Origin of the sequence: Streptomyces sp. NRRL S-646, from assembly GCF_000720765.1 — a bacterium.
Classification (GTDB): domain Bacteria; phylum Actinomycetota; class Actinomycetes; order Streptomycetales; family Streptomycetaceae; genus Streptomyces.
The window spans coordinates 56,481-112,486 of record NZ_JODC01000008.1; the positions used below are offsets into that span (position 1 = coordinate 56,481).

The following is a 56,006-nucleotide window of genomic DNA, read 5'->3' on the forward strand; positions in this document are numbered from 1 at the left end:
GCGCCGGCGAGGACGTCGAGGTCGTCGACGGTGCCGCGGACCACGTCCGCACCGGCGGTGGTGAGTGCGGCGGCAGAGGCGTCGGAGCGGGCGAGTCCGACGACCCGGTGCCCGGCGTCCATGAGTTCGGGAACGAGGGCGGAGCCGATCCAGCCGGACGCGCCGGTCACGAAGATGCGCATGGGAGAGCCCCAAACTGTCGATGTCAGTGACTGTCATCGACGCTAACACGGGATGTCAGTGGCTGTCATCACGTAGGATCTGCTCATGGGTAGATGGGAGCCGAACGCGCGCGAACGCCTGGCGAGAGCGGCGCTGGAGCTCTACAGCGAGCGCGGCTACGAACAAACCACGGTGGCGGAGATCGCCCAACGGGCCGGCCTCACCGAGCGGACCTTCTTCCGGCACTACGCCGACAAGCGCGAGGTGCTGTTCGGCGGCTCAAGTGCGCTGCAGGAGCTGTTCGTCAATGCGGTCGCCGAGGCTCCGCCGTCCGCCGCCCCGATCGACGCGGTCGCGGCGGGCCTCGAGGCGGTCTCCGCCGTCTTCGTCGGCCGCCACGGACACTCCCGGCGGCGACACGCCGTCATCGTGGCGAACGCGGTACTCCAGGAGCGCGAGCTGATCAAGCTCGCCTCGCTGTCGGCTGCGCTCGCCGACGCCCTGCGCCGACGCGGCGTGCCGGAACCGGCCGCAAGCCTGACTGCCGAGGCGGGGGTCGCCGTCTTCAAGATCGGCTTCGAGCGCTGGGTCGGGGCGGCCGAGGAACGCACGATGGCGCAGTTGATGCGGGAGTCATTGGACGAGCTCAAGGCCGTGACCGCGGGCGGCTGAAGCCTCGTGGTCCCGTCGGGTCAGGACAGGCTGTTGATCTTGCTGCGGACCTGGTTCACGATGGCGGCCGGGAGCGTCGCGTAACCCTGGAAGCTCAGGTCCTGCTGGCCCTTCACGCCGGCGATGTACGTCAGGAACGCCTTGGTGGCGGGCCATGTGGCCGGCTTGTTGCCCTTGTCGCAGACGATCTCGTACGTGACCATGTCGATCGGATACGCGCCCGGGGTCTTGGTCGCGTAGTCGAGCTTGAGCACGAGGTCGTCACCGGTACCGACGATTTTGGCAGTGGAGATCGCCTTGGAGGCCGTGAAGACACTGGCGTCGACGGGAGTGGTGGCGCCGGTGTCGATCGCGACCGTGGGAATGCCTCGGGCGATCGCGTACGACAGCTCGACGTAGCCGATCGCATCCGTGGTCTTCTTCACCTGGTCGACGAGGCCCGAGGAACCCTTGGCCGACTGGCCGCCCTTGGCCTTCCAGTCCTTGCTGTGCCCGTGGGGCCAGGCGCTCGGCGCGGCGGCGCTGAGATAGGAGGTGAAGTTGTCCGTCGTGCCGGAGGAATCGGATCGGTGGGACGCCCGGATCGACGTCGACGGCAGCTTGGCGCCGGGGTTGAGTTTCGCGATCGCCGGATCGTTCCACTTCGTGATCCGGGAGTCGAAGATCTTGGCGAGCGTGGAGGCGTCCAGGACCAACTTCCTGAGTCCCGGGACGTTGTAGCCGATGGCGATCGGGCCGCCGACCATCGGCAGGTGGACTGCCCGGCCGCTGTTGGAGCAGACGCTCTTGGACTGGGTGATCTGGGCGTCGCTCAGTGCGGAGTCGGAACCCGCGAAGGCGGTTCTGCCCTCCAGGAAATCGGTCTGGCCGGCACCGGAGCCGTTGCCCTCGTAGCTGATCCGAGTGCCGGGGCAGGCTCGCATGTAGTTCTTGATCCAGAACTTCATCGCGAACTCCTGCGCAGTCGAGCCGGAACCCGACACATGGGCCGCCTTGCCGCACTTGACCCCGCTTGCGGCCGTGGTGGTCGGCGCGGCGGCCGTGGACGATCCGCCGGACGGCCCGGAGCTGTCGCTCGAGCCGCAGGCCGTCAGGAGCAGGGCGCCGGAGACAACCGCCGAGCCGGCCGCCAGGGCGCGCAGCCTGCTCTTCCGTAGAGGCTTCACTCTTCGGTGCTCCTTGCTTGTGGGCGGCCGGGGTCGGTGCGGCGGAGGGGTTGATGACCGTGGATCAGTTGGCGGTCACGGCCCGAACCTTCGAGGAACTATACGCAGCAAAGCGGACATTTTCGGTGATTATCTCTTCGGGCTGGAGCTGTTTGTGGGCGCGGTGTACGCCTCCACGGTGCGCGCGTGGCGGCGGCCGCCAGGCTTCTGAACCTGCCCGGCTCATGGAACCGTCCCGGCCCGGATTCTCGCCGCCGCTCGGGCCAACTGGCCTCCCGCGCTACACCATCCGGTGGCTTATCGCCGTCAGAGCGTTAATCATGTCTCCGATTTTCTGATCATTCCACTATCCGGGTCTTGGTACTGACCGGCCGTCACGAAGCCCCGAACCGAGTCGAGGAGAGTGGAGAAGATGACGAAATCGCCGCGATGGCGATCCGTTCTGGCGCCAGCTGTCATGGCTGCCGCGCTTGGCGCTGCCGCGCTGTCGAGCGCGGGAACCGCCTACGCCCAGGACCTCACCACCCCGAACCCGCCTTCCCCGGCGCCCCCCGCTCATCCGGAACATCCGGGGAAGCCTGGTTATCCGGCTCAGCCCGGGAAGCCTGCGTATCCGGAGAAGCCTGGCCATCCGGCTCAGCCGGTGAAGCCTGCGTATCCGGCTCAGCCGGTGAAGCCTGGCCATCCGGCTCAGCCGGTGAAGCCTGCGTATCCGGCTCAGCCGGTGAAGCCTGGGTATCCGGCTCAGCCGGTGAAGCCTGGGTATCCGGCTCAGCCGGTGAAGCCTGGGTATCCGGCCCATCCGGTGAAGCCTGGGTATCCGGCTCAGCCGGTGAAGCCTGGCTATCCCGCTCAGCCGGTGAAGCCTGCGTATCCGGCTCAGCCCGCGAAGCCTGCTTATCCTCAGCAGCCGGTGAAGCCTGCCTATCCCGCTCAGCCCGTAAAACCTGCGTATCCGGCTCAGCCGGTGAAGCCTGCGTATCCGGCTCAGCCGGTGAAGCCTGCGTATCCGGCTCAGCCGGTGAAGCCTGCGTCTCCGGAGAAGCCTGCTTACCCGGCTCAGCCGGTGAAGCCTGCGTCTCCGGAGAAGCCTGCTTACCCGGCTCAACCGGTCAAGCCCGCGTACCCTGAGCAGCCGGTGAAGCCTGCGTCTCCGGAGAAGCCTGCCTATCCGGAGCACCCGACGAAGCCCGCCTCTCCGGAGCAGCCGGTCAAGCCTGCCTATCCGGAGCACCCGACGAAGCCCGCCGCGGAGTACGGGCGGCTCGCCCCGCTCGCGAACACCTGTGAAAACGACGAGGAGTGGCTGATCCCGGGTGGTGCGGCCGTCAGACGTGGTGTGGGCGCCGCACGGTCGCCGGCGTGACGGTGATGAGTCCTCGCCCTCGACACGACAGCCGGTGTGGGGGGAACCGGAGGGGCGTTGCGCGGAGCCTGACTGGCCCTCGGGGGGATGTCGTAGATCGGCTGTTGTGCCGGGCCCGGAGTACCCGGGCCCGGCACACCGTCCAGCTGGGGGTCACAAGCCGAATGCGCCGCCCTCGACGAGAATGAGCAGCCCGAGGGTGATCAGGACCAACGGGAGCAGGACGTGCCCCCACCGGCTGAGCGCCTTGGCGATGGCCGGCCGGGTGGCGAAGAAGCGGCCCGCGAAGCACCACAGCCCCACCAGTGCCAGGAAGACGACGGCATACACGCTCATCCCGCCCAGGCCGGCGGTGGCGAACACGGGGACGTAGACGCCGATGTTGTCGCCGCCGTTGGCGAAGGTGACAGCGGCGACCTCCAGCGCTCTCGGCCCGCCCTCGGCCCTCTCCTGCGCGTCGTCCTCGTCCTTGTCGTCGCGGTGCTGCCACGCGTGCCAGGCCGACTTCAGGCCGAGTGCGAGGGGGAGCAGTCCGAGATACGGGATGGCCGGCTCGGGCAGGAAGGCGGCGCCGAACGCCGCGGCGACGGCTACGGCGAGGATGGCGGCGAAGCCGACGTACTGGCCGAGCGTGATCCGGCGGGCGGAACCACGGTGGCCCGCGCCCTGCGCGAAGAACAGCGACAGCAGCAGGATGTCGTCGATGTTGGTGACGGCGAACAGCCCGGCCGCCTGCCCGACGATCCCCAGGTTCACCGATGAACACCCCTCACGCTCGGTACGCGGTCAGTTCGGTCGGCGCAGCCCTGCGATGAGGAGTTCGACCAGCCGGCGCGCATCGTAGCGGGGGTCGCTCTCCGCGCCGATGCAGAGGTTGCCGACGCCGCGCATGAGCTCGTAGGCCTTGAGGTCGGACCGGATCTCGCCGGAGGTGGCGGCCGCGTCGAGCAGTTGGGTGCACACGGGCACGAGGCGGTCGAGGAAGTAGGCGTGCAGTGTCTCGAAGCCGGCGTTGTCGGACTGCAGTACGGCAGCGAGTCCGTGCTTGGTGACCAGGAAGTCGACGAACCGGTCGATCCACTGCCCCAGTGCGGCGTAGGGGGTCGGGCTGCTCCCCAGCAGGGCCGGGCCGGCCTCGGCGCAGGCCTCGACCTGGTGCCGGTAGACGGCAACGATCAGGTCGGCTCTCGTCGGGAAGTGGCGGTAGATCGTGCCCATCCCGACACCGGCCCTGGCCGCGATGTCGCGGACCGGCGCTTCCACGCCCGAGGTGACGAAGACCGCGGCGGCCGCATCGAGCAGGGTCTGCTCGTTGCGCCGGGCGTCCGTCCGCTTGGGCCGGGCTGCGCGTCCTGCGTCCTTGCCGCTGTCGCTCACCGTGCCGTTCCCTCCACCATTGGGGCTTGCTGAAACGGAGCAGCGTTCCGTATCGTAATCGGAGCGACGTTCCGCTTTGCGCATGATGCCAGAGCCGGAGCCCCGCGACCAAGTCATGCCTGGTCGCAACGCACCGCCACCCACCCGCAATGGAGGAACACGGTCATGCAGTACCGCACCTTGGGCCGCACCGGTGTGCAGGTCAGCTCGCTCGCGCTCGGCGCGATGAACTTCGGCAGGATCGGGCGCAGCACCCAGGACGAGGCCACGGCCATCGTCGATGCCGCGCTCGAAGCCGGGATCAACCTCATCGACACCGCCGACGTGTACAGCGACGGCGAATCGGAGGAGATGGTCGGCAAAGCCATCGCGGGCCGCCGCGACGACATCGTGCTGGCCACGAAGGCGGGCCTGCCCATGGGTGACGAGCGCAACCACCGGGGCAGTTCGCGCCGGTGGCTGGTCACCGCGCTGGACGAGAGCCTGCGCCGTCTCGGCGTCGACCACGTCGATCTCTACCAGATCCACCGGTGGGACCCGAGCACCGGAGACGAGGAGACGCTGTCGGCCATGACCGACCTGCAACGCGCGGGAAAAATCCGCTACTTCGGGTCCTCCACCTTCCCCGCACACCGCATCGTGCAGGCCCAGTGGGCCGCGCGCGAGCATCACCTGGGCCGTTACGTCACCGAACAGCCCAGCTACTCGATCCTGCAGCGCGGGATCGAGACGCACATCCTGCCGGTGACCGAGGAGTACGGGCTCGGAGTGCTGGTGTGGAGCCCGCTGGCCTCGGGCTGGCTGTCGGGCGCCGTCCGCTCAGGCCGCCCCATCACCACCAGCCGCTCGACATTCATGCCGGAGCGCTTCGACACCGGCCTGCCCGGGAACAGGGCCAGGCTCGACGCCGTCGAACAGCTGGCCGAGCTCGCCGACGAGGCCGGACTGACGATGATCCAGCTCGCGCTCGGATTCGTGACCGCGCACCGGGCCGTGACCAGCGCGCTCATCGGCCCCCGGACGCCGGAGCACCTGCACTCCCAGCTCGCCGCCGCCGACACCGTGCTGCCGGCCGACGTGCTCGACGCGATCGACACGATCGTGGCCCCCGGCACCGACCTGGCCCCGCACGAGAAGTACGACACCCCGCCCGCCCTGCTCGACCCGTCACTGCGCCGCCGCTGACCGTCCGAGGAGGAACGACAACCCCATGACGCCCGCATCGCGAGTCCGTTTCGGCATCATGACCGCCCCCATGCAGGTCGACTACCACGACGTCCTGCGGGTGTGGCGCGAGGCCGACACCATCCCGGAGATCGAGCACGCCTGGCTGTTCGACCACCTCATGCCCATCGCAGGCGACCCGGACGGACCGATCTACGAGGGCTGGACGCTGCTCGCGGCCCTGGCCGCACAGACCCACCGCCTGCGCCTCGGCCTCCTGGTGACCAGCAACCGGTTCCGGCCGCCCGCCATGCTGGCCAAGATCGCCACGACCGTCGACGTCGTCTCCGGCGGCCGGCTCGACCTCGGTCTCGGCGTCGGGTCCCGGCCCGACCCGCCCGAGGCCCGGCGTGAGTACCCGGCCCACGGCCTGCCCTTCCAGGACACCGCCCAGGCCGTGGAAAGCCTGGCCGAGGCGTGCACCGTGATCCGGCGCCTGTGGACCGAGGAGAAGCCGTTCGACTTCCACGGCACTCACCACCACCTCACCGGAGCGTTCGGCAACCCCAAACCCGTCCAGCGCCCCCATCCGCCGATCCTCATCGGCGGACGCTCAACGGCGACCCTGCGCGTGGCCGCCGAGCACGCGGACCTGTGGAACATGCCCGGCGGCGACATCGACGTGGCCGTCCGCCGCAGCGCGCTGCTGGACCGGCACTGCACCGAGATCGGTCGCGACCCCGCCTCGATCACGCGCTCGATCGTTCTGCACGTTTCCTACGACCGTCCGGGCGCCGCAAGGGACGTGGTCGCCGAGGCGATCGACGCCGGCTTCCGGCACATCGTCCTGGGCCTGCCGTCGCCCTACCCCGACGGTGTCGCACGGTGGCTGACCGACGAGATCATCGGCGCGTCGGCCCTCGTACGAACCGCGGAGCACGGCCGGATTTCCCCTCCCGGAGGGTGAGGTGCAAGCTGGAACAGAGGCCGCTTCGCGATCCCGTGAGCGGGCTCGGGAAACCCGGTCTCGCCACTCCGAGTGAGCCCTCCGGGCTCGGCAGGAGGGAAGCGAGATGACAGAACAGGTCACCACCGATACGAGCTGGCACCTGGTCGGCGACTGGTTCGACGTGTGCAACTGCGCCATACCGTGCCCCTGCACATTTGCACAGCCCCCCACCTACGGCGACTGCGAAGGCGTCATGGCCTGGCACATCCGGGAGGGCAATTACGGCGACGTGCGGCTCGACGATCTCAACGTCGTGATAGTCGCCTCGTTCACGGGCGACGTCTGGTCCGGCGCACACACCGACCCGTACGCCGCGGTCTTCCTCGACCAACGCGCCGACGAACGGCAACGCGGCGCGCTGCAGGCCGTCTTCGGCGGTGAGGCCGGCGGATGGCCGGCGCAGTTCGTGGGGATGTTCCACCCCGAGATGCGCGGCATGGACGTCGTTCCCATCCATGTGGAGATCGACGAGGACCTCGCCGGCTGGAGGGCCGAGATTCCCGACCGGGTCACGGCCACCGCCGAGGCACTCACCGGCCCGACGACTGCGGACGGCGCACGCGTCCAGGTCCACAACGCCCCGGGCGCCGAGGTCGGCCCGGGCCAGATCGCCACCTGGGGGCGGGCCACGACCGACCGCGCCAACGTATTCGGCTTCTCCTGGGAGCGCTCGGGGAAGTCGAGCAAGTACTTCCCGTTCGACTGGAGCGGGCCGGACTGAGCGGACGTACCCTCGCCCCGGGACCCCCTCCGTCGAGAGGTCGTCCTGGCACGTCGCCGAGCTGCTCCGGCTTGCCCGCACGATCCTGTCGGGCGTGCCGGCTGGGCAGGCCGAGCTGCTCGCCGACCTTCAGGCCACACAGGTGGAGGGCAGGCCGCCGTCGTAGGGGCGGCGAACGACGGTCGTTGGACAGCGCTCTGCCGCAGCGGATCGTAACTCCTGTCGCCGGAATGGCCATTGGTCATCCGCGGAGGGGCCCTCACCCTGTCCGGCAGGGGTTGCTGGAGGCGGCGGCATCGCGGTCTTCACCGTCACCGACGTCGGCCACGGCAACTACGCGACCACGGCAACTACGCCACCACGGACGACATCACCTGCTACCGGCACCGCAGCTGATTCTCAGCTGGTTCCTGCGTCGACACCTCCTCGCAGCCCCCACTCATCAAGCCCCGAGTAGATCAACGCCGTGCGGCCTCCGGGGAAGCCGAGCGCCTCGGCCTCCCCGGAGTGAAACGCCACCAGAGAGTCGGGGCCTCTCCACCAGGTGTCTGCAAGGCCCATCACCTCGCGCACCGGCTCGTAGCCGTCCAGCTCGATGTCATCGACTTCGTCGCCGACGAGCCTGGTGACCTGCTTGGCCCACAGGGATGCGTGATGGGCCAGCGCCAGCGACTCCACCCAGCCCTCGACGGTCGAGTGGAGAGGCGCCCATCTGTCTGCATGGATTCCGAACTCGCCCGACGGACTGATCATGAATGCGTAGGGGACCGCGGTCCGTTGCATCCCGGCTTCGAACCACCACCCCTCGGAGTCCGATTCCGGCGAGTCCGGATCGAAGTACTTGGGGCCTCCGTCGTACTGGGATGCGGGTGGCAGGAGCAGACCGCCCCATCTCTCCTGGTAGGCCGCCATTCGGTCGATCACTGCTGCGGGGATGCCTCGCTCGAGCCACCACTGCCGGTGCCCCTCCACAGGCCGGACGTCGACCTTGACGGCGTGCGCGCGGACGAACGATCGGGCTCGTCGAGTCAGGCCGTCGGGCACATCGTTGAAGAGGTTGAGATTCACCAGGGCGACGCTACACAGTGGCCCGAGGGACGGCGGGCCGGGGCTCGGCGACCTCGTTCGTGAAGGCCGCCGAGCCCCGGCTGCCTAGGCCGATGCCCGCCCGGCCGCCCGCTCCAGGCGCACGATCACGCTCTTCGACGTCGGGGTGTTGCTGATGTCCGCGACGCTGTCGAGGGGCACCAGGACGTTGGTCTCCGGGTAGTACGCGGCGGCCGAGCCCGGGGGAGTGGAGTAGCCCACGACGCGGAAGGCCTCCGCGCGGCGCTCCGAGCCGTCCGACCAGATGCTGACCAGGTCGACGAGGCTGCCGTCGGCGAGACCGAGGTCGGCGAGGTCGGCCGGGTTGACCAGGACGACGCGGCGGCCGCCCTTGATGCCCCGGTAGCGGTCGTCCATCGCGTAGGGGATGGTGTTCCACTGGTCGTGCGAGCGCAGGGTCTGCAGGACCAGGTGGCCCTTGGGCGCCTGCAGCATCGTGAAGTCGTTGACGGTGAAGACGGCCTTGCCGCTGGGGGTGCGGAAGACGCGGGAGTTGACCGGGTTGGGCAGGCGGAAGCCGCCGGGGTGCCGTACCCGCTCGTTGAAGTCGTGGAACCCCTCGACGACTTGGGCGATGCGGTCGCGGACGAGGTCGTAGTCGGCCTCGAAGTCCTCCCAGGGGATGTCCGGTTCGGAGCCCAGCACCCGGCGGGCGAGACGGCTGATGATGGACACCTCGCTCAGCAGGTGCGGGGAGGCGGGGGCGAGCCGGCCGCGGGTGGCGTGGACCTCGCTCATGGAGTCCTCGACCGTCATGAACTGCTCGCCGCCCGCCTGGACGTCCCGGTCGCTGCGGCCGAGCGTCGGCAGGATCAGCGCCGTCCGTCCGCACACCGCGTGGGAACGGTTGAGCTTGGTCGAAATGTGCGCCGTCAGACTGCAGTTGCGCATGGCACGCTCGGTGGCGCCGCTGTCGGGCGTGGCCCGCACGAAGTTGCCCGCGACCCCGAGGAAGAGCTTGGCCCGGCCGTCGAGCATGGCCCGGATGGAGTCCACGGAGTCCAGGCCGTGCGCGGTCGGCGCGGTGAAGCGGAACTCCCGCCCCAGCCGGTCCAGGAACGCCTGGGGCATCCGTTCCCAGATCCCCATCGTGCGGTCGCCCTGGACGTTGCTGTGCCCGCGCACCGGGCACACCCCCGCGCCCGGGCGGCCGATGTTGCCGCGCAGCAGAAGGAAGTTGACGACCTCCCGGATGGTGGGCACACCGTGCTTGTGCTGGGTCAGGCCCATGGCCCAGCAGACGATGACACTGCGGCTCTGCAGCACGCGCGCGTGCACCTGCTCGATCTCGTCGCGGGTCAGCCCCGTGGCGTCCAGGACGGCATCCCAGGACGTGGCACGGATCTGCTCGGCGAAGGCGTCGTAGCCGGTGGTGTGCTCGTCGATGAACGCGCGGTCCAGGACCGTGCCCGGCTCCTTGTCCTCCGCCTCCAGCAGCAGCAGGTTCAGCGCCTGGAACAGGGCCAGGTCGCCGCCGGGGCGTATCTGCAGGAACTGGTCGGCGATGTCCGTGCCGCGGCCGATGACCCCGCGTGCCTTCTGCGGATGCTTGAAGCGCAGCAGTCCCGCCTCGGGCAGCGGGTTGACCGCGACGACGCTGCCGCCGCGCAGCTTGGTCTCCTCCAGCGCGGACAGCATCCGCGGGTGGTTGGTGCCGGGGTTCTGCCCCACGACGAAGACCAGGTCGGCGTTGTAGAGGTCGTCGAGGCTGACGCTGCCCTTGCCGATGCCCAGGGTCTCGCCCAGGGCCGAACCGCTGGACTCGTGGCACATGTTGGAGCAGTCGGGCAGGTTGTTGGTGCCGAAGGCGCGGGCGAACAGCTGCAGCAGGAAGGCCGGCTCGTTGGCCAGCCGCCCGGAGGTGTAGAACAGCGCCTCGTCCGGGTGGTCCAGGGCGCGCATTTCCCGGGCGAGCAGGTCCAGCGCCTCGTCCCAGCCGACCGGCTCGTAGTGGGTCGCGCCCTCGCGCAGCACCATCGGCTCGGTCAGCCGGCCCTGCTGGTTGAGCCAGTAGTCCGACTTCCGGCTCAGTTCGTCCACCGAGTACTGCCGGAAGAAGTCCGCGGTCACCCGCCGGGAGGTGGCCTCGTCACTGATGTGCTTGGCGCCGTTCTCGCAGTACTCGTTGCGGTGCCGCTCGCCCGGCGCGGGCTCCGGCCAGGCACAGCCCGGGCAGTCGAAGCCCTTCGCCTGGTTGATGTTGAGCAGCGTCAGCGCGGTGCGCTTCGGCGAGGTCTGGCCGAGCGCGTACTGGAGAGCGTGCACGACGGCGGGAGCGCCGGTGGCCCAGGTCTTGGGAGCCGAGACCGACAGCTCGCCCTCTTCCGCTCCGTCTTCTTCGAAGCCCCGCATCGAACACCACGCCCTCTCATCCGCACGCCACTCTTCGTCAGCGCCTCGGACCAGGTCAAAGCGGAAGGTCCTATCGCGTGACAGGTGGCGCCGATCAGTGCAGCGTGTTCGGGACCGGCGGCGCCACGCGGCCGTGGGCGAGGGATCATGGGAAGGTGCTGCTGCGTCAACTCGAATACCTCGTCGCCCTCTCGCGGGCCCGCCACTTCGCGAAGGCCGCACAGGCCTGCTACGTCTCCCAGCCGACCCTGTCCGAGGGCATCCGGAAACTGGAGGACGAGCTCGGCATCCCCCTGGTCCAGCGGGGCCGCAGGTTCGACGGCCTCACACCGGAGGGCGAGCGTGTCGTCCTGTGGGCGCAGCGCATCCTCGCCGACCGGGACGCCATGCAGGGCGAGATCCAGGCGCTGCGGGCCGGGCTGACCGGACGGCTGCGCATCGGCACCGTCCCGACCGCCGCCACGGCGGTCGCGCTCCTGACCCAGCCGTTCTGCGTCGCCAACCCGCTGGCGACCGTGCAGGTCTTCGCCGACCTGCAGTCCGTGGACATCGTCGACCGTCTCAAGACGTACGAGCTCGACGCCGCAGTGACCTATCACAGCACCGTCGTCGAACACGGCTTCAAGTTCGTCCCGCTGTACCAGGAGCGCTACGTCCTGCTGATCCGGCACTCCGCCCGCGACTCCGGCCCGGCCGAGATCTCCTGGGAGGAGGCATCCCAGTACCCGCTGTGCCTGTTGCATCCCGGAATGCAGGGGCGTCAGGTCCTGGAGGCGGCCTTCGAGGCGGCGGGCGTCTCCGTGACCCCGCGTGTGGAGACGGACTCCATCGCCTCGCTGTTCGCGCAGGTCAGAGCCGGGCACTGGGCGAGCGTGGTACCGCACGCCTGGCTCCACGTCTTCGGCGTGCCCGCGGGTATGCAGGCCGTCCCCCTGGTCCGCCCGGTGCGCACGGAGCGCATCGGCCTGGTTCTCCCGGCGCGCGAGCCCGTCTCGGTGATCGGCCAGGCACTGATCGACGCCGTCGGCCAGGCGGGCGTGGCGGCTGCGCTGGAGCGCCTGCCCTAGCGCACCGCCGGAGTGCGCTCGTCTGCGGCACCGTCGTGGCTGGTCGCGCCCACGCGGCGGAGCCGCATATGGATACAGCCCCGCGCCCCTTTGGCGCGCGCCCGGCGCGTCGTACCTCCGGAGGACGGAACCGGTGGCGGCTACGGCGCCTTCACTACGGCCGGTGCCTGCACAGGGACGACGACGGGCAGGGCCCTGCCCGGCGAGCCTGAGCCGTGTCCGTGTCCGGAGGGGCCGGGTCGGCGGAAGGCGGGACCGCGGATGAGAACTCGTACAAGGCTCGGGCTGGCGGCGGCCGTCTCGTGTGCCGCGCTCGTGACCGCGGTCGCTGTCGGCCGCAGCGGTGGCGGCGGCGTTGCATCGTCCCTGATCGCACTCCCGAACGGGCCCTATGTCGCACTGGGTGACTCCTATACGGCCGCTCCGAAGGTCCCCGGCCAGAGCGGGAAACCCGCCGGCTGCGAGCGCTCCGACCACAACTACCCCGCCCTCGTCGCCCGCGAACTCGGCCTGAAACAAGGCGAGTTCCATGACCTGAGCTGCAGCGGAGCCACAACGGCCGACCTGTCTGCGGCCCAGTCCACCGACCAGGGGACCAATCCGGCCCAGCTGTCGGCGGTGTCCAGGGCGACCCGGCTGGTCACCCTGGGCATCGGCGGCAACGACATCGGCTTCAGCTCGATGATCACCACATGCGTCCAGGCCGGCCTCGGCTACCAGCTGGAGAACCGCTTCGGGGGCCCACCGCCGGACAAGGCTCCCTGCAAGGCGCGGTACGTGTCCGACGGCACCGAAGACATCGCCGCGAAGATCGAAGCAGCGGGCGGGCGGCTGACCGGCGTGCTGCACGACATCGAGCGCCGGGCGCCCGAGGCCAGGGTGTTCGTGGTCGGCTATCCGGCGATCCTGCCCGCCGAGGGCGCCGCCGGCTGCGGGCGCGCCATGGGGCTGGCGCCCGGCGACGTCAGCTTTCTACGGCAGCAGGAGCAGCAGCTCAACGCCATGCTGCGGAGCCGGGCACACGCCGCCGGGGCCTCGTACATCGACACCTACACGCCCTCCGCCGGACGTGACGCCTGTGCGCAGCGGGATGTGCGCTGGGTCGAGCCCCTGGTCCCGGCGGCTTTGGCGGCGCCGGTGCACCCCAACGAGCGGGGTGAGCGCGGCATGGCGCAGGCCGTGCTCCGCGCGGTCCGCGCCTCCGGCTGACGCGCTCGTCGTCGTACCGGCGCACGAGACGACCAGCCGGACACGTACTGCGGATTCAGTAGATGCTCCTGCGACTTCAGTAGGCCGCAGTCCCAGTAGCCGGACGACGACGAACAGACCCCTGCCAGGACAGCCTGAGTGGGCAAACGAGAGCAGATGTGGGGTTCCCTGACGTGGCTACTTTTCTGTATCGACTGGGCCGGCTGGCCTTTGGGCGGCGCTGGTACGTCGCCCTGATGTGGGTGGCGGTCCTGGCCGCCGTCGGACTGGGCGCCATGAAGGCCCCGGCCGCCGCCGACGAGGGGTTCTCGATGCCGGGCATCGAGTCCCAGAAGGCGTACGACCTGCTGGGTGAGCGCTTCCCCGGCACGACCGCCGAGGGGGCCACCGCCCGGGTCGTGTTCGTCGCCCCGGACGGGCAGAAGGTGACCGCGTCCGACAACCGGGCGGCCGTGGAGAAGGCGGTGGCCGAGCTGGGCGACGGAACGCAGGTCGCCGACGTCGCCGATCCCTTCCGGGCAAAGGCGGTGAGCAAGGACGGCTCGACGGCGTATGCGACCGTCACCTTCAAGGTGAAGTCCGCGGACGTCACCGACGCGAGCCGGACGGCGCTGCAGAATGCCGTCGACCAGGCACGGGAAGCGGGCCTGACCGTCGAGGCGGGCGGATCCGCGATGGACAGCGGCGGGGGACCGGGCGGAGTGGCCGAGATCGTCGGCATCTCGGTGGCCGCCGTCGTGCTGCTGGTGACCTTCGGTTCGCTGGTCGCCGCGGGGCTGCCGCTGCTGACCGCGATCCTCGGCGTCGGCGTCAGCCTGTTCACGATCATGACCCTGGCAGAGCCGCTGGGCCTGTCCACGACGACCAGCACACTGGCGATGATGCTGGGCCTGGCCGTCGGCATCGACTACGCGTTGTTCGTCGTCTCCCGCTACCGCGAGGAGCGCGCCAGGGGCCACGACCCCGAGGAGGCGGCCGGTCTTGCCGTCGGTACGGCGGGGTCGGCGGTCGTCTTCGCAGGGCTCACGGTGGTGATCGCGCTGGCCGGTCTGGCCGTGGTGGGCATCCCGATGCTGACCAAGATGGGCCTGGCCGCGGCCGGGGCGGTCGTCGTCGCCGTACTCATCGCACTGACCATGGTTCCGGCCCTCCTCGGCTTCTGGCCGGGCGCGGTGCTGTCGGGGGCTGCGCGCGGCAAGGGACGCGGCCGCCGGCTGCCCTTCGCCAGGACCAGGAACACCGGGAAGAGCGGGAGCGACAACGGCGGAACCCGCTGGGCGCGGCTCGTCCTGCGTCGCCCCGTCCCGGTCCTGCTGCTGGGCGTCCTGGGCCTCGGCGCCCTCGCCATACCCATGACGGGCCTGCAGCTGGGCATGTCCGGTGACGAGGCCAAGTCCACCTCCACCACCGAACGCCGCGCCTACGACGACCTCGCCGACGGGTTCGGCCCCGGCTTCAACGGGCCGCTGACCATCGTCGTGGACGCCAAGGGCACCGCCGACGCCAAGAGCGCCGTGAGCGCGATCAGCGAGAAGGTCGCCGGCACGAAGGGGATCGTCTCTGTCTCCCCGGCCCACTTCAACAAGGCCCAGGACACGGCGGTGTTCACCGCCACCCCGTCCACCAGCCCCACCGACGAGAAGACCAAGACCCTCGTCAAGACCATCCGCGCGGAACGTCCCGCCATCGAAACGACGGCCGACGCGTCCTTCGAGGTCACCGGCACCACCGCACTGAACATCGACATCGCCGGGAAGGTCCAGGCCGCGCTGGTCCCCTATCTGATCACCGTCGTCGGGCTCGCCGTCGTGCTGCTGCTGGTGGTCTTCCGGTCCCTGCTCGTCCCGCTGAAGGCGGCGGTCGGCTTCCTGCTGTCGGTGCTGGCGGCCCTGGGAGCCGTCGTCCTGGTCTTCCAACAGGGCCACGCCGCAAGCCTGTTCGGGGTGGAGCAGACCGGGCCGATCATGAGCCTGATGCCGATCTTCCTGGTGGGCATCGTCTTCGGGCTGGCCATGGACTACGAGGTCTTCCTCGTCTCGCGGATGCGGGAGGCGTACGTCCACGGTGAATCGGCCGAGCAGGCGGTCGTCTCGGGCTTCCGGCACAGCGCCCGCGTCGTCGTGGCCGCCGCCCTGATCATGGTCGCGGTCTTTGCCGGATTCATCGGCGAGAGCGACTCCATGATCAAGATGATCGGCTTCGGCCTGGCCTGCGCCGTGCTCTTCGACGCCTTCGTCGTCCGGATGGCGATCGTTCCCGCCGTGCTCGCGCTGGTCGGCGACAAGGCCTGGTGGCTGCCGAAGTGGCTGGACCGCATCCTGCCCCGCGTCGACGTGGAGGGCGAGGCCCTCACCCGGCATCCGGCCGAGCCCGTGCCCCTGGCTGCAGCCGAGGACGAGCCGGCCGAGGCACGCGTCTGACGGGCCATCCCCGCCCGTTCCCGGGCCCGCTCCTGGCGAAGGCCGGGGGCGGCCCGTACGGCACTCCACACCGCACCTGGTCCACCATGGACCCACCCTCTTCATCTGGAGAAACGATGACCAGCAGCCTGGAGCGTCCATCGGCGCGCTACCGGCGCGCCATGGACGCGGTGCTGGGACTGGGGCTGTTCGGCTGTGCGGTCCTCGGTGCCTCGCTCAACATCCCCGGCGCCGACCAGCCACGCGAGCAGTGGCCCGCCGAGCTCCTCGCCGCGATCTCCTGTCTGGCTGTGCTGAAGGGGCGCAACCGTCCGCGCACCGCCGTCGTCGTGGCCACGGTCTGCACGGTGATCACCGCTTCCCTGGGCTATCTGCTCACCCCGCTGCTGCTGGCTCCTCTGATGCTCGCCCTGTTCTGGCTGGCTTCCGGCACCGACGTTCGGACGACGCGTGTGTACGGCGCGGTGTCCATGGCCCTGGTCGTGAGCACTGGCGTACTGAACAATCACTCGACCTCTATGGTGCTGCTGCGGACCGTCGGCCCGATCCTGTGGCTGATGCTGCCCCTGGTCGGCGGCGGAAGGGCCCGGCTGCGGCAGGCCTACCTGGAGTCCGTGCACGCGCGCGCCGCCCACGCCGAACGCACCCGAGAGGAGGAGGCACGCCTGCGGGTGGCCGAGGAGCGCATGCGTATCGCCCGGGAACTCCACGATGTGGTCGCCCACCACATGGCCGTCGCCAACGCCCAGGCGGGCACCGCCGCCCACCTGGCTTCCACGCACCCCGAGCAGTCGCAGAAAATCCTGGCCGAGCTGGCCGCCACCACGTCCTCGGCGCTGCTCGAACTGCGGGCCACCGTCGGCGTGTTGCGTCAGGCGGGCGACCCCGACACCGACTCCCTCGAACCGGCTCCCGGCCTGGACCGGCTGCCCGACTTGATCGCCGCGTGCGAGTCGGCCGGCCTGGATGTCACCGTCAGCACCGAGGGAGAGCCGCGGCTGCTGTCACCGGGCGTGGACCTGACGGCGTTCCGCATCATCCAGGAGGCCCTCACCAACGCCACCAAGCATGCCGGAGACCGGGCCGCCCACGTCAGGCTCGCCTACTCGGGCTCCCGCCTGCTGATCACGGTCACCAATGAGGGCACCGACACCGCCCCGGCCGTCCTCGGCGGCGGCTTCGGCCTGATGGGCATGCGGGAACGCGCCCACTCCGTCGGTGGCGACCTGCGGGCGGGCCCCCGTCCCGAGGGCGGCTTCGAGGTCGCCACCGCTCTGCCGCTCCACTCCCAGGCCCCAGAAGAACACGAGGCGACTCCGTGACCGTCCGCGTCCTGCTCGCAGACGACCAGGCCCTGCTGCGGGGCACGTTCAAGCTCCTGATCGACTCCTGTGCGGACATGGAGGTCGTCGGCGAGGCCGCCAACGGCCAGGAAGCGGTGGACCTCGCCCGCGCCCGGCACCCCGACGTCGTCCTGATGGACATCCGCATGCCGGGTACCGACGGTCTGGCCGCCACCGCCGCCATCTGCGACGACCCCGAACTGTCGGGCACCCGCGTGCTCGTCCTGACCATGTTCGAGACCGAGGAGTACGTGGCCAAGGCACTGCGCGTCGGTGCGAGCGGCTTCCTGGGCAAGTACGTCACCACCGACGTCCTGTTGTCCGGCATCCGCACCGTCGCCTCCGGCGAGGCCCTCCTCTCACCCGGCGCCACCCGCGCCCTGATCACCCGTTTCCTCACCGGACCGGCCCCGGGCCCCCTCCTGGCGCCCCCGGAACGCCTGGACGACCTCACACCGCGCGAACGGGAGATCACCGCCCTCGCCGCCGAAGGCAAATCGAACGACGAGATCGCCGGGCAGCTCTTCCTGAGCGTCCTGACCGTCCGCTCCCACATCCAGCGCGCCCTGACCAAACTCGGCGCCCGCGACCGCGCCCAACTCGTGGTCATCGCCTACCAGACCGGCCTGGTACGCCCCACGCCTCGGGGGACGTGAGCACCAGGCCCGCGCCGCATCCATGCCGTCGCGTTCGCTTCACGGAATTCCCACAAAGCCCCATGAGAGCTTTAAGTTTCAAGCGGTACGCTCGTTCGCAGTTCGAGTGGCCGAGGAAGCCCCCACATCGCGGCGCTCGCATCCCCCACAGGCACAGGAGACGCGTTGTGCGCGACGGCGACGTAGTAGTGATCGGCGGCGGCTACGCGGGAGTACGGCTGGCGAAACGACTTGACTCGGTGGCGCGGGTCACGCTGGTGGACCGCAAGGAGGTCTTCTTCCACCGTATCGCCTCGCTGCGCGCCGGAGTTCGCCCGGAGTGGTCCGTGACCCCCTTCATCCCGTACGACCGACTGCTGCGCAACGGCCGGGTGGCCGTGGGCAAGGCGGTCCGTGTCGACACCACGGAGCGCCAGGTCGTCCTGGCGACGGGGGAGAAGCTGCCGTACGACGTGGTGGTGATCGCCACCGGCGCCGACTACCCCGAGCCGGCCCGCTTCACCGGCACCACCACCGACGAGGCGGTCAAGTCCTTCGCCGGGCATCAGGAGAAGGTAGCGGCGGCCGGGCATGTCCTCGTCGTCGGCGGAGGCCCCTCCGGCGTCGAACTCGCCGCCGAGGTGCGCCTGGCCCGGCCGGATGCCCGGGTCACGCTCGCCCACTCCGGGCCGGCGCTGCTGCACTCCACCGGCGTCGAGAGGGCCGGCCGCAGGGCGCGGGCCTGGCTGGAGTCCCACGACGTCGAAGTGCGCCTCGACTCGTTCATGTCGCCCGGTAACGACTTCGGCACCTATCGCGACGCGCACGGCACCGTCATCGAGGCCGACCTCTCCTTCTGGGCGACGGGCACCACGCCCAACACGCTCTGGCTGCGCCTGGGCGGACACGGCGACTGGCTGAACCCGGCCGGGCACGTCAGGGTCGACCGCACCCTGCGGGTCGAGGGACGGCTGGACGTGTTCGCCGTCGGCGACGTGAACGACGCCACCGAACTCAAGATCACCCCCGCCGCGCTCGCCCAGGCCGACCTCGCCGCCTGGAACATCCGTACCTACCTGAACAGTTCCGGCAAGCACCGCAAGGAACCCCGGCTCTACCGGGCGCTCCACCGCACCCCGCTCATCGTGCCCTTCGGCCCGGCCGACGGGCTGACCCTGCTGCCCGTGCCGGGCGGCGAGAGCGCGGTCCTCGGCGGCCGCACCTCGGTGCTGGCCAAGGCGAAGACCCTCATGACGCCGTACATGAGGCGTCAACTCGGGTACACCGCAGCGTGAGCGCTCCGCTGGGCGTGCGGCGAAGGGGGTGCCGCGAAGTGCAGTCTTGCGTCTGCGGCGCCGTCGTGGCTGGTCGCGCAGTTCCTCGCGCCCCTTCGGGGCGCTGTGCCCGGCGTGTCTAGAGTGCGGGCATGATCTCGCAGACATACCTCTCCGAACTGTTCTCGCTCGACGGCCGCAACGCCTTGGTGACCGGCGGGAGTTCCGGCATTGGGCGAGCCATCGCCGGGGCCCTCGCACGCGCCGGGGCGAGTGTAGTAGTCGTCGCGCGCAAGGAGGCCGAGCTGGCCGCCACGGTCGATGAGCTGACGGCCGACGGGTGCCGCGCGGCCTGGGTCAGCGCCGATCTGGGCAGCCGCGAGGGCGTGCGTGCGGCGGCCGAAAAGGCGGCCGGGGTGTTCGGGGAGCCCGACATCCTCGTCAACAGCGCCGGGATCAACCTGCGGCCGCCGATGGGGGAGTTGGGCGAGGACGTCTGGGACACCACCATGGCGGTGAACCTGGAGGCGCCCTTCCTGCTGGGACAGCGGTTCGGCCCCGGCATGGCCGAACGGGGCTTCGGACGGATCATCCACGTCACCTCCCAGCAGGCGCACCGGGCGTTCGTGCAGAGCGGTGCCTACGGGGTGTCCAAGGGGGCGCTGGAGTCCCTGGCCCGTTCCCAGGCCGAGGCGTGGTCGCCGTACGGCGTCACCTGCAACACGCTCGTGCCGGGTTTCGTGATGACCCCGCTCAACGAGCGGCTGTCCTCGGACCCCGAGAAGGTGGCGGCGCTGGCCGCGCGCACCATGGTCGGGCGCAATGGCCTGGCCGACGACTTCGCCGGCGCGGCGGTTTTCCTGGCGAGCCGCGCCTCCGCCTACGTCACCGGGCAGGCCCTCTTCGTCGACGGCGGACTGTCCGTCCACTGATCACGTCACAGGTCACGCGAGTTCGGTGAGGAAGTCGATGAGCGCCTCGTTCACCTCGCGGGGACGCTCCTGCTGCGTCCAGTGACCGCAGCCCGCCAACTTGACGGGTTTGCGGCGCAGGTCGGGCATCAGGTCCGGCAGGGCCGCGATGAGTTCGGGTGTGCCGGGGAAGGCGGGGACCAGGTCGCGGTCGCCGTACACGTACAGGGCGGGCGAGCCGACGACCGCGCCGTGCCAGGGCGCGGTCAGTTCCCAGTTGCGATCGAGGTTGCGGTACCAGTTGAGCGCCCCGGTGAAGCCCCGGGAGAAGCTCTCGGTCAGCGCGTCGAGGTCCTCCTCGGTGAACCACTCCGGCAGGGTCTCGGGCTCCGGCATGGTCGCCAGCCAGCCCTGGCCGGGTTCGATCAGCGGCTGTTCGCCCGCGCCGGCACCGGGCGCGTCGCCGGAGGCCATGTAGAAGAACTTCCGCAGCGTGGTGCGGGTGTCCTGCGCGAACTCGGCGTCGGCGACACCGGGTTGGTTGAAGTAGTTCCAGTAGAAGCGGCCGTCGAACCTCTCGTCCATGACGGCCAGCGGCGGCCGGGAGCCCCGGAACGGCGGCGGCACGCTCAGACCGGCCACGCCGCGCACGACGTCCGGCCGCAGCAGCGCGGTGTGCCAGGCGACCGGGGCGCCCCAGTCGTGCCCGACGACGAACGCCTTCTCCTCGCCGAGTGCATGGATCAGCCCGACGACGTCGCCGACCAGGTGCAGGATGCTGTAGGCGCTCACCTCGGCGGGGTGGTCGCTGCGTCCGTATCCACGCTGGTCGGGGGCGACCACGCGGAAGCCCGCCTCGGCCAGCGGGCCGAACTGGTGGTGCCAGGAGTGCCAGGACTCGGGGAAGCCGTGCAGCAGCACGACGAGGGGGCCTTCGCCTTCCTCCGCCACGTGCAGCCGAATGCCGTTCACGTCAACCATTCGATGCTCAACCATGTGCCTGAGCCTACGTGCCTCATGATCTTCGGGCGCTGATATAGTCAACAATGCGAGTAAGAGATTAATCACCTATGCGTCGGTGGTCGTGCGGTGTCAACGGAAGGCGGTAGGTCCGTGGCCGGCAGTGGATATCTGCGGTACGTCGCTGTCGGTGACAGCCAGACCGAAGGCGTCGGCGACGGCGACGACGTCCGGGGGCTGCGCGGGTGGGCGGACCGGCTCGCCGAGCAGATCGCGCGGGAGAGTCCGGGCCTGCTGTATGCCAACCTCGCCGTGCGCGGGCGGCTGGCCGGGCAGGTGCGTGCCGAACAGCTGGCGCCCGCCCTGGAGTTGCGGCCCGACCTCGCCACGGTCGTCGCCGGCCTCAACGACGTGCTGCGGCCCCGGTTCGACGCGGACGAGGTCGCCGGCCAGCTGGAGGCCATGTTCGCCGCGCTCACCGGACAGGGCGCCCGCGTCGCGACGGTCACCTTCCCCGACCCCGGCCGGCTCGCCCCCTCGGCCCGGCTGCTCGCACCCCGCGTCCTCGCCCTCAACGCCCGCATCCGGGAGGCGGCCCGACGGCACGGCGTCGCGGTGGCCGACTCATGGCCCCACCCGGCGGTGACCGATCCCCGGATGTGGAGCGCCGACCGGCTGCACGCGAGCCCGCGCGGCCACGCCCTCATCGCGGCCGCCGTCGCCCACGCCCTCGACCTGCCCGGCAGTGACGACAGCTGGACGCGGCCGCTGCCTCCCGAAGCGGTGGCCCGCACCGGCCTGCGGGCCGCCGGGGCCGAACTGCGCTGGGCCGGCGCCTTCTTGGGGCCCTGGATCGTACGGCGGGTGCGGGGCCGCTCCTCCGGTGACGGGCGGCAGGCCAAGCGGCCCGCGCTGCTCCCGGTGACCGCACTCGCCGACGGACCCTCCTGAACCGTAGGAGGAACCGGGTCGGCAGGCGCGGGGTCAGGGGCGCGGGGGACGTGGCGGGCGGGGAGTGCGCCGCCGGATCGCCCTCATCCCGAGCGCCAGGACGCCCAGCGCCACGAGCGCGATGACGGCCTTGAGCACGAGGTCGAGCAACAGGTGCTGCAGGACGTCCGAGGAGCCCGCTGCCAGGCCGGTCATCGCCGGCCGTCCTGCCGGCGCGACCAGGACGCGCCCTGCCCGCCGCCCTCCAGCCGCCGTGCCGCGGCCCGTAGTCCGGCCCGCGCGGCGGGCTCCGCATACCGGCGCACCTCGTCCAGCCTGCCCCTGCGCCTGAGCCTCAGGGCGACGGCGAAGACCAGCAGTGCCAGCACCACCAGACCGCCCACGACCACACCGAACCTGATGAGCATGAGATTGAGGTATGTCTCCACGAAGATGCCTCCACCCGTTGGTATCACGCCTGTGATAAATCCTTTGTAGCACGGCTGTGATAAAAAAGCTCCATGCCCAAAGTTGTGGACCCGGACGCCCGCCGCCGCCACGTCGTCGACGCCCTCTTCCGAGTCGTCGTCCGTGAAGGCCTGCAACGCACCTCGCTGCGGGCCGTCGCCGACGAGGCGCAGCTCAACATCGGCTCCCTGCGCCACTACTTCGCAGGCCAGCAGGAGCTGATGCGCTTCGCGATGCAGTCCATGCTCGACCGGGTCGGCGGCCGGCTGCTCGAACGCGTCGAGGCGATGGGGGAGTTGGGTAGCCACCCGCGCCCCGAACAGCTCCGGCTCGCCGCCGGGCTCCTGGCCGAGCTGCTGCCCCTCGACGAGCAGCGCCGCGCCGAAGTCACCGTCTTCCTGGACTTCAACACCGCCGCCCGCACCGACCCGGCCTTCGGTGACCTGACGCGCCGGACCGCCGAAGGCACGAGAGCGCTGGTGCGGCGTGTGCTCACCCGGCTCGACTCAACAGGCGTCCTGCGCCCGGGCCTTGACCTCGGCCTCGAGACCGAGCGCCTGACGGCGCTGCTGGACGGACTCGGCCTGGGTGCCGTTCTGCATCCCGGGATCCTGACCCCGCAGACCTGCACCGACGTGCTGCACGCACACCTCGGCGACCTCTCTCGGGCCGCCGGGACGCCGGGCCCCACACCGCATTAGTCGTCCTATTGACTAATCAACAAGGTGTTAAATTGGGGCAATGGCTCTGCGCAACGCGGTGATGGCCGCGCTTCTGGAGGGTGAGGCGTCCGGATACGACCTCGCGAAGGGCTTCGAGGCCTCCGTAGCCAACTTCTGGATGGCCACCCCGCAGCAGCTCTACCGCGAACTGGAGCGCATGGAGAGCGAGGGGCTCGTCTCCGCGCGGGTCGTCCAGCAGGAGCGCCGGCCCAACAAGCGGCTCTTCTCGCTCACCGACGCCGGCCTGCAGGTCCTGCGCGACTACGTCGGCGAGGCCCCGGCCAAGCCGCCGGCCCTGCGGGACGAGCTGATGGTCAAGGTCCAGTGCGTCGACATCGGTGACGTCGGGGACTTCGAGGCCGTACGGGCCTCGGTCGCCGAGCGCTTCGAGCGGGCCACCGCCAAGCTCGCCCGCTACCGGCGCATGCAGGAGCGCATGCTCGACGGACGCACCGAGGACGAGTACCTCGCCACCGCCGAGCGCATCGGCCCCTACCTCACCCTGCAGGGCGGGATCGCCCTCGAGCGGGCGAACCTGCAGTGGAGCGAGACGGCCCTGAAGAGGCTCGAACAGCGCGCCGCCGCACTCGCCGAATCCTCCGGCGGCTGACGCGGGCGGTGCGCTACCTGCGCGGCTTCTGCAAGCCGGCGACGGTGTGCGGGCGGGGGTGGCGGACCAGGGCCCACACGGTCTTGCCGTGGCGTCCGCGGGGCCGTACACCCCAGTTCTGGGCGAGCTGGTCGACGAGGTGCAGGCCGCGCCCCTTCTCGTCCTCGCCGGTGGGCACGTCATGCAGGACCGGCTGCGCAGGGCTCTCGTCGGAGACGGCTATGAAACAGGAGCCGTCCGCCCGCGCCGTCACCGCCATCTCGAACTCGCGCTCCAGGATGGGCCCGTGACGCACGACGTTCGCCGCCAGCTCGGAGGCGAGCAGGACGACCCGCTCCGTCATCTCGTCGTTCGATGCGTGCCCCCAGCTGGCCAGATGCTGCCGTACCCGGTACCGGGCGAAGCCGACCGAAGCCGGATGCCGGGGAAGCCGGAACGCCTCACGTCTCAGCACACGCATCCCTCCCGAATGACGTCGAAAAGATCTCGACACTCGAATAAGCGCACAGTGACAGATGAATGTCACTCCGCACACGGGGGATGGTTGAATCTGGCCATATCTGGCCGAGTGTCGCCTACTGCCTGCTGCGTAGCCGGTCTCGTCAGACGGGCGCCGTGCCAAAATGGACGCCATTGCCCCTGCTCGGCCCGCCCGCCCACACACCGCCGAGGTTGATCCGTGACCAAGCCCGCCGCCCGTGTGCCGCTGCGCCGCAATTCGCGGTCCAACCGGGCGCGCATCCTGGCCACGGCCCGCCGGGAGCTCGGCCGAAACCCCGACGTCACCCTCGAGGAACTCGCGCGCGCCGCAGGTGTCGTGAGGCGCACGCTCTTCGGCCACTTCCCCGGCCGCTCGGCCCTGCTGGAGGCACTCGCCGAAGAGGCGTCCGAGACGTTCAAGGAGGTGCTGGTGGACGGGGTGCGGCCCGAGGAGACCGCCGACCGGGCCCTCGCGTACTTCATGCTCCGCATCTGGCCGGTGGGGGACCGCTATCGCATGCTGCTGGGCCTGGCCCGGCGGGACCTGGGCGCGGAGCGGGTGACCGAGGTCCTGGCCCCGGCCCGCGAGGTGGTCACGGCCATCCTGGAGCGCGGACAGCGGGACGGTGTCTTCCACTCCCATCTGCCGCCCGCAGTGCTGAGCGCCGGACTCGAGGGGATGACGGTCGCGCTGCTGGAGGACGTGAACACCGGGGCGCTGGAGGACGACGGGACCCGTACGGCCGTCGCCACGCTGATCGCGGCCGGCGTGCCGGAGAAGCAGGCGAGCGCGGTGGTCGAGGAGATCGCGGCGATCGTCCCGCGCGAGGAGCCGGCCGCGGACGAGTGAGCTGCGGATCCGGGTGATCTCGTACCGGGCACGGATTGGTTGCGGCCCGCACGTCCCGCCGTATCGGTCGTGCGGCTGCGGCAGCATGACGAGGCATGAGCCGAGACCGGTACGTCGACTTCCTGCGGGCATGGGCGATCGTCCTGGTCGTGCTCGGCCACTGGCTGATCACCGCCCTGCTGCACGGGTCCGACGGTGAGCTCACCGCCCCCGAACTACTGGCGAGCGTGCCCTGGACCCAGTGGCTGACGCTGCTCTTCCAGATCATGCCGCTGTTCTTCCTGGCCGGAGGCCATGCGGCGGCGGGCTCCTGGGCGCGGACGCGGTCGGCGGGCGGCACGGCCACCGGCTGGGTGGGGCGACGGGCGGTGCGCCTGCTGCTGCCGACGGCCCTGTACAGCGGCCTGGTCCTGCTCGCCGTCGGGGTCTGCTCGACGGTCGGCGTCGACCCGGGCACCCTCGCGCTCGTCGGGTGGGCCATGGCGATGCAGTTCTGGTTCCTGCCGGTGTATCTGCTGCTCAGCGCCCTGACGCCGATCCTGCACGCGGCGCACCGGCGCTGGGGGCTCGCCGTCCCTGTGGCCATGGGCGCGGTCGCCCTGATCGCGGACACGGTGGTGCTCACGGCGCACGCCCCCCGCGTCGGCCTGCTCAACTACGTCCTGGTCTGGGGTGTCGCCTACCAGCTCGGCTTCTGCTGGCGCGACGGCCTGCTGACCGGGCGCCGCACGCTGCTGCCGACGGTGTTGACCGCGGGCGGCGGACTGGCCTTCGCTTTGCTGGTCGAGCTCGGCCCCTTCCCGCTCAGCCTGATCCTGGTCACCGGGCAGACGCCCAGCAACACCAACCCCCCTTCGGCGGCGATGCTGTCGTGGGCGGCCGCCCAGGTGGGCGCCTGCCTCCTCGCCGCACCGGTGCTCCGACGCCTCCTGGAGCGCGAGCGGGTGTGGCGGGTGGTGCGTCCGGTGGGCGGCGTCAGCATGACGCTGTATCTGTGGCACATGCTGCCGGTGCTGGTGGCCGCCGCCGCGTTCTACCTCACCGGCCTCGCGCCCGAACCCGCCCTGGGATCCGCCGCCTGGTGGGCACTGCGCGTGCCCTGGCTGCTGGTGCTCGGCCTCGTCCTGGTCGCTGTGGTGTCAGCCCTGCGGTCGTGGGAGGGCGCCCTGGTGAAGTGGTACGAGCGGATCCGCCCGGACGCCGGCCCGTACCGCCCCTGGCTGCTCTGGCCGGGCCTGGCCGGGTGCACCACCGCCCTCAGCCACTTGGCCACGCACGGCTTCACCGACGACGGCCGCTTCCCTGTCCTGCCCGCACTGGGCCTGGCCGTGGGTGTGGCGCTGGTACTGCTCCACCGGCGGCGTGAGCGGAGGCTGCCGGAGCCGGAGAAGTACGCCGCAGCCCCCGGCCCCTGCGGTGGTGAAGTCTCCTTCAGCGGTGCGGAGTTCGGGATCGGTGAAAAGTGACGATCAGCTGATTGAGATGCCCAACATCCGCTGTAATGGGGCATGTCCGTAAACAGACCGGTACCCAACGTCACCGTTGTGTCCGTGGCAGAGGACGCGGTGACAGCGCGATCGCTGCGGGATTTCCTCGTGGCCGCAGGGCTCTCCTCGGTCGACGAGGCCGCCGCGGACGTCGTGGTCGTCCTGATTTCCGAGGCCGCCGTGGACGACCAGGAGTGGCGGGATCGGATCGAACGGCTGCGTGGGGTGCGGCTGGTACCGATGCGGATCGACGGTGTCCGCAGCAGCCGGGCGCCCGAGCACCTGCGCCCCGTCAACTGGGTGTCGCTGGATCCGGCGTCACCTGTCACCGCGTTCGGCACGGCGTTGGCCGCCGCCCTCAGCGACCCCGAGCAGGTGCGTGGACTGCGGAACCTACGGGCCGAAGCCGAGGCATGGATACGTGGGGGCCGGAATGCGGACCGCCTGATTGGCGACCACGGCCGGGCGGCCGAGGCCCGCGAGTTGCTGGCAACGCTGCGGGAGGACAACTACATCGACGCCGGGGGACCCGTCGGCGAGTTCGTCGAGGCGTCCTACCAGTACACGCGAAAGGCCCGGACTCGGCGGCGGCGACGGCGCGGGCTCGGTACGGCCCTGGCGGCCTTCATGGCGTTGGTCGTCGCCGTGACGGTGCCGCGGATTCTGCAGGTCAGGGGAACGAACTTCAACGCCACGGTCACATTCGGTGAACCGGCGACCGCGCGTGAGATGCCCGAGTGGTCGTCGCTGCAGTCCGCTCGGCTGCTCCTGCGCGGCAACGCCTCTCAGAGAGTGCTGGCCCGGCAGACGCTGGCCTCACTGCTGTCCGTGCCTTGGTCGTTGGGCGGGCCGGTGGTGGGCCTCGGCGAGGACGACCACACGACGATCGACGGGATGTCGCTGTTACCCGACGCCCGGCGCGTGGCCGTCCTGGTGCGCGACGTGTCGAAGGGCGTGGACAGTCTCGGTCTGTACGACATCCGTGCGGGCGCGGTGCTCTGGCAGGTGCGGCTGGGGCCCGGGTACGCGGACATCTCCGCCGCGGCCGACGGCCGGACGGTGGTCGCGGTGGGGAAGAAGGGAACCGCGGTCGTCGATGTGCGAGCCCGGAAGGTGCGTCGGCTCGGGCATGTGGAGAGTGGTTACGCGGCCCTGCGTATGACAACCGCGGGCGACGTGGTGGTGGGGCGCGAGCACCGGCTCGTCGTCGGCTCGCTGGACGACGGGCACTTCCGGACGGTCGGCGCCCGGTACGACAGCCTGTTGTCCCTGGAAGCGACCGCGGACGGCGGCGCGCGGGCACTGGTCACCGTGTCACCGGGAAGGTACCGGCTGGTGGACGTGCTCACCGGGAAGGTGCTCGCGAGTGCCGACGTCGACAGGCCACTGATCGCCGCCGGCGCCGTCGCACCCGACCAGGTGTACGCGGTCTTCACGGGAGCCGACCGCCAACTGTGGGAGATGCGCCCCGGCCGGGCTCCGGCCCCCACCGGTGTGGCCGTACCCGAACGCACGACGACGGTCGGCCTGTTGAGCGGGCACAGGGTAGTGGCGGGCGGCCAGGACCAGCGGGCCCACGTCATCCGGCTGGCCGACGGAGGAGACCTCGGCGTGGTGTGCCGCGACGTCCCCCGCCTGAACGGGCTGGTGCTGTCCCCGTACAGGGATCTGCTCGGCTGCTTCGGGGCCTACAACAGCACCTGGTGGCAGGCGCCGGCGGGACCGCGGACGGTGAGCACGGCCGGCTCCCTGCACACGGGGACCCGGGCGGCGAAGGCAAGCGTCGCCGTACGCGCGGACGGCGGCCGCGTCGTCGTCGAGACGCCCTGGCAGGGCATGTTCAGGATGCGGCTGTTCGCCGGTGACCTGGTCGCCTCCGCGGTGTCGGAGGACGGCTCCCAACTCGTGGCTGCGGCGAAGTCGGGGGACGTTGCCGTCGTGTCCCTGCGGATGTCCGACAACATCCCCCGCGTGGTGGCACGGTGGCGGATCCCCGGTGGTGATCCCGCCGTGGCCGTCGGATGGTCCGGTACCACGCCGCTCGTGCGGGCATGGGACGGCGGGCTCTGGCAGGCGCCGGGGTGTCCGGGCTGCACCACCGACGCCGGGCTCATCGCCCTCCTCAGAGAAAGGCTCTCCGGCTGCTGGACGGACCGCCAGCTCACCCAAGTCGACGACGACACACGCCGCGTGCTCGGCATCGGCGTGTGCCGGCCGCTGCCCGCACCGGTGGAGGACTGAAGTGCTGCATCACGTCTTCATCTCGTACAGCCGCCGCGACCAGGCATGGGTCGATCTGCTGCTTCAGGAACTCGCCGGGCGTGAGGTGAAGTACTGGATCGACCGTCAGGGCATCCCGTTCTCAGTCCCCTGGCGGGACGAGGTCGAGGACGCGGTCCAGGCCTGCGACCTGTTCCTGGTCTGCGACAGCGACCACTGGCGTGCCTCGGCCCCGTGCGCGACCGAGGCGGCCTACGCGCTGCGCTTCGACAAGACGCGTCTGGAGGTGCCGGTCGGTCAGGACCTCACCGCCGCGGCGGAGCAGGTGCGCCGTATGTGGCAGCACAGCGGTCGTCTGCATGGCACGGCTACCGAGCTGTCGGTCCGGGCACGGGACTGGGATCGCGACGGACGCAAGGGAAAGGGGCTGGCGCCGCGACGCCTGCGCCGGCGGTTCGAGGCGCTGCGGGGCGAGCGTCAGCTGTCACCGATCGAGTGGGCCTTCATCGGGGCGAGTCGGCGCCGCACCAGGCGACAGGCAGCCGTGTCCGTGGCGCTGACGTTCCTGCTCCTGGTCGCCTACGTCTCCGGCCGGGTCGCGCCCGGTACCGAGAAGGAGGTCAACGCGCGGCTGGCACGGCAGGCCGAGGTGTATCTCAGCACCCGCGGCGCGCTCGCCGTGATCGAGGACGACCCGTACAAGGGTCTGGAACTGGCCGCCACGCGGGGAGACAAGGAGTCCGTGGCGTATGCCGTGATCCAAGAAGAGGCGCTGGCGGTCGACCTGCCCGACGACGCCTTCACCCTTCCCGAGCCGGCCCTGCGGTTCACCGACGCGACTGTTTCCTCCAAGGTCCGCGTCACCGCGCGGGACGGCTCCCGCTGGGCTCGCGGAGCGGACGATCACTCCGAGCGCTCAGCACGCCGGGTGTCCGGCGGCCCGGCGCCCGCGCCGGACGGCGCCGAGACGGGCGGATCCTTGGAGGTGCGCCTGCATGCCGGCAAGGCCCAGGTCCAAGTGCTGCGCCGGGGTGAGCTGTGGCGCACCGTCGTTCTCGGATCCGCGGCACGGACGGCCCGGCTCTCACCCGACGCCAGGTGGGCGGCGGTCGCCACGGACGCCGGGGTCGCCCTCGTCGACCTCGCCCGCGGCACGGTGCGGGACCTGCTGCGCGGAGCACCCGCTGCCGTCACTGACTTGGTGTGGACCCGGCGGGGCGATCGCATCTGGGCGCTCGCAGGCCGCCGCGTCGTCTCCTGGCGCTTCGCCGACGGAACGGTCGTCCTCGACCGGCCCGAGGAATGGTTCCAGGACGTCCTCCCTGCACAGGATGCGGCACACCTCTGGGTCGCGAGCCGGGAGGGCAGGCTGCGCATGGTGAGGCGCGACTCGGGCACGGTCGTCCGCACGCTCGGCGTCGAGGGCACGGTGAACTACGCCGCCGCAGACCGAGGCGGAAGGAACGCGGCCGTCGTGGACACGGACGCGGCGCGGGTGCGGATCGTGGATCTCACCACGGGTACGACCCGCCCACTCGCCATCCCAGGCGACTGCACTCCCGTCAGACCCGTCTTCTCCCGCACCGGGGACACGCTGTACCTGCCCTGTCTGTACGGCGACGTACTGGTGGCGGACGCCCGCTCCCGTCGGGTCACGGGGAGGATCCACGTTCCCGAGCCGGGGGTACGCGCGGTCGCTGTGGCGCCGTCCGGAGACGGGCTCTTTCTGGGCACCCCCAAGGGAGACGTGTACTCCCTCGCACCCGGCTCCGGGAAGTCGCTCACCTGGCTGCACCGGGTGGGCTGCGGCCCGGACATCGAAGCCATCGCCACCGGTCCCGGGCCGCAGCTCCTGCCGGTGGGAGAGGGAACGGGTCTCAGCGGCTGCACCCAGGTCACCCGTCCCCGAGGCCACGGCACGTTCGAGTGGGGCTCGATCATCGACTCCCGGCCCGATTCCCAACTCGCGCTCGCCGCCGCGTACGACCCGACCGGGGAAGCCTTCGCGATCGGCTACAGCGACGGCTCCGTGGTCCTGCGCCCCAGCGAAAACATCGACCCGCATCAGGTGCTGACCCATATCGCCGGCGGGGTGCGCTCCATGCTCACCCTGCCGACGGCGGAGGCCGAGGGTTCCACGGGCGACCTCTATGTGGCCACTCGGTCCGGACTGCTGGTCCGTCTCCCCTGGTGTCCGTCGTGCCTGAGCAACAGGGCCATGGCGCGGGTGGCCGAGCAGCGACTGCGGCGGGCAGCCTCCATAGGGTTGTACGACCCACCGGCGACGTCGCCCGCACCCACTTCTACGACTCGGAACTCCACTTGACCATCCAGGTGTCGTTGAGCACCGAGATGACGTGCTCGCACCGAGTGACCAGCGCGTCCTCCGCTTGTGACGTCCGGTCCCCGGACAGCCGCCACTCCGACAGGAGGCGCTCCAGCTCGTCTGCCGTTCGGAGGAACTCCAGCTCCTGGTACTCGTACTTGGCCGCGGTGGAATAGGCGACGACCGTGGCCGAGACCGTGGAGACGACCGCGACCCAGGCAGCGGCCTGCTCCACATGAAAGGCGCCACTCCAGGCACCGAGCAGGACCGCGAGCCCGCCGAGCAGGAGTTCTGTCCGTCGCACCGCCCGCAGGCGGCGACGCATCCGAAGGGCCCGGGGACGGTAGTAGCCGTCGATCTGGCCTCGCACCCTGACCTGCACATAGGAGTCGATGCCGTCGACCTCCGGTAGCGGCCGGGAAGGGGCTACCGGGATGTCCGCGACATGATGAAGCAGATCGGCGGCCTCGGCCCGGATGCCGTTCACGGCGTTGTTCAGTACGGCAGCCGCGTCCGTCGTCCGGTAGGCACCGACTCCGGCGAGACAGGAGTACACCTCGGTCTTGTAAGCCTCGCTCACCGAGCGCAGCCGGGTCCAGTCCTGGATCTGCCCTTGCCCGACGCGGCCGTTCAGCACGGCGATGGAGCCCGCGGCGACCGCCGCACCGAACGCCAGCCACTGGGCTGTGGTTTCGTGGCCCGAACCGACCTGTGCCGCCGACGTTCCCAGCACAGCGGCGAGCACGAAGCACAGGAGGACAGCGGACCGGACTCGGCCGATCAGCCGTTTCCGGCGGTTGGCCGCCATCGACCAACTGGCCTGTTGTGCCCACGAGTCCGACATGACTTCCGGCAACTGAGCAGCCTGCATGGGCCGATTATGCGCGGCGGGAGGGAACTTCGTCGGACTGGCGGAAACTTACGGCGGCTCCGGCCTGTGAGACGAAGGTCTGGGTATGGTGCCGGCCGTGCAGCCGCAGCAGTACGTGGTCGTCGTCGACAAGGTGACGCACCCGTGGCTGACCGCCGCCCTGCGCAAGCAGGGCGTCTCGCGGCGCGGACCGGATCGCGGACGATGGTTCTCAGGCACTCCCGTACGACGCGCTGTCCTGCGTCGAGTTGCTCTGCGAGCCGTCGTCGGCGCGGAAGGTCACCGACTTGCCCGAGAAGTGGGTGCTGAGGCCGGTCGCCGTGGTGGTGACGGAACGCAGGTGCAGGCCGTCGGGGATGTTCCGCAGCCGGATCGGCCGGTCGAAGATCTTGTTGAGCAGCGTCTCACCGGCGGAGGGCAGCGCGCCGCCCGCCACGGTGAACTTCCCGAACGTGATGCGGTTGCCGGAGGCCGCCGAGACCGTCGTCGTCACGGTGATCTCGTCGCCGAAGGGCAGCTGGACCTTCGCGCTGATCCGGCCGGGCCCCGCTCCCTGGGACACCTCCAGGCCCAGGGCGTTGGAAAGGTCCGGGTAGGACAGGAAGGCGGTCGCCCGGGCCGAGCGGGCCCGCGCCTCGGTGTCGTCGTCGGACTTCGTCAGCCCGCGCAGATCGAGGTCGAGCCGGGTCACGGGCAGCGGGCGGTCGGACCCGTCGGCCGGCAGGTCGTGCGCGGTGATCTCCACGTGCCGCAGCGTGCCGGAGGCCAGCTGGGTCAGCACGGGCAAGCCGTGGACGTGGACCTGCGGCCGCTCGGGTGTGCCCATGCCCTGCTGGAAGGCCGTCGCCGTGCGCGACTCTGCGTGGGCAGCCGCGGCCCGGTCGACCGCAAGAGGTATGAGGACCAGCGCGGCCAGGGCGGCGCCGGCTACGAAGGCCGGCCGTCGCCTCCTGCGGGGCGGCGGCGGGATCGGCTCGAACGACGCGTAGGTGACGTCGTCCTCGTAGCCGTGGTCGGGCTGGTGCATGAGCTCCCCTTCAGAGGGGTGGGTGTGCCTGCCCGGTGGTGTGCAGACGGTGAACCCTGGTGACTGCGGCATCGCTGCCGACTCCTGCGGCGATCAGTGCCGCGGTGGCGGCCCGTGTGCCGTCGTCGGCCCAGCTCCCGGCGTTGACCTCGTCCAGGAGCGCGAGCAGGAGCGCTTCGAGGGCTCGGCCGAGCGGAGCGGGCGGGAGGCGGGTGTGGAAGACGCCCTGTTGCTGACCGAGGGCGAGGATCGCGGTGACCCTGGCACGGGCAGGGGAGAGGACCTCGTCGACCTGGTCGGGGCCGAGGTCCTGGCGGGCAAGGCCGATCAGGACGCGGTGGCGGTCGCCGACCGGCCACAGCGTGAGGACGAAGCGGGCCAGGTCGGCCGCGGCGTCGGCGCCCGGAGCGCCGGTGGCGGCGACGGCGCCGCGTATCGCCTCTGCGGCGTCCGCGGCGATGCCCTCGACCAGCGCGGACCGGCCGGTGAAGTGGACGTGGACCGTGCGACGTGCGACCCCGGCCGCCTCGGCTATGTCGGCGAGGGTGCTGTCGGGGTTGCGGGCCAGCTCGTGCCGGGCCGCTTCCAGGATGCGGGTGCGGGTGGAGCGTGCCGCAGGGCGCCCCCGTCGAGCAGGTCGTCAATCCGGCCGCCGTGGACGCCCCCGACCTCGTCCACTACTACGCCCGGCTGGGCGAGGAACACCGGAACAGCAGAACACGAAATGTTTGAAGATTCAAGCGGATATCCGATAGGGTGTCCCCATGTCCACCACGCCACGCTGGCTCAACGCCGAGGAACGACGTGCCTGGCTGGCCTACGTCGACTTCTCCACGCTGCTCGCCGACTATCTCAACCGCCAGCTGAGGCGCGACGCGGGCATGACGCATGCCGACTACAGCCTGCTCGCCTATCTCTCCTCGACGCCCGACGGCGTCCTCGGCATGTCCGAACTGGCCCAGCGACTCAAGATCACCCGCAGTCGGCTCACCCATGCGGTGAACCGGCTGCGGGAGGTCGGCCTCGTAGACCGCCGCGAGGACCCCGCCGACGGCCGCGGCCAGCTCGCCGTCCTCACCGACGAGGGCCACGCCCTGCTGGAGAGGGCGGCCCCGGGCCATGTCGACGCCGTGCGCCGGGCGGTGTTCGACGCCCTCACCCCGGAACAGGTACGGCAGTTCGCCGAGATCGGCGAGGCCATCAGCGACGCCCTGCACCGGGTGGAGAACGCCGAGACCGATCCGGCGGTACTGCCGTGGCGGCGCAGGTAGGACTCAGCGCCGCAGGCCGCTGCGGGCCGGCTCCGGGCGGTGGACGCCTCGCGGGCGGTAGCCGAGCTCGTCGGAGCGGCCCAGCAGGTCGGCCAGGTACCAGATGATGGCCAGCCACATCTCGGTGCCCTGGAGGCCGGGCTGCGGGCCGGGTCCCGTGGGGCCGAAGCCGAAGCCCTTGCCGTCCTGCCGGCGGGGCAGGGCGGCGGCCAGCTGCCGCTCCGCCCAGGCCCGTATGTCGGCCGTACGGTAGCCGCCGCCCGCCGCGCCGTTGCCGAGCTGCCGGGTGCACAGCCACAAGGGGTGCGCGACGTCCAGCACATTGCAGGCGTTCTCCCGGCCCCCGCCGAAGTGGCGGGGGTCGCGGGCGTGGTCCAGGACGGCGTCCACGACCCGTTCCGGATGCGGCACCGGCAGCCCGAACTGGGCGAACGAGCCGCGGGTCAGCCGGTAGTAGCCGTTGACGACCTGCAGCCGCCCGTCCTCGGGCGACGGGTCGCCCCACATGCCGGTCCACGGATCGGCCCGGGACAGCAGCCAGCCGAACAGTGCCTCCACCGCGCCGCCGTCCTGCCCGCCGTGCCGCAGGTTCCAGTGCGCGGCGGTGACCCAGGCGTCGATCCACGCACCGGCCTCCCATGCACCGTCGTGCCACGGCAGCCCCTCCAGGCGTACGAGGAGTTGACGAGCCGTCATTTCCCGCACACCGCGCACGGGATGCGGGAAGGGGGCGCCCAGCAGGTCGAGCGCGTACCCGACGGAGAGGACGTGGTAGAGCGCGGCTCCCTCGCCGATGAAACCGTCGCCGTCCGCGGACGGCGACGGCTCGCCCCACTCCGGCACCAGTCCCGTGTCCGGGTCCTGGAGCGCCGCCAGCCGCCGTACGTGCTCTTCGCCGGCCAGCTGCCCGGGTGCCGAACCCAGCAACAGGTCGGCGATCTCCACGGCATCGCAGTGCGCCCGCACGGTGGGCGCCGCACCGGGGCGGTCGACGTATCGCTCACCGTCCCAGCAGCGCGCCAGGAGGTCGCCGGCCTGCGCGCGGGTGGTGTCCGCGAACCGCGCCAGAGCGCTTCGGGGAGTCGGGGCGGCGCGGGTGTCCCGCCGGTCGCGCAAGGGCCGCGCCGGGTTCCCGGCCGCCACCGTCCAGGCCGGCAAATCCCTGGTGACCACCGCTCCGGCGCCGATCACACAGTGGTCGCCGATCGTCACCCCGTCCACCACGATCACATGCGAGCCGATCCACACGTCGTCACCGACCTTGATCCCTTCGCTGGTGTGCGGCTGCTGGAAGACCGGACGGTCGGGGGCGAAGGAGTGGTTGAAGCCGAGCAACGAGGTATGGGCGCCGATCCGCACACCGTCGCCGAGCACGACCGTGCCGCGCACCGTGGTGAACGGGTTCAGCGTGCAGTCCGTCCCCGTCGTCAACTCCCCGGTGACATACGCCTGCGCCGCGATGTACGAGTCGTCGCCCAGCCGTAGCAGGTCCGGGAAGACCGCCGCGGACTCGGCGACGTAGCACCGTTCGCCGATGTGGCTGTCCCCGCCGATCGACTGCTGCCGCTTCCGCTGGACGCGCAGCTGCTCCTCGGTCGCCTCCTGGGCGAATAGCCACGGACAGTGGTCGAAATGCCGTACGGACGGCTCCTGTTGGTGATCCATACCGGCACGCTAGGCAGCAGGGAGCCCGCACGGAAAGGGACGGGAGGGCTCGCTCAGCCGCGGCCCGCCCTGCCCTCCATGACCTCCACGAGCCGCCCCAGTGCCTTGAGGACCCACTCCCGGTCCTCGCCCAGACCCGCCAACAGCTCCACCTCGGCGGCCAGTTGGCGGGGGAACAGTTCGTCGACGGCCCGGGCGCCGGCCGGGGTGATGGTGACCAGGGCGGCGCGGCGGTCCGCGGGGTTGGGGGTGCGCGCGATGAAGCCGCGGCGCTCCAGCTTGCCGAGCGTCTTGCTCACGCCCGCGCGGGACAGGCCCATGCGCTCGGCCAGACTCCGGGCGATCACCGGATCGGCGGTGTGCCGCAGCGGGATCAGCATGTCGACCTCCGGGGCGGTGAGCGGAGCGCCCGCGTACAGGGGTTCCACGGCGCGGCCGAGTAGACCGGTCGCGTGCTTGAGCAGGCCGACCAGCTCCATGGGCGAGGTGTCGAGCCCCGGATTGTGCTCGGCCCACCGGAGGCGGGTCTCTGCCGGGGAGGCGGGGGAGGAGGGCATGCGGCTCGCCTTCTCGCTGTTCGGGTTCTCACTGCTCGGACGCCATTTCGTTAACCAGTGAACTATTGGTTACCGTTGTGCTCATGATATCCCGGTCCCCGTTCCGTTCCGCCGTCCCGCACGCAACCGATCCGGGCAGCCGGTCGGCTTCCCGGCGCGGCACCGCCGCACTGGTCGCGGTCCTGGGCTCACTGACCGCGGTCGCCCCGCTCGCCATCGACATGTACGTGCCCGGCTTTCCCGCCATGGGGGACGCGCTCGGCGCGAGCAGCTCGGCCGTGCAGCTGACCATGACCGCGTTCCTGGCCGGGTTCGTCGTCGGACAGCTGCTGATCGGGCCGCTCAGCGACGGACTCGGGCGGCGCCGGCTGCTCATGTCGGGGCTGGCCGGCTTCGTCGTGCTCTCCCTCGTGTGTGCCGCCGCCCCGAACATCGCCGTGCTGACCGGCGCCCGCTTCCTGCAGGGCGTGACCGGCGCGGCGGGCACGGTGCTGGCCCGCGCCGTGCTCACCGACCGCTTCCACGGGCCCGAACTGCCCCGCTACTTCGCCGTGTTGTCCCAGATCATGGGCGTGGCACCGATCGCCGCACCGGTGCTCGGCGGGGCCATCCTCAGCGTGTCCACCTGGCGCGCGGTGTTCGCCGCGCTGGCCGTGCTGGGTGTCCTGCTGGCGCTGGCCGTGTTGCGGTCCGTGCCCGAGTCCCTGCCGCCCGAGCGGCGGCACGGCGGCGGGCTCACCGGCACCTTCCGCGCCATGGGCGCGCTGGTCGCCCACCGCACCTTCATGGGGTACGTCCTCGTCCTCGCCCTCGTCTCCGCCGCACTGTTCACCTACATCAGCGGCTCCAGCTTCGTCTTCGAGAACCTGCACGGCGTCTCGTCGACGACGTACTCCCTCATCTTCGCGGGCAACGCCGCCGGCATGCTGATGGCCGGGATGGTCTTCTCCCGGCTGGTCGGACGGGGCGTACGACTGAACACACTGCTCACGGTTGGCGTCTGCGTGGCAGCGGTCGGCGCCCTGACCCAGGTGCTGCTGGTGGTGCTCGCCGGCGAGACCCTCCTCGGCACCTGGGTCACGCTGTTCGTGACCCTCGGCGGCATCGGCATGATCTTCCCGGCGTCGATGAGCATCGGGCAGACCCTCGGCCACCGCACGCCGGGCGCCGCCTCCGCGCTCCTCGGCGGCCTGCAGTTCCTCTTCGGCGCCCTCGCCTCACCCCTGGTGGGCCTGTTCGGGGAGAACAGTTCCCTGCCGATGGCAATGATCATGCTGACCGCTGTGGCGTCGGCGGCAGTTGCCCTGCTGGCGCTGGCACGGCCCTGGCGAGGGGAGGGGGAACCGGCCCAAGCCCGCTGAATTCGTCGGCCCGGCCGAAGTCATCGACCAGCGAACGAAGTTGACACCTGAACGGGAAAGTGCCGACGGGCGCGGAGATCTTGATGGCATAGGTTGGCCGCATGAAGCAGGGGGAGCAGCCCGCGACGCCGACCACGTCGTCGGGCGAAGGAATACGAGGGCGACATGCCGCCCGCCGGAGGAAGGCGGCGACGGGCGGACCGGCCCGGTCGTCGGTGCTGATGGCCCTGGCCACCGTCGTGTCCCGGGCCACAGGGCTGATACGGCAGGTGCTGCAGGCCGCGGCACTGGGCGTGGGCCTGCTGGCCGGCACGTACAACACCGCGAACACGGTGCCGACCAGCCTGTACACGCTGCTGATCGGCGGCGCGCTCAACGCCGTACTGGTGCCCCAGCTGGTACGGGCGCGCGCCACCCATCCGGACGGCGGCCGCGCCTACGAGCAGCGCCTGGTGACCCTCGTGGTGTGCGTGCTCGGCGCGGGCACCGCCCTCGCCGTGTGGGCCACACCGCAGATCGTCGGCATCTACATCCAGGACACCCCCGACCGGCACCAGGCATTCCAACTCACGGTGACCTTCGGGCGGTTCCTGCTGCCGCAGATCTTCTTCTACGGCCTGTTCGGCATCTACGGCCAAGTCCTCAACGCCCGCGAGAAGTTCGGCGCGATGATGTGGACCCCGGTCCTCAACAACGTCGTCCTGATCGGCATGTTCGGCGCCTACCTCGGCCTGATGACCGTCCCGGCGCGGGTCCAGGACATCACGGCGACGCAGGTGCGCTACCTGGGCATCGGGACCACCGCCGGCATTGCCCTACAGGCCCTGGCCCTGATCCCGTTCGCGCGGGCCGCCGGATTCCGCTTCCGCCCCCGGTTCGACTGGCGCGGCACCGGACTTGGCTCCGGCATCCACGCGGCGAAGTGGACGCTGCTGTTCGTCCTGGCCAACCAGGTCTCCCTGGCGGTGATCACCAACTACGCCAACTCCGCCGACGCGCAACAGCCGGAGGCCGGCGTGGGCTACTCCGCCTACATGAACGCGCAGACCATCTGGATGCTGCCCCAGTCCATCGTCACGGTGTCCCTGGTGACCGCGCTGCTGCCGCGGATGAGCAGGGCCGTCGCCGAGGGCCGTGTCGCGGATCTGCGAGCCGACCTGTCGCGGGCGCTGCGCATCAGCGGTGTCGTCATCGTGCCCGCCGCCTTCCTGTTCCTCGCGCTGGGCCCACAGATCGCCACGCTGACGTTCGCCCACGGGGCGTCCGACGCCCTCGCCGTGCAGCCGGGCGGGCACATGCTCCAGGCCTTCGGGCTCGGCCTGATCCCGTTCTCCGCGCAGTACCTGCTGCTGCGCGGCTTCTACGCCTTCGAGGACACCCGGACCCCGTTCTTCATGGCCGTGTGGATCTGCGCGGTGAACATCGCCCTGGCCACCGCCTGCCATGTCCTGCTGCCCGCCCGCTGGTCCGTGACCGGCATGGCCGGCGCCTACGCCCTCTCGTACCTCGTCGGCCTCGCGCTCACCGCACGGCTGCTGCGCCGCAGGACCGGCGGCCCCCTGGACGACGGCGCCCTGCGCCGCACCTACCTCAAACTGCTGTCCGCCGCCGCCCTCGCCGGGGCCGCCGGCTGGGGCGCCGCACACGCCTGCACCGCCTCCCTGGGCACCGGCACCTGGGCCACCGCGGGCGCACTCGCAGCGGGAACGCTCGCTCTGGCTCTTGCGTTCCTCGCCCTGGCCCGTCTCCTGAAGATCGCAGAGCTGCGCAGCCTGCCCGGACTGCGCTGACGCCTGAGCCGTGGCGCTGAGCGATGGCGGGTTTACCCGCTTGCGCTGCGGGCTACGCGGGCGACAGCACTACCTCGCCCTGGAGCTGGGAGCTGCCATGACCCGGAAGATACGCGACGTGATGTCACCCGGCGCGGCCGCCGTCGAGCCCATGACCACGGTGGCGCGCGCGGCCCGCCTGATGCGGGAGCAGGACGTCGGTGACGTGCTGGTGGCCTACGACTGCGACCTGTTCGGTGTGCTCACCGACCGGGACATCGTGGTCCGGGCGCTCGCCGCGGGCCGCGACCCGGCCGACACGACCGTCGGCTCGGTCTGCACGCCACCGCCCGTGGTGACCCTGACGCCGGACGACACGACCGACCGCGCCCTCGAGCTGATGCGCAAGTACGCCGTCCGCCGCCTCCCGGTCGTCGAGCACGGCGGCTGCCCGGTGGGCATCGTCAGCATCGGTGACCTCGCCGGCGCCGAGGATCCGCACGAGGCCCTGACGGACATCAGCAGGGCGGCCCCGAACCGCTGAGGGCCCCGAATCCCTCAGTTCCCACGCCTCGCCGAACCGCAAGGAGTACGTGCGCCCCTCGACGCCCCACTCGCCCACCGGCGGCCTTTGCCCGGCGTCCATGGCCCGGATGCTCGGCCGGCCGATGTGGGCGTGGACCAGCCGCCGTACCCCATGGCGTACGGACTGTTCGGCGACGCTCTGCACGGTTGCATGACCGCCGACGCCACCGCGGAAACCGGATCGGCCGGTCCCGGGCGGCCGCCTCGGCGAACATCAGGTCCGCGCCCGCGGCCCAGGCCGGGAACTCCCAGAACTCCGGTGCCCATACGATCACAAGCTCGCCCGTCTCGATGCGGTAGGCGTAGGCGGGATGCGAGGTGTGCGCCACCGGTATGCACCGCAGCCGTATCGCGCCCAAGTGGAGGTCACCAGCTCGGATCCGGACGCCGCGGGCGGTCGCGCCGCGGCGCAGTGCCGAGCGGAGTTCCGCCTGCTCGTCGGTGACCAGCCAGGCATCCAGCGGTCCGGGCGGTGGGTCGGCGCCGGGACCGCCGTCGAAGAGGATGCGGTGGTCACGGCAGCGCAGCAGCAGCCCGGCGGGTGCGAAACGGGGCGAGTTCATCGCGCCCACGCCCAGTAGCGTCAGCCGCAGCCATCGGTTCACGAGCCCGCCCGGGTTCGGTGTGTCAGCGTGAGAGTGCCGTCGGGATCCAGGGTCACGTGTACGGCGCCGCTGATGCGGTTCAGGGTGGCACCCAGCCAGTTGCGGTCCGCGTCCGATGCGGGCTCGAGCCGCATGCGGCGGGCCTGCAGGGGCACCATGCGCAGGCCGGTCAGGCGCCCGGTGTCCGCCGCGACCGTGACGAGGTAGGCGATCCGCAGGTCGTCGCGGAACTCCTCGTAGCCGCCGATGCCCTCGTAGTCGTCGATGAAGTCGCCGCAGCCGTACAGGATGAGCCGGTCGCGGTAGACCTCGACCGGGCGGGGGTGGTGCGAGGAGTGGCCGTGGACCACGTCGACGCCGCCGTCCACGAGGGCGCGGGCGAAGCGGACGTGTTCCCGGGGCACCCGGTACCCCCAGTTCGAGCCCCAGTGCACGGACACGACCACAACGTCGCCCGCACGCTTTTCCTCCCGCACCCGCCGGACCACCTCCGCGGCCGCGGCCGCCGACACCTCGGGCAGGTAGGCGACCCCGGAGACGGCGGAGGTGGCCGCCCAGCCCGGCGGAATGCCGCTGGAGGGTGCCCCGAGGGCGAACACCAGCACCCGGCCCCCGCCCGACACCGGCATTGCGACGGACGCGTACGCCTCCTCGGCGCTGCGTCCCGCTCCCGCCGCCCGCAGGCCCGCGCGGGCGAGCGCGTCCAGTGTCTCCGCCAGGCCCTCGCGGCCGAAGTCCAGCACGTGATTGTTGGCAAGGACGCAGATGTCGGGGGAGGCCACGGTGAGGGCGGGCAGGTTGGCCGGGTGCATGCGGTAGTGGATCACCTTGTCGGGTGCGAAGGCGTCGCTGCACGTCACGGACGTCTCCAGATTCACGATCCGGACGTCCGGGGCGGCCCGTTCCAGCAGGCGGAGCGCCTCGCCCCACGGCCAGGACGGGGCGACAGGGGCAGGGATCGGACCGCTCACCGCCTCCGCCAGCCGGACATAGGAGCGGGCGTCCTCGACGTACCCCTCCCGCAGTTCCGGGCCGCCGGGATGCGCCAGGATCTGGTCGACGCCGCGCCCGAGCATCACATCGCCGCACAGGAACAGCGTCACCGCGCCGCTGCCCATGCCCCCACGGTAGTGGCGGCCACGCGGCCGGGGCGAGCGTGAGCCCGGGCACTTCGGGTAGGCGCAACGACGACCAGGGAACGCACCGCACCGCGGGAGAAACCCATGAGCGTCACCCTCGTTCACCCACGCCCCAAGTTCGCTCCGGCGCTCCTCACCGAGCCGCCGCCGTCCGGCTACCTCCACATCGCCGCCGCGGTGGAACCTCCGGGCGGGATCGGCAGGCCCGGGCACAGCCGCGACAAGACCCACCTGCTCGACCTGCTGCGGGCCGAGGCGGAGGACCTGGCCAGCCTGGGCGAGGTGAAACGAGCCAGCGTGTACCGGGCCGCCGCCGTGGCCCCGACCGTCGGCCTGCACCCGTCGGACACCGTGCACCCGGCCCGCTACGACGTGGTCGTCCTGGTCGAGACCAGGACACCGCAGGACATCGACCAGGTGCAGGACACCGCTGCCTACCGCCACCTGCGCCACCAGTTGGAGCAGGCCGCCGGCGACGTCCATGTGATGGCGGCCCGCTGCGGCAAGTGCGTCGCGGATGTGGGCCGCAGCCAGGAAGGCCTGTTCCAGTTCAGCTACTTCGTCGGTGACGACCCCGAGCTCATCGCGGAACTCTGGGAGCACCTCGCGGGCTGGTACGCCGCCGAAACCGGTCTCGACAACTCGCTGTTGCTGCAGCCGCTCGACGGCACGACCTCCGACTACTGCTTCGTCGGCCACGCCCACTGGAACCTGAGCCTGGCCGCCGTCGCCCTGCGCCAGTTCACCAAACCGAGTTTCTACCGCTTCCTGCAGCCCACCCTGAAGGAGAACCGCACGACGATGATGCCCGTGCTGTATCACCTCGTGCGGCTGCGGGACCGGTGAGGCACCTCAGGCCTGCTGGTCCGGTCCCATCATGTCGTCGAGACGGGTCGTCTCACCGGCCTGGCGCGTGCGCATCCTGCGGTGGCGGCGATGCGTCGGACGGTGCGAGGCGCCGCTCACCGCGGTGGCCAGCGCCAGGCAGAAGATGAGCGCCAGTGCGAGGCCGGAGCTGAAGACGGCCAGCGTGTTCATGGTGGCGATCTGGTGATCGAGCACCGAGACGGTGTATTCGGGGCCCCCGGACAGGTTGCCGGCGATCGCCAGGGCGGTGAAGGCGCCTGTCGCCCCGAGGAGAAGCAGTCCGATGAGCAGCATCCGAGTCATCTCCCGAAAGAAGTACTTCACCGGTACGGGTACCCGTGACCCAGCAGGCCATACGAGGCCCTGCCGGGCCGGCCACGAGGAAGAAGATGATGGCGATGATCTCCCAGCTGATCTCGGTACCCGCCGGCGGCGCGGCCCTTTCGGGCGATCTGGTCCTACCCGAATCGGCCCGCGCGGTCGTGGTGTTCGCGCACGGCAGCGGCAGCTCCCGGCACAGCCCCCGCAACCGGGCGGTCGCCGCCGAACTGCGCACCGCCGGACTGGGCACCGCACTCATGGACCTGCTCACCGAGGAGGAGGACCGCCGGGACGCATCGACGGCGGAGTACCGCTTCGACATCCCCCTCCTGGGCCGCCGCGTGGTCGCCGTCGTCGACTGGCTGGAAACGCAGCCCGACACCGGGAAGCTTCCGGTCGTCCTGTTCGGTGCCAGCACCGGCGCGGCAGCGGCCCTGGTGGCCGCCGCCGAGCGGCCACGGCGGACCCTGACCGTCGTGTCGCGGGGCGGACGCCCCGACCTGGCCGGCGATGTGCTGCCCGGCGTGCGGGCCCCGGTGCTCCTGATCGTCGGCGGCCGGGACCCGGAAGTGCTCCGGCTGAACCAGGCGGCGGCCCGGCAGCTGAGCGGCCCGCACTCGCTGCGCATCGTGCCCGGCGCCACGCACCTGTTCGAGGAGCCCGGAGCGCTGGAGCAGGTCGCGGAGATGGCGCGGAACTGGTGCGACGACCGAATCAAGATCGCGGGCGAAGCAGCCGCGGAGCAGTGACGGCCGACGGCCGCGCGCGAGGACGGAGGGACGGCCGGGGCGCGTGCTTCGACCGGCGCCTGCGGGGTACGCGGGGAACCGGACCGAGGGGGGCGTCTGCGCGCGGGAAGGAGTGGCGACCGCGATGCAGTTCCATGACCGCACACAGGCCGGGCGGGAACTGGCCGAGCGGCTGCGGATCCAGCAGGAGAAGGGCCTCCTGCCGCACCCGGTCGTCCTGGCCCTCCCACGCGGCGGCGTTGCCGTGGCCCGGGAGGTGGCGCAGGCGCTGGATGCCCCGCTCGACGTACTGGTCGTACGCAAGATAGGCGCCCCCTTCCAGGAGGAGCTCGGTGTCGGCGCGATCGTCGGCGACGACGACCCACTCTTCGACGAGGACGCCCTCGTACAGCTGGGCCTGACCGAGACCATGCTGGCCCCTGTGGTGGAACGAGAACGGAAGGAGCTCCACCGCCGCGAACGGCTCTACCGGCAGGGCCGTCCCGCCCCCGATCTGACGGGCCGCACCGCCATCGTCGTCGACGACGGGCTCGCCACCGGATCGACGGCCCGCGCCGCACTGCGCTGCGTACGGCGTCAGGCCCCCGAGCGGGTCGTGCTGGCCGTGCCGGTCGGCTCGCCGCACGCGGCGGACCAGATGCGCGCCGAGGCCGACGAAGTGCTCTGTCTGCAGCGGCCGGCATCCTTCATGGCCGTGGGCCTGTGCTACGAGAGGTTCGAGCAGCTGACGGACGAGGACGTGCTGAGGGCCCTGCACACGGCGGCCGGCTGAACCGGCTTCCTGCAGCGGGACCGGCGCTGCACCGACGGAAAGGCCGGCCCGACACCATCGGTGTCGGGCCGGCCTTCTTCCGTTCGCAGACGGATGTGCCGGTCAGTCCGTGCCGGATTCCATCGCGGCGCGGTCCAGCAGTGCGTCCTCCTCCGAGACCTCGCCACGGGAGGCGATGGCCTCCGCGCCGCCCTCCGGCAGCTCCGGCATGGTGCCGATCAGACCGGTCGCGGCCGCCTGGGAGGCGCCGATGGTGGGGCTGCCGGTGCCGATCAGGCCGAGGCCGACGTACTGCTCCAGCTTGGCGCGCGAGTCGGCGATGTCCAGGTTGCGCATGGTGAGCTGGCCGATCCGGTCCACCGGGCCGAACGCCGAGTCCTCGGTGCGCTCCATCGACAGCTTGTCCGGGTGGTAGCTGAACGCCGGGCCCGTGGTGTCGAGGACCGAATAGTCCTCACCGCGGCGCAGCCGCAGCGTCACCTCGCCGGTGACGGCGGCGCCGACCCAGCGCTGCAGCGACTCGCGGATCATCAGCGCCTGCGGGTCCAGCCAGCGGCCCTCGTACATGAGGCGGCCGAGGCGACGGCCCTCGTTGTGGTACTGGGCGAGGGTGTCCTCGTTGTGGATCGCGTTGACCAGGCGCTCGTAGGCGGCGTGCAGCAGGGCCATGCCGGGCGCCTCGTAGATGCCGCGGCTCTTGGCCTCGATGATCCGGTTCTCGATCTGGTCGGACATGCCCAGGCCGTGGCGGCCGCCGATGGCGTTGGCCTCCATGACCAGGTCGACGGGGCAGGCGAACTCCTTGCCGTTGATCGTCACCGGGCGGCCCTGGTCGAAGCCGATCGTCACGTCCTCGGTGACGATCTCCACCTCGGGGTCCCAGAACCGCACGCCCATGATCGGCTCGACGGTCTCGACGCCCGTGTCCAGGTGCTCCAGGGTCTTGGCCTCATGGGTGGCGCCCCAGATGTTGGCGTCGGTGGAGTACGCCTTCTCCGTGCTGTCCCGGTAGGGCAGGCCGTGGGCGACCAGCCACTCCGACATCTCCTTGCGGCCGCCGAGCTCGGTCACGAAGTTGGCGTCGAGCCAGGGCTTGTAGATCCGCAGATGCGGGTTGGCGAGCAGGCCGTAGCGGTAGAACCGCTCGATGTCGTTGCCCTTGAAGGTCGAGCCGTCGCCCCAGATCTGGACGTTGTCCTCGAGCATCGCCCGCACCAGGAGGGTGCCGGTGACGGCCCGGCCCAGCGGGGTGGTGTTGAAGTAGGCACGCCCGCCCGAGCGGATGTGGAACGCCCCGCAGGTCAGCGCGGCCAGGCCCTCCTCGACCAGCGCCGCACGGCAGTCGACGAGACGCGCGATCTCGGCACCGTACGTCTTCGCACGGCCGGGCACCGAGGCGATGTCGGGCTCGTCGTACTGACCGATGTCGGCGGTGTAGGTGCACGGGACGGCACCCTTGTCGCGCATCCACGCGACCGCGACGGAGGTGTCGAGGCCGCCCGAGAAGGCGATGCCGACGCGCTCGCCGGCGGGCAGGGAGGTGAGGACCTTGGACATAGGAAGAGTATGCATGATCTCGCATGATCATGCAAAGCCTTGCCTGAAGGGTGCCGATGCACTGCCCCTGCGCACAGGGTTCCTGCAGGTTCCTGCCCCCGGCAAGCCGCCGCTCAGGCACCATGATCGTGTGACATACGCGGTGACTGTGGACGTGGACCTCCCCAAGGGCGCCCCCGAGCTCGACGTTCTTCAGCGGGAAGGCGTCGGCTTCCTGCTGCGCAAGGGGCTCGATTCGATCGCGGCGATCGAGGGGCCCGACGGAATGGAAGTCGACCTGGTGGACGACGTCATCGCCGTCCATCCCACCGGTGTCCTGCTGAAGCTCTTCGTCGACGCACCGGCACTGGAGTTCGCCGAGGACGCCGCCCGTGAGGTCGTCGCAGAGCTGCTGGAGCGCAGCGAACCCCTTTCCGACTGGGAGATCACCCGCTGCGGGGTGGAGCTGCACCCCGACCTGCTGCAGGAGAGCCTGGACGCGGCCGACGGCCCGGACGCACCGCCCGCGGATCCCGCCGAACGCGCACGCCGGCATGCGGCGGCCGAGCCCTCCACCGGGACCGGCCGTCTCGACCGCGACGAGGTCGACGCCATGCGCCGCACACTCCGTGCTCTCGCACCGACGCTGCGAGCCTTCCCGCTCGAGGCCTTCGGCCACCGCGAGGACGAGGAGGAGCGGATCGTCAGCCGTGAGGCGGCGGAGGTCGCGGCCGGTGCCGTCGTGTACGCCATCGACCTGCTGGTCGACGAACTCTTCACGGACCTGGCCGGTCTGGAGGAGGACGGGCCCACCGTCGCGGAGACCGAAGCGCCGTTCATGGTCCTCGACGATCTGCCCCCGCAGTTCGCCCTGCAGTACACGGTCCTGTTCGTCCGCCGGCTGACCGTCACCGCCGTGACCATGACCGGCCGCCTCACCCAGCCGCACTTCGGCCGGCCCAGCTGCGTGGCCGAGGAACTGCTGCTGAAGTTCCTGCTCGCCCAGGCCGAGGTGACGGCCGACCTCTACGAGCTGCTGAGCGACGAGGTCGAAACCGCCCTGCAGGTCTTCACCAACGGCGTGTTCGAGGACCTGGACCACGAGTGGCTGTACGCCCCGACCGCGGACGGCATCGCCAAGGGCGCCGTGCAGGACTGGTTCATCCCCTTCGGAGACGAGCAGTACGTCCATCCCTACGCCGCCAACGACGACGGCGACGACCAGGCCCTGGACTGACCAGCCCTGGACCGACACCGGCCGGCTCGCGGCGGTCCTACGCTGGTGTCCGTGCACATCGGCTTCCCCTCCGACGGCGACAGCGACGGCGTCCACAGTGACGGCGGCGACAACGACGGGCCCGGCGCAGCTGCGGCCAGGATCACCGTGCGCACCGTGCGCGGCGCGCGACGGCTGTCCGCGGCCCTCGCCGAAGTCGGCCTCGACGGCGGGCAGTCGGTGATGGTCAAGCGCAGTGACGATCCGGGCGCGATGCAGGCCGAGGCGGCGGGGCTGCGCTGGCTGGCCGACGCCGGCACGGTCCGCGTTCCGGACGTCCATGGGCACGACCGGCGCTGGCTGGTGACCGACGTGGTGGAACAGGGCCCGCCGACCGCCCGGGCGGCGATGCAGTTCGGGCGTGGGCTGGCCGCGCTGCATGCCGCGGGCGCCCCCGCGTTCGGCGCGGCACCGCCCGGCGGTCCCGTGGACGCGTACATCGGGCTCGCCCCGATGCGGAACGTCCCCGGTGCCGACTGGCCCCGCTGGTACGCGGAGCATCGCGTGCTGCCCTACCTGCACGAGGCCGTCGAGCGGGGCACGATCCGCCCCGCCGAGACGGCCGTGATCGAGCGCGTCTGCGAGCGGCTGCCCGAACTGGCGGGGCCCGCAGAGCCGCCCGCCCGGCTGCACGGCGACCTGTGGAACGGCAACGTGCTGTGGGGAGCCGACGGGCACGCCTGGCTGATCGACCCGGCCGCACACGGCGGTCACCGGGAGACCGACCTGGCGATGCTGCAACTGTTCGGCTGCCCGCACCTGGAGCACGTACTCGACGGCTATCAGCAGGCAGCCCCGTTGGCCGACGGGTGGCCGGAGCGGGTGGGGCTGCATCAGCTCTTCCCGCTGCTGGTGCATGCCGTGCTGTTCGGCCGCGGATACGCCGAACAGGCCCTCGCGGCAGCACGAAGGGCCCTCGCGTGACGAGACGCGAGGGCCCTTGGGCGAAGTGAGCGGCGAGGCCAGCGAGGGGACTGGCATCAGAAGGTTTTTGAGAAGGAAGTCCCGGTCATCGCCTCGCCTGCGGCCCACCCCAACAGTCAGTCGGAGATCAGGTCGCGCAGATTTTCCGAGGTGAAGCCCGACCCCGTCCCCGCTTCACACGCCCCACGACTTATGGCTTTTCCGTGTGGAAGCGGCTCGGAGATCTTTCGCGCAACGCGCCTGACGTGCACAGTCAGGAGCCGCCATCAAGGCGAGTGCCGCGCGCTTGGAGGACCGGTGATGGGAGCCCACGAACACCCGCAGCCGCAGGACGCCGATCCCGCTCCGGGCGGCATCGGGCGCAGGCGCTTCCTGGGATACGTCCTGGCCGCCTCGACGCTGACCGTCGCCGCCGAGCTCGGCGAGGCCGTCCTCGCGCCCAGCCGGGCCGCAGCGGTCGTCCCCTCCGCGCCCGGACCGGCCGAGATCTACGACCTCAACGACATGCTCACCCATGCCACCCTGCCCACCGCGAACCTGATCACCATCCGGGTCGACACCGACGGCACCGCCTCCTTCGCCCTGCCCCGGGCCGAGGTGGGGCAGGGCATCACCACCTCCAGCGCTATGCTCGTCGCCGAGGAACTGGACCTGCCGCTGGACAGGGTCCGCGTCACCCTCGCCGAGGCCCGCCCCGAGCTCCTGTTCAACCAGCTCACCGGCGGATCCAACACCACCATCTCCACCTTCACCCCGATCCGGGTGGCGGCCGCAGTCGCCCGCGGCCGGCTCCTGGAGGCCGCAGCCCTCGAACTGGGCGACGCCGTCGACACCCTCACGGCGAAGCTCGGCGTCATCACCTCCTCCGTGACCGGCAAGAGCCTCACCTACGGTGAACTCGCCGAGAAGGCAGCCGCAGTGACGACCAGTCAGGTCTCGGTCACACTGAAGAAGTCGTCCGAGTTCAAGGTCATCGGGACCGCGCAGCGACGCGTCGACGCGCTGGAGGCGGTCACCGGGCGCAAGAAGTTCGCGATGGACCTGCACGTGCCGGGCGCCCTGCCGGCCATGGTGTGCCGTCCGCCCACGATCAACGGCACGGTCCGTTCGGTCGACAACCTCGACGAGGTGCGGGCCATGCCCGGCATCACCGACGTCGTAGGGATCTCCACCGGCGTCGCCGTCCGCGGCCGCACCTTCGGGCAGTGCATCGACGCCGTGCGCGCCCTGAAGGTCACCTGGGGCCCCGGCACCGTGGACGACGCCTCCGACGACACCATCCGCGCCGAACTGCGCAAGGCCGAACTCCCGCTGCCGGCCCTCGACCTGCTGACCAAAGCGGTCGACGCCCGTTTCATTTTCCACTTCGCGAGCAACAGCGCCCTGGAGACCAACTGCGCCGTCGCCGACGTGCGCGAGGACTCGGCCGAGATCTGGGCCAGCCTGAAGTCCCCGATCACGGCCCAGGAACAGATCGCGCTCAGCCTCGGACTGCCCACGAGCGCCGTCAAGGTGCATGTCACCGAGGGCGGCGGCTCCTTCGGGCGCAAGCTCTTCCACGACGGCGCCGCCGAGGCCGCCGAGATCTCCAGGGCGACGGGCAAACCGGTCCGGCTGATGTGGCACCGCACCGACGACTTCCGTCAGGGCCGCACCCACCCCATGTCCACCTCACGGGTGCGCGCCACCTACGCGCTGGGCCAGGTGCTCACCTACGACCAGCGCCACACCTCCGTGGCCACCGACTTCGGCCACGGCGTCGGCGAGATCATCACCTCCGAAGCCGCGCAACTGCCCGTCGGCGACCTCACCTTCTCCGAGACGATCTTCACGCTCACCCAGCAGACCCCGTACAACTTCGGCGTGGTCACCCAGCTGCTCAGCGAGACCGACAAGGGCTTCCACACCGGCTCCATGCGCAACATCTACTCGCCCAACGTGCGGTGCGCGCAGGAGCTGATCGTGGACGAGCTGGCCAGGCGCATGGGCAAGGACCCCTATCAGTTCCGCCGTACGTTCCTGAAGGACGAGCGGGCCCGGGCCGTCCTCGACAAGGCCGCAGAGGTGGGCGGTTGGGGACGCAGCATGCCGGCCGGCACAGCCCAGGGCATCGCCCTGCACCCCGAGTACCACGCCTACGTCGCCGTCCTCGCCGAGATCGACTGCCGCCCGGGGACCACCGGCCGCAAGGTCCCCGACGCCTGCACCGGACCACGGGTCACCAAGGTCGTCTGCGCGGTCGACGCCGGGCTCGCCATCAACCCGCGCGGCCTCCAGGCCCAGATGATGGGCGGCATCATGGACGGCATCGCGATCACCCTCAGCTCCGGACTGCACCTGGCGGGCGGGCACTTCCTGGAAGGCAGTTGGGACAACTACTTCTACACCCGCCAGTGGAACACCCCGCCGGAACTGGAGATCGTCGTCATGCCGCCGACCACCGGCAAGCCCGGCGGCGCGGGCGAGCTGGCCGTCGCGGGCGCGATGGCAGCCGTGGCCTGCGCGTACGGGCGCGCGACCGGCACCATGCCGACCACGTTCCCGATCAACCACGACGGCCCCCTCGGCTTCGAGCCGCTGCCCACCACCCCGCCGATCCCGGCGTCCCCCACCGACGGCCTGAGCCGCGCCTACTAGGAGCCCAGGAGGTTCTTCGTGCCCGAACACACCTTCATCCTCAACGGCAGACCGGTGACCGTGGACATCGAGGACGACGTACGGCTGCTGTGGGTGCTGCGGGACGTCCTGGGCGTCACCGGACCGAAGTACGGGTGCGGGCTCGGCGTGTGCCAGGCCTGTACGAGCCACATCAACGGCAAGGCGTTCAACCCCTGCAGCGTCCCAGTGAAGGACCTCACCCCGACCGACGAGGTGACGACCATCGAGGGTCTGCCCGCCACCGTCGGCAGGGAACTCCACCCGATGCAGGAGGCCTGGCTGGAGTACGACGTCGCACAGTGCGGCTACTGCCAGCCCGGCCAGATCATGACCGCGGTCGCCAAGGTCCGCCAGGCCCGCGAGGAGGGCCGCGACATCAGCGAGGCCGACCTCGACGAGATCCGCAACGTCTGCCGGTGCGGTACGTATCACCGGATCCGTGAGGCGATAGTGGCGGGGGCGAAGAAGTACTGACGCTGAGCGCTCCGCAGGATGTGCCGCGACGGGTGGTCGATCGTCCGCGGCGCCGTCGTGGCTGGTCGCGCCCACGCGGCGGAGCCGCACATCGATACAGCCCCGCGCCCCTTTAGGGCGCGGCCTGAAGCAGATGGTCGCGGACCAGGGCGACGTGAGGGTTGGCTGAGGCACCCGGGCGCTGCACCAGGAAGGCGGTGTTGATGGGCGGGTCGTCCGGGTCGTGCAGCAACACCAGGGAGCCCGAGGCCAGTTCGGCGGTGCACAGGTAGCGGGGAAGGACCGTGAAGCCCGTACCGCCGACGACCGCCGCCTTGACCGCGTTCAGGTCGGGCATGGTGACCGCCGGCTGACAGACGAGACGTCTGCCGAAGACATGACGCCAGTAGCGGCGCACGATCGGCAGGTCCTCGGCGTAGGCGACCAGGGGCACACCGTGGAGGGCGGCGGGCCCGGCGGCGGCGATCCCGCCCGGCCCGCTGATGCGTTCGGCCCACGCGGGGGCGGCGACCAGCACGAACTCCTCGTCCCCGAGGGGCACGGCGGCCAGGGCCCGGCCGCGCGGCCGGAACGTCGCGACCACCAGGTCATGCCGGCCCGCCCGCAGGTCGTCCAGGAGCGGCTCGGTCAGTCCGGGGGTGATGCGCAGCCGTACGCCTCGCTCGACCAGCGGCGCCAGGCGGGGCATGACGGAACGGGTGAGGAACTCGTGCGGACCCGCCAGGTGCACCGGCTCCGGCGGCTGGTCGTCGGCCGGCCCGCCCCGACCCGTGAGCGTGGCGAGGGAATCCAGCGGCTGCACGATCCGGGAGGCGAGCTCGTCCGCGTACGGTGCGGGGGAGACCCCGCGGGCCTGGCGCTGGAAGAGTTCCCGGTCCAGTTGCCGCTCCAGTGCGCGCACCTGCGTCGTGACCGTGGGCTGCGACAGCCCGAGCAGACGCGCCGCGGCCGTGAAGGAGCCGGTGCGGTAGACGGCGAGGAAGGTGCGCAGCAGATTCAGATCGAGCGCCGCCGAGCTGCCGACCTGCGCTCTCTCCTCCCGGCCATTGGTTTCCCTATCCCTCATATCGATGAGCCTATTGGATTCCAATGGCGGGCGGGACTTACGGTTGGATCACCACCACGCTGACGACCCCTCGGAGACAAAGCATGTCGAAGATCCTTTTCGTGATGACCGGCGTCGACTACTGGACGCTGGCCGACGGCACCCGCCACCCCACCGGCTTCTGGGCGGAGGAGGCCGTCGCCCCTTATGAGGCGTTCAAGGCCGCCGGTCACGAGATCGTCGTCGCCACCCCGGGCGGTGTCGTTCCGACCGTGGACAAGGGCAGCCTCGCCGCCGAGTACAACGGCGGGCAGGAGAACGCCGACCGCGTCGCCGGCGTGCTCGCCGCGGCCACCGAGCTGCAGCGCCCCATCAGCCTGCGGGACGTGAACCTCGACGAGTACGCAGCCGTGTACTACCCCGGCGGCCACGGCCCGATGGAGGACCTCGCCGTCGATGCCGACTCCGGCAAGCTGCTCACCCTCGCCCTGGAGTCCGGCAAGCCGCTCGGCGTCGTCTGCCACGGCCCCGCCGCGCTGCTCGCCGCCGAACGGGACGGCGTCAACGCCTTCGCCGGGTACCGGGTGGCCGCGTTCACCAACGACGAGGAGACCCAGTCCGGCTTCGCAGACAAGGCCAAGTGGCTGCTGCAGGACCGGCTGACCGAGGCCGGGGTGCAGGTCCAGGTCGGTGAGCCGTGGGCGCCGCACATCATTGTCGACCGCAACCTCGTCACCGGCCAGAACCCGGCCTCCTCCGCCCCGCTCGCCGCGGAGCTGCTCAAGACGCTGGGCTGAACAGGGACACATGACGCCCGGGACTCCGGGTAGCCGCCCGTCGGACCACTGGCGGGCACAGTGCAGTGCCCGCTGTTCGACCCGGTGATTGGATCAACCGTGACCGACTACTCTCCCGACGGCTCCGACCCCGCCGTACATCTGGCCCTGCGTGCCGTGGTCGGGGGCGATGCGGACGAGACCGAGCTGGACACCCTGGCCGGCAGCGAGGTACTGGTGCCGACCGGTGCCGTTGCCGCCCAGGAGCAGGATCCCGCGGAGGTGACCCTGCCCGTCTACGCGCAGGAGGACGGCACCGAGCTGGTGCCTGTGTTCACCACCGAAGCGCGCATGCAGCAGGCGCTTCCACAGGTCACCCAGCATCGCCGGATGGCGCTGGGCACCCTCGCCCACCGCTGGCCGTCCCAGAAGCTGGCGCTGGTCATCGACGCCGGTACACCGGAGGAAGTGGCGCTGACGGCTGAGGGGGTCAGGCAACTGCTCGACCGCGGCGCCGCCTGACGTCACACATCACACCGTGCTCGTCCTCCTGAACGTGGGCGTTCCCCCAGGTAAGGGAACGCCCACGCTCACGTCACCGCGACGTCAGCTTCCACAGGTGGTCGGCCGTGCCGTTGTCGTCCCACTGCAGGACCTGCGCCCCGGACGACGTACTCATGTTGTTCACGCCCAGCAGCAGCCCGCTGTTGTAGTTGGCGATCTTGTAGTAGCCGTCGCCGGACGGGATGAGCTGCCAGAGGTGGTCGGCGGTCCCGTTGTCACCCCAGATCAGGGCCTTGCCGCCGTCCGCCGTGCTCATGGAGTCGATGCCCAGCAGCAACCCGCTCGCCCTGTTGGCGATCTTGTAGAGGCCGGAGCCCGCGGCTGCCAGCGTCCACGACTGGCTGCTGCCCGTGCTCGACGTCGCCTGGACGACCGAGGTGCCCTGCGCGGTTCCTGCCCCCGAGGTGTCGAGGGCGAGAGCGCTGTTCTTGTTGGTGATCTGGTACGTCCCGGCCAGCGAGGTCGAGGCGCCGCTCGGGGTGATCACCAGGTGGTAGCCGTCGGAGGCGTTGGTCGTCACCGGCACCGTGATGGAGCCGTTCGAGACGGTGTAGTCGGCGTCGGAGATGGTGACCGGCCCGGACACCGCGGTCGTACGGCCCTTGGAGGGCGTGTACTCCAGCCTCGCGTGCACCTTGCTGCCGAACGCCGACAGCGAGCCGAGCCCCTTGACCGTGACCGCGCTTGAGCCGGCCCCGCCGCCGAAGATGACGCTCACCTGGTTGCCGGCGCTGTTGAGCGAGGCCGCGCCGTCGATGCCCGTCTGCGCCGGGGGAGTGGTGACGAGCATGTTCCCGGACATGTCGCCGTACCACTTGTAGAGCGAGTACGCGCCGTTCGGTGAGGCGCCGGTGTCGGTGAGGGTGTCTCCGAGGGTGCCGTAGTGGTTCCAGAAGGCCATCTCGGCGTCATGCACGCCCGCCCGCTCGAACTTGGCCGCGTAGCTGACCAGCGGCCCGGGCACGCCGACCTCGCTCGTGGTGCCGTACTCCTCGATGGAGATCGGCCGCGGGCTGATCCCGAGGCTGCTTTCCAGTGCGCGGTAGGCGGAGACGTGCGCGGCGATGTCCTTGCTGCCCTGCAGCTCGTGCCAGGCGATGATGTCCGGCACGGTGCCGGAGGCTTTGGCGTCGGTGAGGAACGTGCTCATCCAGGACTGGTTCCACGCCGAGTAACTCGGCCCCTGGATGGGCGTCTTGGTGTCCTTGGACCGCACTTCCTTGTAGGTGCGCGCCCACCCCGCGTCGAACGCGCCTGCGTTGGTGGTGTCCCATGTCCAGTCGGGCTCGTTCCACAGCTCGTACGCGGCGATGTTGGTGGCGCCGGACGACTGGACGGATGCGACCTGCTTGTCCACCGCGGACAGCCAGTCGCTCCAACTCACCCACTTGTAGGGAAAGTTGGGATACCAGTCCGGCATGCGTACGACGACCTTGGCGCCGGCCCGCGCCGCCTTGGACGCCACGACCAGCGCGTCGCCCGCGGGCTTGGGCTCACCGTTGGGCAGCTGGGAGCCGCCCGGCGCCATCTGGACGAAGGTGTTCGGCTTGAGCGGAGTGACCAGACTGTCGGCGGGAGTGGTCGCGTCGGCGAGGCCGTAGAGACTGCCGGTCGCCACATGGGTGACGGGGCGCAGTGCCTGGTCGGCGTTGACGACCAGGGTGGTCGACGCGGTGGGGGCAGCCTGGGCGGGGGCGGCCACGGCCAGGGCGGCTGCACCGAGGACACAGGCGCCAAGGACGGCTGTCAGACGTAGGGGGACGGGGGTTCTTGTGCGGCTCATGACAGATCTCCTCGGGGAGGGGGGTGGGGCAAAGCAGGCCGGACAAAGCCGCCTACGGTTCGGCAGCGCCCCCAAAGGGGCGCGGGGAACTGCGCGACCAGCCAGGATGGCGCGCCAGGCAAACAACGACCCATCGCGGCACCACCAGCGGAGCGCCGAGCGCTCAGTCCTTCACCGCGCCCGCGGTCACACCCGCGGCGACATAGCGCTGAGCGAGCACCAGCAGTACCGCGGCCGGGACGGACGCGACGACGGCGGTCGCCATGATCGCGTTCCACTCCTGGTTGTTGTTGCCGATGTACTTGTAGATGCCGAGGGTGATCGGCCTCAGATCGCCGCCGCCGTCGAGGGTGTTGGCGAAGACGAAGTCGGACCAGGCCCACAGGAAGCTGAACAGCGAGAC

Annotated in this window: 55 protein-coding genes and 1 pseudogene (2 of these 56 cut by a window edge); 34 read left to right on the forward strand and 22 right to left on the reverse strand. The window is 70.9% G+C overall.

Annotation, left to right across the window (positions count from 1 at the left end; genetic code table 11):
* A protein-coding gene (locus IH68_RS0120250) for an SDR family oxidoreductase (protein WP_030937166.1) crosses the window boundary here: on the reverse strand, positions 1-182 show its beginning. The gene continues 742 nt to the left of window position 1, outside the view; 182 of the gene's 924 nt are visible here — the first part of the coding sequence; it begins with the start codon at positions 180-182; its stop codon lies off the left edge, out of view.
* Between the two features lie 85 nt (positions 183-267).
* Here IH68_RS0120250 and IH68_RS0120255 point away from each other — a divergent pair, with 85 nt between their 5' ends.
* On the forward strand, positions 268-834 hold the full coding sequence (locus tag IH68_RS0120255) for a TetR/AcrR family transcriptional regulator (protein WP_030937168.1): 567 nt from the start codon (positions 268-270) through the stop codon (positions 832-834).
* A 20-nt stretch (positions 835-854) separates the two neighbouring features.
* Here the strand turns inward: IH68_RS0120255 and pstS are convergent, their stop codons facing one another.
* Positions 855-2,000: a phosphate ABC transporter substrate-binding protein PstS gene (gene pstS / locus IH68_RS0120260; RefSeq protein WP_030937170.1), complete on the reverse strand. Its 1,146-nt coding sequence runs from the start codon at positions 1,998-2,000 to the stop codon at positions 855-857.
* 1,138 nt (positions 2,001-3,138) lie between these two features.
* On the opposite strand from pstS, the gene IH68_RS0120265 reads away from it, so the two are divergent.
* Entirely contained in the window at positions 3,139-3,366 is a 228-nt protein-coding gene (locus IH68_RS0120265; protein ID WP_030937174.1) for a hypothetical protein, read from the forward strand.
* 153 nt (positions 3,367-3,519) lie between these two features.
* On the opposite strand, the gene IH68_RS0120270 is transcribed toward IH68_RS0120265, so the two are convergent.
* Positions 3,520-4,122 carry a cadmium resistance transporter gene (locus IH68_RS0120270; protein WP_030937176.1) on the reverse strand — a complete coding sequence of 201 codons (603 nt, stop codon included), beginning with the start codon at positions 4,120-4,122 and terminating at the stop codon, positions 3,520-3,522.
* Positions 4,123-4,152: 30 nt separating this feature from the next.
* The gene (locus tag IH68_RS0120275; protein WP_030937178.1) at positions 4,153-4,743 is read right to left on the reverse strand and encodes a TetR/AcrR family transcriptional regulator; all 591 of its coding nucleotides are present in this window, start codon (positions 4,741-4,743) and stop codon (positions 4,153-4,155) included.
* Between the two features lie 165 nt (positions 4,744-4,908).
* On the opposite strand from IH68_RS0120275, the gene IH68_RS0120280 reads away from it, so the two are divergent.
* The 4 genes and pseudogenes from IH68_RS0120280 to IH68_RS58115 all read left to right on the forward strand — a co-directional run.
* Complete coding sequence (locus tag IH68_RS0120280; RefSeq protein WP_030937180.1) at positions 4,909-5,928, forward strand: aldo/keto reductase; 1,020 nt, start codon at positions 4,909-4,911, stop codon at positions 5,926-5,928.
* 25 nt (positions 5,929-5,953) lie between these two features.
* Positions 5,954-6,874, forward strand: coding sequence for an LLM class flavin-dependent oxidoreductase (locus IH68_RS0120285; protein WP_037885010.1), 921 nt, complete (start codon positions 5,954-5,956; stop codon positions 6,872-6,874).
* A gap of 106 nt (positions 6,875-6,980) precedes the next feature.
* Positions 6,981-7,637 (forward strand): DUF1326 domain-containing protein, encoded by a 657-nt coding sequence (locus tag IH68_RS0120290; protein WP_030937184.1) that lies wholly within the window; start codon positions 6,981-6,983, stop codon positions 7,635-7,637.
* Between the two features lie 40 nt (positions 7,638-7,677).
* Positions 7,678-7,803: pseudogene (locus IH68_RS58115) on the forward strand (transcriptional regulator); the annotation flags it as partial.
* Positions 7,804-8,036: 233 nt separating this feature from the next.
* Here IH68_RS58115 and IH68_RS0120295 read toward each other — a convergent pair.
* Positions 8,037-8,705, reverse strand: coding sequence for a hypothetical protein (locus IH68_RS0120295; RefSeq protein ID WP_030937186.1), 669 nt, complete (start codon positions 8,703-8,705; stop codon positions 8,037-8,039).
* A gap of 84 nt (positions 8,706-8,789) precedes the next feature.
* A complete protein-coding gene (locus tag IH68_RS0120300; protein WP_030937189.1) occupies positions 8,790-11,096 on the reverse strand; it encodes an FdhF/YdeP family oxidoreductase in 2,307 nt (768 codons plus the stop codon).
* 155 nt (positions 11,097-11,251) lie between these two features.
* Between IH68_RS0120300 and IH68_RS0120305 the strand changes: the two genes are divergently transcribed.
* From IH68_RS0120305 to IH68_RS0120335, 7 genes are all read left to right on the forward strand, one after another.
* Positions 11,252-12,163: a LysR family transcriptional regulator gene (locus IH68_RS0120305; RefSeq protein ID WP_030937191.1), complete on the forward strand. Its 912-nt coding sequence runs from the start codon at positions 11,252-11,254 to the stop codon at positions 12,161-12,163.
* Between the two features lie 261 nt (positions 12,164-12,424).
* Positions 12,425-13,372 (forward strand): SGNH/GDSL hydrolase family protein, encoded by a 948-nt coding sequence (locus IH68_RS0120310; protein WP_030937193.1) that lies wholly within the window; start codon positions 12,425-12,427, stop codon positions 13,370-13,372.
* A gap of 173 nt (positions 13,373-13,545) precedes the next feature.
* The gene (locus IH68_RS0120315) at positions 13,546-15,792 is read left to right on the forward strand and encodes an MMPL family transporter (RefSeq protein WP_159403701.1); all 2,247 of its coding nucleotides are present in this window, start codon (positions 13,546-13,548) and stop codon (positions 15,790-15,792) included.
* A 116-nt stretch (positions 15,793-15,908) separates the two neighbouring features.
* Positions 15,909-17,114: a sensor histidine kinase gene (locus IH68_RS0120320; RefSeq protein WP_030937197.1), complete on the forward strand. Its 1,206-nt coding sequence runs from the start codon at positions 15,909-15,911 to the stop codon at positions 17,112-17,114.
* Positions 17,111-17,791, forward strand: coding sequence for a response regulator transcription factor (locus IH68_RS0120325; RefSeq protein ID WP_030937199.1), 681 nt, complete (start codon positions 17,111-17,113; stop codon positions 17,789-17,791). Before IH68_RS0120320 ends, IH68_RS0120325 begins: the two co-directional genes overlap by 4 nt.
* A 167-nt stretch (positions 17,792-17,958) precedes the next feature.
* The gene (locus IH68_RS0120330) at positions 17,959-19,065 is read left to right on the forward strand and encodes an NAD(P)/FAD-dependent oxidoreductase (RefSeq protein WP_030937201.1); all 1,107 of its coding nucleotides are present in this window, start codon (positions 17,959-17,961) and stop codon (positions 19,063-19,065) included.
* Between the two features lie 131 nt (positions 19,066-19,196).
* Positions 19,197-19,976, forward strand: a complete 780-nt coding sequence (locus tag IH68_RS0120335) for an SDR family NAD(P)-dependent oxidoreductase (RefSeq protein WP_030937203.1) — start codon at positions 19,197-19,199, stop codon at positions 19,974-19,976.
* 12 nt (positions 19,977-19,988) lie between these two features.
* On the opposite strand, the gene IH68_RS0120340 is transcribed toward IH68_RS0120335, so the two are convergent.
* Positions 19,989-20,951 (reverse strand): alpha/beta fold hydrolase, encoded by a 963-nt coding sequence (locus IH68_RS0120340; RefSeq protein ID WP_030937205.1) that lies wholly within the window; start codon positions 20,949-20,951, stop codon positions 19,989-19,991.
* Between the two features lie 117 nt (positions 20,952-21,068).
* Between IH68_RS0120340 and IH68_RS0120345 the strand changes: the two genes are divergently transcribed.
* Positions 21,069-21,866, forward strand: a complete 798-nt coding sequence (locus IH68_RS0120345) for an SGNH/GDSL hydrolase family protein (RefSeq protein WP_030937207.1) — start codon at positions 21,069-21,071, stop codon at positions 21,864-21,866.
* Between the two features lie 33 nt (positions 21,867-21,899).
* Here IH68_RS0120345 and IH68_RS57205 read toward each other — a convergent pair whose 3' ends face one another.
* Together IH68_RS57205 and IH68_RS0120355 are read right to left on the reverse strand one after the other, a co-directional pair.
* Positions 21,900-22,061: a hypothetical protein gene (locus IH68_RS57205; protein WP_199931901.1), complete on the reverse strand. Its 162-nt coding sequence runs from the start codon at positions 22,059-22,061 to the stop codon at positions 21,900-21,902.
* Positions 22,058-22,294, reverse strand: a complete 237-nt coding sequence (locus IH68_RS0120355) for a hypothetical protein (RefSeq protein ID WP_037885012.1) — start codon at positions 22,292-22,294, stop codon at positions 22,058-22,060. The genes IH68_RS57205 and IH68_RS0120355 overlap by 4 nt, the downstream gene beginning before the upstream one ends.
* A gap of 72 nt (positions 22,295-22,366) precedes the next feature.
* On the opposite strand from IH68_RS0120355, the gene IH68_RS0120360 reads away from it, so the two are divergent.
* Together IH68_RS0120360 and IH68_RS0120365 are read left to right on the forward strand one after the other, a co-directional pair.
* Positions 22,367-23,014, forward strand: a complete 648-nt coding sequence (locus IH68_RS0120360; RefSeq protein WP_030937211.1) for a TetR/AcrR family transcriptional regulator — start codon at positions 22,367-22,369, stop codon at positions 23,012-23,014.
* Positions 23,015-23,054: 40 nt separating this feature from the next.
* Positions 23,055-23,645: a PadR family transcriptional regulator gene (locus tag IH68_RS0120365; protein ID WP_030937213.1), complete on the forward strand. Its 591-nt coding sequence runs from the start codon at positions 23,055-23,057 to the stop codon at positions 23,643-23,645.
* 13 nt (positions 23,646-23,658) lie between these two features.
* On the opposite strand, the gene IH68_RS0120370 is transcribed toward IH68_RS0120365, so the two are convergent.
* Positions 23,659-24,099 carry an ATP-binding protein gene (locus IH68_RS0120370; RefSeq protein ID WP_030937215.1) on the reverse strand — a complete coding sequence of 147 codons (441 nt, stop codon included), beginning with the start codon at positions 24,097-24,099 and terminating at the stop codon, positions 23,659-23,661.
* 225 nt (positions 24,100-24,324) lie between these two features.
* On the opposite strand from IH68_RS0120370, the gene IH68_RS0120375 reads away from it, so the two are divergent.
* The 4 genes from IH68_RS0120375 to IH68_RS0120390 all read left to right on the forward strand — a co-directional run bounded on the left by IH68_RS0120375 (position 24,325) and on the right by IH68_RS0120390 (position 31,008).
* The gene (locus IH68_RS0120375) at positions 24,325-24,975 is read left to right on the forward strand and encodes a TetR/AcrR family transcriptional regulator (RefSeq protein ID WP_030937217.1); all 651 of its coding nucleotides are present in this window, start codon (positions 24,325-24,327) and stop codon (positions 24,973-24,975) included.
* 95 nt (positions 24,976-25,070) lie between these two features.
* Positions 25,071-26,441: an acyltransferase family protein gene (locus IH68_RS0120380; protein WP_078912534.1), complete on the forward strand. Its 1,371-nt coding sequence runs from the start codon at positions 25,071-25,073 to the stop codon at positions 26,439-26,441.
* Between the two features lie 84 nt (positions 26,442-26,525).
* The gene (locus IH68_RS56415; RefSeq protein WP_159403702.1) at positions 26,526-28,703 is read left to right on the forward strand and encodes a hypothetical protein; all 2,178 of its coding nucleotides are present in this window, start codon (positions 26,526-26,528) and stop codon (positions 28,701-28,703) included.
* A 1-nt stretch (position 28,704) separates the two neighbouring features.
* The gene (locus IH68_RS0120390) at positions 28,705-31,008 is read left to right on the forward strand and encodes a toll/interleukin-1 receptor domain-containing protein (protein ID WP_030937223.1); all 2,304 of its coding nucleotides are present in this window, start codon (positions 28,705-28,707) and stop codon (positions 31,006-31,008) included.
* Here IH68_RS0120390 and IH68_RS0120395 read toward each other — a convergent pair.
* The 3 genes from IH68_RS0120395 to IH68_RS53250 all read right to left on the reverse strand — a co-directional run bounded on the left by IH68_RS0120395 (position 30,986) and on the right by IH68_RS53250 (position 33,498).
* Complete coding sequence (locus IH68_RS0120395; RefSeq protein WP_063763532.1) at positions 30,986-31,879, reverse strand: DUF4231 domain-containing protein; 894 nt, start codon at positions 31,877-31,879, stop codon at positions 30,986-30,988. The genes IH68_RS0120390 and IH68_RS0120395 overlap by 23 nt on opposite strands.
* Before the next feature lie 211 nt (positions 31,880-32,090).
* The gene (locus IH68_RS0120400; RefSeq protein WP_030937227.1) at positions 32,091-32,906 is read right to left on the reverse strand and encodes a DUF2993 domain-containing protein; all 816 of its coding nucleotides are present in this window, start codon (positions 32,904-32,906) and stop codon (positions 32,091-32,093) included.
* A gap of 10 nt (positions 32,907-32,916) precedes the next feature.
* Entirely contained in the window at positions 32,917-33,498 is a 582-nt protein-coding gene (locus tag IH68_RS53250) for a TetR/AcrR family transcriptional regulator (protein ID WP_078912568.1), read from the reverse strand.
* 17 nt (positions 33,499-33,515) lie between these two features.
* Between IH68_RS53250 and IH68_RS59160 the strand changes: the two genes are divergently transcribed.
* Both IH68_RS59160 and IH68_RS0120410 read left to right on the forward strand, forming a co-directional pair.
* Positions 33,516-33,638 (forward strand): hypothetical protein, encoded by a 123-nt coding sequence (locus IH68_RS59160; protein WP_267883737.1) that lies wholly within the window; start codon positions 33,516-33,518, stop codon positions 33,636-33,638.
* Positions 33,639-33,670: 32 nt separating this feature from the next.
* On the forward strand, positions 33,671-34,177 hold the full coding sequence (locus IH68_RS0120410) for a MarR family winged helix-turn-helix transcriptional regulator (protein ID WP_030937230.1): 507 nt from the start codon (positions 33,671-33,673) through the stop codon (positions 34,175-34,177).
* A gap of 3 nt (positions 34,178-34,180) precedes the next feature.
* Here IH68_RS0120410 and IH68_RS0120415 read toward each other — a convergent pair whose 3' ends face one another.
* Positions 34,181-35,842, reverse strand: coding sequence for an acyltransferase (locus IH68_RS0120415; protein WP_030937232.1), 1,662 nt, complete (start codon positions 35,840-35,842; stop codon positions 34,181-34,183).
* A gap of 53 nt (positions 35,843-35,895) precedes the next feature.
* Complete coding sequence (locus IH68_RS0120420; RefSeq protein WP_030937234.1) at positions 35,896-36,399, reverse strand: MarR family winged helix-turn-helix transcriptional regulator; 504 nt, start codon at positions 36,397-36,399, stop codon at positions 35,896-35,898.
* Positions 36,400-36,482: 83 nt separating this feature from the next.
* Here IH68_RS0120420 and IH68_RS0120425 point away from each other — a divergent pair, with 83 nt between their 5' ends.
* From IH68_RS0120425 to IH68_RS0120435, 3 genes are all read left to right on the forward strand, one after another.
* Positions 36,483-37,760, forward strand: a complete 1,278-nt coding sequence (locus IH68_RS0120425) for a multidrug effflux MFS transporter (protein WP_030937236.1) — start codon at positions 36,483-36,485, stop codon at positions 37,758-37,760.
* A 101-nt stretch (positions 37,761-37,861) separates the two neighbouring features.
* The gene (gene murJ / locus IH68_RS0120430) at positions 37,862-39,550 is read left to right on the forward strand and encodes a murein biosynthesis integral membrane protein MurJ (RefSeq protein WP_051833604.1); all 1,689 of its coding nucleotides are present in this window, start codon (positions 37,862-37,864) and stop codon (positions 39,548-39,550) included.
* Between the two features lie 97 nt (positions 39,551-39,647).
* Positions 39,648-40,073 (forward strand): CBS domain-containing protein, encoded by a 426-nt coding sequence (locus tag IH68_RS0120435; protein ID WP_030937241.1) that lies wholly within the window; start codon positions 39,648-39,650, stop codon positions 40,071-40,073.
* Here IH68_RS0120435 and IH68_RS57210 read toward each other — a convergent pair.
* Together IH68_RS57210 and IH68_RS0120445 are read right to left on the reverse strand one after the other, a co-directional pair.
* A complete protein-coding gene (locus IH68_RS57210; RefSeq protein ID WP_234341445.1) occupies positions 40,048-40,719 on the reverse strand; it encodes a hypothetical protein in 672 nt (223 codons plus the stop codon). The genes IH68_RS0120435 and IH68_RS57210 overlap by 26 nt on opposite strands.
* Positions 40,716-41,837, reverse strand: coding sequence for a CapA family protein (locus IH68_RS0120445; protein ID WP_030937245.1), 1,122 nt, complete (start codon positions 41,835-41,837; stop codon positions 40,716-40,718). The genes IH68_RS57210 and IH68_RS0120445 overlap by 4 nt, the downstream gene beginning before the upstream one ends.
* Before the next feature lie 105 nt (positions 41,838-41,942).
* On the opposite strand from IH68_RS0120445, the gene IH68_RS0120450 reads away from it, so the two are divergent.
* Positions 41,943-42,704: a hypothetical protein gene (locus tag IH68_RS0120450; protein WP_030937248.1), complete on the forward strand. Its 762-nt coding sequence runs from the start codon at positions 41,943-41,945 to the stop codon at positions 42,702-42,704.
* A 6-nt stretch (positions 42,705-42,710) separates the two neighbouring features.
* Here IH68_RS0120450 and IH68_RS0120455 read toward each other — a convergent pair whose 3' ends face one another.
* Complete coding sequence (locus tag IH68_RS0120455; RefSeq protein WP_030937250.1) at positions 42,711-43,019, reverse strand: hypothetical protein; 309 nt, start codon at positions 43,017-43,019, stop codon at positions 42,711-42,713.
* Between the two features lie 104 nt (positions 43,020-43,123).
* Between IH68_RS0120455 and IH68_RS0120460 the strand changes: the two genes are divergently transcribed.
* Positions 43,124-43,795, forward strand: coding sequence for a dienelactone hydrolase family protein (locus IH68_RS0120460; RefSeq protein ID WP_037885047.1), 672 nt, complete (start codon positions 43,124-43,126; stop codon positions 43,793-43,795).
* Between the two features lie 124 nt (positions 43,796-43,919).
* Positions 43,920-44,567, forward strand: coding sequence for a phosphoribosyltransferase (locus IH68_RS0120465; protein ID WP_030937254.1), 648 nt, complete (start codon positions 43,920-43,922; stop codon positions 44,565-44,567).
* A gap of 102 nt (positions 44,568-44,669) precedes the next feature.
* On the opposite strand, the gene argG is transcribed toward IH68_RS0120465, so the two are convergent.
* Positions 44,670-46,124, reverse strand: coding sequence for an argininosuccinate synthase (gene argG / locus IH68_RS0120470; RefSeq protein WP_030937256.1), 1,455 nt, complete (start codon positions 46,122-46,124; stop codon positions 44,670-44,672).
* Between the two features lie 130 nt (positions 46,125-46,254).
* On the opposite strand from argG, the gene IH68_RS0120475 reads away from it, so the two are divergent.
* The 4 genes from IH68_RS0120475 to IH68_RS0120490 all read left to right on the forward strand — a co-directional run bounded on the left by IH68_RS0120475 (position 46,255) and on the right by IH68_RS0120490 (position 51,435).
* On the forward strand, positions 46,255-47,340 hold the full coding sequence (locus IH68_RS0120475) for a hypothetical protein (protein ID WP_030937258.1): 1,086 nt from the start codon (positions 46,255-46,257) through the stop codon (positions 47,338-47,340).
* Positions 47,341-47,397: 57 nt separating this feature from the next.
* Positions 47,398-48,303, forward strand: coding sequence for a fructosamine kinase family protein (locus IH68_RS0120480; protein WP_078912569.1), 906 nt, complete (start codon positions 47,398-47,400; stop codon positions 48,301-48,303).
* A 300-nt stretch (positions 48,304-48,603) separates the two neighbouring features.
* Entirely contained in the window at positions 48,604-50,940 is a 2,337-nt protein-coding gene (locus IH68_RS0120485) for a molybdopterin cofactor-binding domain-containing protein (protein WP_030937262.1), read from the forward strand.
* Positions 50,941-50,958: 18 nt separating this feature from the next.
* Positions 50,959-51,435 carry a (2Fe-2S)-binding protein gene (locus IH68_RS0120490; RefSeq protein WP_030937264.1) on the forward strand — a complete coding sequence of 159 codons (477 nt, stop codon included), beginning with the start codon at positions 50,959-50,961 and terminating at the stop codon, positions 51,433-51,435.
* Positions 51,436-51,547: 112 nt separating this feature from the next.
* On the opposite strand, the gene IH68_RS0120495 is transcribed toward IH68_RS0120490, so the two are convergent.
* Entirely contained in the window at positions 51,548-52,501 is a 954-nt protein-coding gene (locus tag IH68_RS0120495; protein WP_030937266.1) for a LysR family transcriptional regulator, read from the reverse strand.
* A gap of 83 nt (positions 52,502-52,584) precedes the next feature.
* Here IH68_RS0120495 and IH68_RS0120500 point away from each other — a divergent pair, with 83 nt between their 5' ends.
* Positions 52,585-53,277, forward strand: coding sequence for a type 1 glutamine amidotransferase domain-containing protein (locus IH68_RS0120500; protein ID WP_030937269.1), 693 nt, complete (start codon positions 52,585-52,587; stop codon positions 53,275-53,277).
* 99 nt (positions 53,278-53,376) lie between these two features.
* Positions 53,377-53,778 (forward strand): SseB family protein, encoded by a 402-nt coding sequence (locus tag IH68_RS0120505; protein WP_030937271.1) that lies wholly within the window; start codon positions 53,377-53,379, stop codon positions 53,776-53,778.
* Between the two features lie 73 nt (positions 53,779-53,851).
* Here IH68_RS0120505 and IH68_RS0120510 read toward each other — a convergent pair whose 3' ends face one another.
* Together IH68_RS0120510 and IH68_RS0120515 are read right to left on the reverse strand one after the other, a co-directional pair.
* Positions 53,852-55,603: an RICIN domain-containing protein gene (locus IH68_RS0120510; RefSeq protein WP_030937273.1), complete on the reverse strand. Its 1,752-nt coding sequence runs from the start codon at positions 55,601-55,603 to the stop codon at positions 53,852-53,854.
* A 163-nt stretch (positions 55,604-55,766) separates the two neighbouring features.
* Positions 55,767-56,006: the end of a carbohydrate ABC transporter permease gene (locus IH68_RS0120515; RefSeq protein WP_030937276.1), read on the reverse strand. Its footprint extends 582 nt past the window's final position; the window shows 240 of its 822 coding nt (coding positions 583-822); the start codon falls outside the window, past its right edge; it ends in the stop codon at positions 55,767-55,769.

What these genes read in the sequence shown, in the direction of transcription:
- argG (WP_030937256.1), bottom strand. Translation starts at nt 46,124, where the DNA reads ATGTCCAAGGTCCTCACCTCCCTGCCCGCCGGCGAGCGCGTCGGCATC.
- IH68_RS0120320 (WP_030937197.1), top strand. Translation starts at nt 15,909, where the DNA reads ATGACCAGCAGCCTGGAGCGTCCATCGGCGCGCTACCGGCGCGCCATG.
- IH68_RS0120450 (WP_030937248.1), top strand. Translation starts at nt 41,943, where the DNA reads ATGAGCGTCACCCTCGTTCACCCACGCCCCAAGTTCGCTCCGGCGCTC.
- IH68_RS0120465 (WP_030937254.1), top strand. Translation starts at nt 43,920, where the DNA reads ATGCAGTTCCATGACCGCACACAGGCCGGGCGGGAACTGGCCGAGCGG.
- IH68_RS0120500 (WP_030937269.1), top strand. Translation starts at nt 52,585, where the DNA reads ATGTCGAAGATCCTTTTCGTGATGACCGGCGTCGACTACTGGACGCTG.
- murJ (WP_051833604.1), top strand. Translation starts at nt 37,862, where the DNA reads ATGAAGCAGGGGGAGCAGCCCGCGACGCCGACCACGTCGTCGGGCGAA.
- IH68_RS0120400 (WP_030937227.1), bottom strand. Translation starts at nt 32,906, where the DNA reads ATGCACCAGCCCGACCACGGCTACGAGGACGACGTCACCTACGCGTCG.
- IH68_RS0120300 (WP_030937189.1), bottom strand. Translation starts at nt 11,096, where the DNA reads ATGCGGGGCTTCGAAGAAGACGGAGCGGAAGAGGGCGAGCTGTCGGTC.
- IH68_RS0120415 (WP_030937232.1), bottom strand. Translation starts at nt 35,842, where the DNA reads ATGGATCACCAACAGGAGCCGTCCGTACGGCATTTCGACCACTGTCCG.
- IH68_RS0120255 (WP_030937168.1), top strand. Translation starts at nt 268, where the DNA reads ATGGGTAGATGGGAGCCGAACGCGCGCGAACGCCTGGCGAGAGCGGCG.
- IH68_RS0120485 (WP_030937262.1), top strand. Translation starts at nt 48,604, where the DNA reads ATGGGAGCCCACGAACACCCGCAGCCGCAGGACGCCGATCCCGCTCCG.
- IH68_RS0120395 (WP_063763532.1), bottom strand. Translation starts at nt 31,879, where the DNA reads ATGCAGGCTGCTCAGTTGCCGGAAGTCATGTCGGACTCGTGGGCACAA.
- IH68_RS0120280 (WP_030937180.1), top strand. Translation starts at nt 4,909, where the DNA reads ATGCAGTACCGCACCTTGGGCCGCACCGGTGTGCAGGTCAGCTCGCTC.
- IH68_RS0120310 (WP_030937193.1), top strand. Translation starts at nt 12,425, where the DNA reads ATGAGAACTCGTACAAGGCTCGGGCTGGCGGCGGCCGTCTCGTGTGCC.
- IH68_RS0120335 (WP_030937203.1), top strand. Translation starts at nt 19,197, where the DNA reads ATGATCTCGCAGACATACCTCTCCGAACTGTTCTCGCTCGACGGCCGC.
- IH68_RS57205 (WP_199931901.1), bottom strand. Translation starts at nt 22,061, where the DNA reads ATGACCGGCCTGGCAGCGGGCTCCTCGGACGTCCTGCAGCACCTGTTG.
- IH68_RS0120445 (WP_030937245.1), bottom strand. Translation starts at nt 41,837, where the DNA reads ATGGGCAGCGGCGCGGTGACGCTGTTCCTGTGCGGCGATGTGATGCTC.
- IH68_RS0120495 (WP_030937266.1), bottom strand. Translation starts at nt 52,501, where the DNA reads ATGAGGGATAGGGAAACCAATGGCCGGGAGGAGAGAGCGCAGGTCGGC.
- IH68_RS0120435 (WP_030937241.1), top strand. Translation starts at nt 39,648, where the DNA reads ATGACCCGGAAGATACGCGACGTGATGTCACCCGGCGCGGCCGCCGTC.
- IH68_RS0120455 (WP_030937250.1), bottom strand. Translation starts at nt 43,019, where the DNA reads ATGCTGCTCATCGGACTGCTTCTCCTCGGGGCGACAGGCGCCTTCACC.
- IH68_RS0120285 (WP_037885010.1), top strand. Translation starts at nt 5,954, where the DNA reads ATGACGCCCGCATCGCGAGTCCGTTTCGGCATCATGACCGCCCCCATG.
- IH68_RS0120290 (WP_030937184.1), top strand. Translation starts at nt 6,981, where the DNA reads ATGACAGAACAGGTCACCACCGATACGAGCTGGCACCTGGTCGGCGAC.
- IH68_RS0120360 (WP_030937211.1), top strand. Translation starts at nt 22,367, where the DNA reads ATGCCCAAAGTTGTGGACCCGGACGCCCGCCGCCGCCACGTCGTCGAC.
- IH68_RS0120420 (WP_030937234.1), bottom strand. Translation starts at nt 36,399, where the DNA reads ATGCCCTCCTCCCCCGCCTCCCCGGCAGAGACCCGCCTCCGGTGGGCC.
- IH68_RS0120425 (WP_030937236.1), top strand. Translation starts at nt 36,483, where the DNA reads ATGATATCCCGGTCCCCGTTCCGTTCCGCCGTCCCGCACGCAACCGAT.
- IH68_RS0120340 (WP_030937205.1), bottom strand. Translation starts at nt 20,951, where the DNA reads ATGGTTGAGCATCGAATGGTTGACGTGAACGGCATTCGGCTGCACGTG.
- IH68_RS0120510 (WP_030937273.1), bottom strand. Translation starts at nt 55,603, where the DNA reads ATGAGCCGCACAAGAACCCCCGTCCCCCTACGTCTGACAGCCGTCCTT.
- IH68_RS0120380 (WP_078912534.1), top strand. Translation starts at nt 25,071, where the DNA reads ATGAGCCGAGACCGGTACGTCGACTTCCTGCGGGCATGGGCGATCGTC.
- IH68_RS0120460 (WP_037885047.1), top strand. Translation starts at nt 43,124, where the DNA reads ATGATCTCCCAGCTGATCTCGGTACCCGCCGGCGGCGCGGCCCTTTCG.
- IH68_RS0120365 (WP_030937213.1), top strand. Translation starts at nt 23,055, where the DNA reads ATGGCTCTGCGCAACGCGGTGATGGCCGCGCTTCTGGAGGGTGAGGCG.
- IH68_RS0120410 (WP_030937230.1), top strand. Translation starts at nt 33,671, where the DNA reads ATGTCCACCACGCCACGCTGGCTCAACGCCGAGGAACGACGTGCCTGG.